Origin of the sequence: Coprococcus sp. LG101-27, from assembly GCF_027695515.1 — a bacterium.
Classification (GTDB): Bacteria; Bacillota; Clostridia; order Lachnospirales; family Lachnospiraceae; genus Allocoprococcus; species Allocoprococcus comes.
In genome coordinates this window covers 1-57671 of the sequence record NZ_JAQEUJ010000009.1, presented here as the reverse complement: position 1 = coordinate 57671, position 57671 = coordinate 1, and the positions used below count along the sequence as shown (strand labels likewise).

Genomic DNA, 57671 nt, shown 5'->3' with positions numbered 1-57671 from the left:
AATGGTTTATATCAGTACAGACTATGTGTTTGGTGGACAGGGGAGCAGACCGTGGGAATCGGATTGTGAGGAGTTTTCGCCGCTGAACCGATACGGTGAAACGAAATTACAGGGTGAACAGGCAGTGAAAGCAGAACTGAAAGAGTATTTTATTGTGCGGATTGCTTGGGTATTCGGGAAAAACGGGAATAATTTCGTGAAGACCATGCTGGAGCAGGGGAAAAGACGGAAAGAACTTCGAGTGGTATGTGATCAGATTGGAACGCCGACTTACACAGCAGATCTTGCAAAATTTCTTGCAAATCTGTCGATGACAAAGCGATATGGGATCTATCATGTGACTAATGAAGGAGAATATGTCAGCTGGTATGATTTTGCAAAAGAAATCTTCGCACAGGCTGTGAAGCTTGGTGAAAAAGAATATGCAGATGTAAAAGTGATTCCGGTTACGACAGCAGAATACGGAATTTCAAAAGCAGCAAGACCGTTTAACAGCAGACTTGACAGAAAAAGGATCTGTGAAGAAGGATTTCAGCCACTGCCGGTCTGGAAGAATGCGCTGGAGAGATATTTGCAGGAAGTTCTTGCAGAGAGAAAAGGATAAAAGGAAAATGGGACAGATAAAGGTAGAAAAAAATGCAGGTGGAATCGAAGGACTCTGCGTGATCGAACCGTCGGTGCATGGTGATCAGCGTGGATATTTTATGGAAACTTATAATCAGAAGGATATGGAGGAAGCCGGACTTACGATGAAGTTCGTACAGGATAATCAGTCCGGTTCTGGAAAAGCAGTGCTGAGAGGACTTCATTTTCAGAAGAGATATCCGCAGGGAAAGCTAGTCCGGGTGATCCGGGGAACCGTATTTGATGTGGCGGTGGATATCCGGAAAGGAAGTGCCACCTATGGAAAATGGTATGGAATTGAACTGTCGGAAGAGAATAAAAAGCAGTTTTACATTCCGGAAGGATTTGCGCATGGATTTCTGGTGCTGAGCGACCAGGCAGAATTCTGCTACAAATGTACGGATTTTTATCATCCGGATGATGAGGGCGGGATTGCCTGGAACGATCCGACGATCAACGTTGCATGGCCAGAGCTTGATGTGCCATACAGAATGAGTGAAAAAGATAAAAAGTGGGGAAGGCTGGGAGAATAAGATGGAAAGAATTCAGGGATTAAAAGAATATGTACAGACAGAACATTATCTGGAAGGAATCGGGATCGGGAAAGAAGAGCAGAAGGAAATTCAGATTGCCTATCAGCCACTGGCACAGGGCGAATATAATATCAACTACTGGTTCGTACACCCACTGACCGGAAAGAAACTGGTGCTTCGTGTCAATACAGGAAGCCAGATGCATCTAGAAAATCAGATTGAATACGAATATCATGCATTGGAGCTCCTGGCGGATTCAGGACGGACGCCAGTGCCGGTTTTTGTAGATGGAAGTAAGAAGGAACTGCCGTATGGTGTGATGGTTATGGAGTTTCTGGAAGGGAGTGCACTGGATTATCGGAAGAATCTGATGGAAGCGGCAGAATGTCTTGCGGATATCCACAGTGTTCCGGTAAAAGAAACGGATGGACTGATATCGCCATCGAATCCACTGCAGGCGATTCTGGATGAATGTAATCAGATGGTGCAGACATACTACGAGTCTGATCTGGGAGAAGAAAAGAAAAAAGTACAGATCCGGCGTCTTCTGGAGCTGGGACAGGAGAAGATCAATGAGATCCGGGATTATAGTGGATACAGATGCTGTATTAACACAGAGCTGAATTCGGGAAATTTCCTGATGAATGGCGCAGGAAAAGACAATTATCTGGTTGACTGGGAAAAGCCGCTTTATGGTGATCCGGTTCAGGATCTGGGGCATTTCCTTGCACCAACGACAACTTTCTGGAAAACAGATGTGATTCTGACAGAAGAAGAGATGGCTGATTTTACAAGAAAATATATCCAGGCGGTAAATGGCAGATTTGATGTGAGTGGAATCGAAGAACGTCTGAACATTTTTATTCCGATCACGTGTCTCAGGGGAATTACATGGTGTGCAATGGCGTGGGTAGAATATCAGGAGCCGAGAAGACTGATCCGCAACGAAGAAACATTTAAAAAGATGGAAGACTATTTAAACAGGGATTTTCTGGATATGATCGAAGAAAGATATTATAAATAAAGATTTCAGGGATACGGAGTAATAAAATTCTGCGTATTTCCACATACTACCCATATCGAATAAAATATGGAAAACAAGTGGAACACAGGAGGAATAGAATCAATATGAAAGCTACAGGAATTGTCCGCCGGATCGATGATCTTGGCAGAATTGTCGTTCCGAAGGAAATCAGGCGCACGCTACGTATCCGTGAGGGTGATGCACTTGAAATTTTCACCGACCGGGAAGGAGAAATCATTCTCAAAAAATACTCACCGCTTGGGGAAATGGGAAATTTTGCAGACCAATATGCGGAAAGTCTGGCGCAGACGCTTGGATATCTGGTGTGTATCACAGATACAGATCAGGTGATTGCAGCAGCAGGACCGGGGAAGAAAGAATTTCAGGAACAGCTGATCACAAGACAGCTTGCGGAAGTGATCGCAAGAAGGGAGCAGTTTCTGGCATCCTCTATGGATCGGAAGTTCACGGTCATCGTGTCGGGACAGAATGCAGAACTGAAATGGCAGGTGGTAAGTCCGATCATCTGCGCCGGAGATGCGATTGGTTCTGTCGTGATCCTGGCAAAGGATGGCAGGAAAAAACCCGGTGAGTTGGAACAGAAGATGATACTCTGCGCAGCAGGATTTCTGGGACGACAGATGGAACAGTAAAGGAATATTTCATAAGAATCTCTCATAGTATAAAAGGACAGGAGGGGTTCTTATGGAAAAAAAGCTGTTTGGAAATATCTGTTTTACAAGACTTGTGAAAGCACTGATGCTTTCTTACTTTCTTACGATGCTGATGCTGCTCGGGCTGTCCTTTGGGCTGTATAAGTTTGACTTAAGCGAGAAAACAGTCCGGATCGGGATCCTTGCGGTTTACATAATTTCCACATTTGCCGGTGGATTTGCCATGGGAAAAATGGGGAAGACAAGGAAATTCCTGAGGGGATTTATGCTTGGAATGCTCTATTTTCTGCTACTGCTTGCAATTTCAGCAGGGATCTACCGGAGCGTGCAGGGTGGAATACAGATGATGATCGCCTGGATCCTCTGTGGGGCAGGCGGAATGCTCGGTGGTATGGTGTCCTGAAGGGGCGGAGATGTAATTTTTGCGTTGACGGTATCAAGGGATATGGGCGATACTTTTATTTTTTAATCCGGAGGAAGCAGTTGCTTCGGAAGGAGCAGTAATAACTCCGGGCACTTGCATGAATGTAAGGATTGTAAAGAAAAACTGGATTTTGCCCATTTGTTTCACACATTTGTTTCAGATTGGATTTTTGCGTTGACGGTAAGCTGGAAAATGTGCTATACTATATCGTATAATGAGCAAAGAAGGAGGATATTACAATGAAACACATTAAAACATTGAATACACAGACTCTGAACAATACAGTAAAGAAGGGCGGATGCGGAGAATGCCAGACATCCTGTCAGTCAGCATGCAAGACTTCTTGTACAGTAGGAAATCAGACTTGCGAACACAGCAAATAAGAGATATTTGTAAGTGTAGTGAATAAGTATGACAAGCAGGCAGCGGCTTTAAAGCCGCTGTCATTTGACGTATGAGGAAAAATTTGAAAAATAAGGATAGAAAGGGGTACCGGTTGTGATTCATCAGTACCAGAACAATGGATATAATATTGTACTTGATGTCAACAGCGGATGCGTTCATGTAGTGGACGAGCCGGGGTACGAGGTTATTGCATGTCTGAACCGTATGAACGAGAATCAGACAGTGCAGACACTGAAAGAAGAAAGTACATGGAACCAGCTGAAAGATGAGCTGGAGGGGAAATATTCCGAAGAAGAACTCAGAGATATATTGGATGACGTGACAGAGCTGACTGAGAATGGACAGCTTTTTGTTGTTGATACATATGAACCTTTTATCGGGGAGGTTATCAAGCGTAAGACAGTTGTGAAAGCACTTTGTTTGCATATCGCACACGACTGCAATCTTGCCTGCAAATACTGTTTTGCAGAAGAAGGAGAGTATCACGGAAGAAGAGCGCTTATGACTTATGAAGTTGGTAAGAAAGCCCTGGATTTCCTGATCGCCAATTCCGGAACAAGAAGGAATCTGGAAGTTGATTTCTTTGGCGGGGAGCCGCTGATGAACTGGCAGGTTGTCAAAGACCTGGTCGCATACGGAAGAGAACAGGAGAAGCTTCATGACAAGCATTTCCGTTTTACTGTAACTACGAATGGTGTACTTCTGAATGATGACATCCAGGAGTTTATCAATAAAGAAATGGACAATGTAGTCATCAGTCTTGACGGACGTAAGGAAGTTAATGACAGAATGCGTCCTTTCAGAAACGGAAAAGGAAGCTATGATTTGATCGTTCCGAAGTTCCAGAAGCTTGCAGATTCACGTAATCAGGAACGCTACTATATCCGCGGAACATTTACCAGAAACAATCTGGATTTTTCAGAGGATGTGAAGCACTTTGCAGAGCTTGGCTTCAAGCAGATGTCGATCGAACCGGTTGTCGGGGATGAATCTGATCCGTATGCAATCCGCGAAGAAGATCTTCCACAGATCTTTGATGAGTATGACAAGCTTGCAAGATATATCATCGAGAAAGATAAAAAGGGAGAAGGATTCAATTTCTTCCACTTTATGATCGACCTGGAAGGAGGACCGTGTCTGTACAAACGTCTGTCCGGATGTGGTTCGGGAACCGAATACCTTGCTGTTACGCCATGGGGAGATTTCTATCCGTGTCACCAGTTTGTAGGTGATGAAGATTTCCTGATGGGAAATGTAAACGAAGGGATTACAAGACCGGAGATCGCAGATGAGTTCCGTTGCTGCAACGTATATACAAAAGAAAAATGTAAGAAATGTTTTGCAAGATTCTACTGCAGTGGTGGATGTATGGCAAACGCATACAAGTATGCAGACGGATTAAATGATTCTTATGATCTGGGATGTGAGATGGAACGTAAGCGCGTGGAATGCGCGATTATGATAAAGGCTGCAATGGCAGACGAAAACTAAGAAAGGGACTTGGACATGAAGAAGAGTAAAGGAATAGTAAGCCTTGTTCTGATTGCTGCACTTTTAGGACTTCTTGGATTTACCTGCTGGCAGGGATTTGGTTCCTCCCACACAGGTTCCGCAAGAAATATCAATCTTGGTCTTGACCTTGCCGGTGGTGTCAGCATTACCTATCAGACAAAAGACAAGAATCCTTCAGCAGAAGATATGAAGGATACGATCTACAAGCTGCAGAAGCGTGTAGAGCAGTACAGTACAGAAGCAAGTGTATATCAGGAAGGGGATGACCGGATCAACATCGAGATCCCGGGTGTATCCGATGCTAATAAAGTTCTGGAAGAACTTGGCAAACCAGGATCACTGGTATTTCAGGATGCAGATGGCAATACCGTTCTTGAAGGAACAGATGTTAAAAATGCAGAGGCTCAGACACAGGAGAACTCTACGACTAAGAACAAAGAATATGTCGTAGCTCTGCAGCTTACCAAAGAAGGAACAACCAAATTTGCAGAAGCAACAGCAGCAAATGTAGGAAAACAGATTTCCATTATTTATGATGGACAGACAATCAGTTCACCAAGAGTTAATCAGGCGATCGAAGGCGGAGAAGCCGTTATCACAGGGATGTCAAGCTATGAAGAAGCAGACAATCTTGCAGCTACCATCCGAATCGGTGGACTTTCTCTGGAACTGGAAGAACTTCGCTCTAATGTAGTAGCTGCACAGCTCGGAGAAGAAGCAATCAGCACAAGCTTAATGGCTGGTGCCATCGGACTTGCCATCATCTTCGTATTTATGTGCTTCGTATATCTGATTCCGGGACTTGCAGCAGGTCTAGCACTTCTGATCTACACAGGACTGATCCTGGTGCTTTTAAATGCATTTAATATCACGCTTACCCTTCCGGGAATTGCAGGTATCATCCTTGGAATCGGTATGGCAGTCGATGCCAACGTTATCATTTTCGCCCGTGTGCGTGAAGAAGTGACAACAGGTATCAGTGTTAAGACTTCCCTGAAGAATGGTTTCCACAAAGCACTGTCTGCGATCGTTGACGGTAACGTAACAACTCTGATCGCTGCAGCTATTCTCTGGTTCAAGGGTTCAGGTTCTGTAAAAGGATTTGCACAGACACTGGCACTTGGTATTGTTGTGTCAATGTTTACGGCACTTGTTATTACCAGAATCATCATTTTCTCTCTGTATGCGATTGGTCTTCGTGATGTGAAATTTTATGCGAAAAAATTCAAAAAAGAAAGAAAAATTATCGACTTCCTCGGAAAGAAAGCCATTTTCTTTGCAATATCAATTGCTGTGATCGCAGCAGGTTTTGTGACAATGGGAGTCCAGTCGGGAAAAGGTGAAGGTGCGCTGAACTACAGCCTGGAATTCAAGGGCGGTACGGCTACAACCGTAACATTTGATAAAGATTACTCGATCAAAGAGATTGATTCAAAGATCGTTCCGGTTGTAGAAGATGTGACCGGAGATCACAATGTACAGGCACAGAAAGTAAAAGACAGCAATCAGATCATCATCAAGACACAGACGCTGAATCTTGACGAAAGAGAAGCACTTAACAATGCGCTTGCTGATAAATTTGGTGTAGACACATCGACAATTACAGCAGAAAATATCAGTTCTACGGTAAGCTCCGAGATGAGACAGGATGCGATCATTGCAGTTATCATTTCAGCGATCTGTATGCTGATCTATATCTGGTTCCGGTTCAAAGATGTACGTTTCGCATCAAGTGCGGTTCTTGCTCTTTTACACGATTTGTTATTTGTGCTTACATTCTATGCACTTGCAAGAACATCTGTCGGTAATACATTTATCGCATGTATGCTGACAATCCTTGGATATTCTATCAATGCGACGATCGTTATTTTCGACCGTATCCGTGAAGAGCTTCGGGTCATGAAGAGAAACGATGATCTGAAAGCGCTTGTAAACAGAAGTATCACTTATACACTGACAAGAAGTATTTACACAACATTTACTACATTTGTCATGGTAGCGGTTCTTTATATCATGGGTGTAAGCTCTATTAAAGAATTTGCAGCACCTCTTATGGTTGGTATTGCAGGTGGCGGATATTCATCTGTATGTATCACCGGTGCATTATGGTATGTAATGAAAACAAAAATCGGCGGCAAAAAAGCAGCGAAAAAGAAATAACTGACAGAAAATGAGGTGTCGGAGGAGAATCCTCCGGCATCTTTGTATTATCTGACTACCAAAGAAAGGAAAAGAGAAAATGGAGAACTGGGTACTTCTGAGAAAAGGAGCGGATTTTCAGCATATCAGTGAGAAATTCCATATCAGTCCGCGAGTGGCTTCCCTGATAAGAAACCGGGATGTGATCGGGGATGATGCGATCGAGAAATATTTAAACGGTACGATCGCCGATCTGTACGATGGAATGCTGATGAAGGATATGGACAAGGCAGTAGCGGTTCTTGGAGAAAAGATAAAAGAAAATGCAAAAATCAGGATCATTGGAGACTATGATATTGATGGAATCCAGTCGACCTATATTCTTCTGGAGGGATTCCGGATGCTCGGAGCTGATGTGGACAGTGACATTCCGGATCGTATGAAGGACGGGTATGGTCTAAACCGGAACCTGATCGACCGGGCGCTGGAGGCCAACGTGGATACGATCATTACCTGTGATAACGGGATTGCGGCGGCAGAGGAGATCGCCTATGCAAAAAGTATGGGAATGACGGTTGTGGTGACGGATCATCATGAGGTCCCGTATACGGAAATTGGCGGGGAACGAAGATATATTTTGCCGGAGGCAGATGCGGTTGTGGATCCGAAGCAGGAGGACTGTACTTATCCGTTCAAAGGGCTGTGCGGGGCTGCGGTTGCTTACAAGCTGGTGGAGGCTCTGATGGAAGCCATGGGAAAAGATGCGGAAGATGCAGATTATCTGATGGAAAATGTGGCAATCGCAACGATCGGTGATGTTATGAATCTGGTGGACGAAAACCGTATTTTTGTTAAACAGGGACTGGATATGCTGAAACGGACGGAGAATCTGGGACTGAAGGCGCTGATGGAATGTACTGGTGTGAATGTAGATAAGCTGTCTCCGTATCACATTGGATTTGTGATCGGCCCGTGTATGAATGCCAGTGGAAGACTGGATACAGCAAAGCGTGCCCTGGAGCTTCTGGAGGCAAAGAAAGTGGCGGAGGCGGATCTGCTGGCAGGTGATCTGAAAGCACTCAATGACAGCCGGAAGGATATGACGGCGCAGGCGGTAGAAGAGGCGTTTATCCAGGTGGAGAACAGTGAACTTAAGGATGCAGACGTGCTGGTGGTCTACCTGCCGGAATGTCATGAAAGCCTTGCCGGGATTGTGGCAGGAAGGATCCGGGAAAAATATTACCGTCCGGTCTTTGTGCTGACGAAGGGCGCGGAAGGTTTAAAGGGCTCAGGAAGATCGATCGAGACCTGGCACATGTATGAAGGACTGAACCGGGTAAAGCATCTGTTGTCAAAATTTGGCGGGCATAAGATGGCGGCAGGTCTCTCCATGCCGGAGGAGAATCTGGAACAGTTCCGTAAGGAGATTAACGAAAAATCCGGGATCACACCAGAGGATCTGAATGAAAAGATTGCCATAGATATGCAGCTCCCGTTTGAATGTGTCAATGAAAAATTTATCGGAGAGCTTGCGGTTCTGGAACCATTTGGCAAAGGAAATGCACGTCCGGTCTTTGCAGAAAGACAGGTACAGGTGGAAAGTGCGAGAATCCTTGGCAAGAATAAAAATGTGCTGAAGTTGCAGGTGAAGGATCTTCACGGTACAAGGATGGATGCCATGTATTTTGGAGATGTGAATACCTTTGTGGAATATGTGCGTGAAAAATTTGGAGATATTGCCTGTGAGTGTCTACTGCACGGACATGGGCATGGAATTGTTATGGCATTTACCTATTATCCTGATATCAATGAGTATCAGGGAGTCCGTACGCCACAGATTGTGATCCAAAATTATAAATAATTTGAAAAACAGCAATTTTATGCTATACTAATAAATATTGCATATATTTGTAGGTAAGGTGGAGAAGAAAGATGAAAAAACTTGAAGAATATGTTGTCAGCATTCCGGATTATCCGGAAAAAGGAATTATTTTCAGAGATGTAACCAGCATTCTTGAAGATCCGGAAGGGCTTCAGCTTTCCATTCGGGAACTGCAGGATAAGCTTGAAGGCATGGATTTCAACATCGTGATCGGACCGGAGTCCAGAGGATTTATTTTTGGAATGCCGATTGCATATAATCTGCAAAAAGCATTTGTGCCGATCCGTAAAAAAGGAAAGCTTCCTTGCGAGACAGCATCGATCAAGTATGATCTGGAATATGGAAGTGCAGAGATCGAGATCCACAAGCGTTCGATCAAACCGGGAGACAAGGTTGTGATTGTAGATGACCTGATGGCAACAGGCGGTACGGCAGAAGCAATGATCAAACTGATCGAAGGACTTGGCGGTGAGGTTGTAGAAGTTCTCTGCCTGATCGAACTGATGGGATTAAAAGGACGGGAAAAACTGAAAGGATACAAAGTAGATTCCGTAATCCAGTATCCGGGAAACTAATGAGAAAGAAGGGAAGGCTATGGCAGACGATATCGGAATCCAGCAGGAGATGCTGATCGAACCAACACATAAAAAACTGGAGATCGTAGATGGTCATGCGGTAAAGGATGTGGAAGATTATCAGAATCCGGAACTGCTCTATAAAAGTCTGATCGAGCGAGTCAGAAAGTACCATCCTTCGGCGGACGTCTCTATGATCGAAAAAGCATATCATATTGCAAGAGATGCGCATAAAGGGCAGACACGGAAATCCGGAGAAGAGTATATTATCCATCCTCTGTGGGTAGGAATCATTCTGGCACAACTGGAGATGGACAAAGAGACGATCGTTGCCGGCATCCTTCATGATGTGGTAGAAGACACGGTGATGACGGACGAAGAAATCCGTCAGGAATTCGGAGATGAGGTGGCTCTTCTGGTAGACGGTGTCACAAAGCTGGGACAGCTTTCCTATTCAGCGGATAAGTTGGAGGTCCAGGCTGAGAATCTTCGTAAGATGTTCCTTGCGATGGCAAAAGATATCCGTGTTATCATCATCAAGCTTGCCGACCGTCTGCACAATATGCGTACCCTGCAGTATATGCGACCGGAGAAGCAGTTGGAAAAAGCAAAAGAAACCATGGATATCTATGCTCCGATCGCACAACGGCTTGGTATTTCCAAGATCAAGACAGAGCTTGATGATCTGGCACTCAAATATTCCCAGCCGGAGGTTTTTAACGATCTAGTAAAGCAGATCAATGCAAGAAAAACGGAAAGGGAAGAATTTGTCCAGCAGATTGTGGATGAGGTTTCCACGCATATGAAGAATGCGAACATTGATGCAGAAGTGAACGGACGTGTGAAGCATTTCTTCAGCATTTATAAGAAGATGGTGAACCAGGATAAGACGGTGGATCAGATCTATGATCTGTTTGCAGTCCGTATTATCGTAGATTCTGTAAAAGACTGTTATGCGGCGCTTGGAGTTATCCATGAGATGTATACACCGGTACCGGGACGTTTTAAAGATTATATCGCAATGCCGAAGGCAAATATGTACCAGTCTCTGCATACGACTCTGATGAGTTCGATCGGTCAGCCGTTTGAGATCCAGATCCGTACAAAAGAGATGCATAAAACTGCTGAATACGGTATTGCGGCACACTGGAAATATAAAGAGTCTGAAGATGGAAAGAAGAGCGTTGAAGCGAAGGAAGAAGAGAAACTGAGCTGGCTTCGTCAGATCCTGGAATGGCAGCGAGACATGTCAGACAACCGGGAATTTCTGAATCTTCTGAAAGGAGACCTGGATCTATTTGCAGAGGATGTATACTGCTTTACACCGAACGGAGATGTCAAGAACCTGCCGAACGGTTCTACGCCGGTTGACTTTGCCTATGCGATCCATACTGCGGTCGGCAACAAGATGGTAGGTGCCAGAGTCAATGGCAAGCTGGTCAATATCGATTATAAGATCCAGAACGGGGACCGAATCGAGATCCTGACTTCGCAGAACTCCAAAGGACCGAGCCGTGACTGGCTGAGTATCGTCAAGAGTACCCAGGCGAAAAACAAGATCAACCAGTGGTTTAAGAAAGAATTCAAAGAAGAAAATATTGTACGTGGTAAGGAAATGCTCGCCGCATACTGTAAGGCAAAAGGATTTGTACTCTCGGATCTGATGAAACCGAAATATATGCAGATCGTGCAGGAAAAGTACGGCTTTAAGGACTGGGATTCGATCCTTGCAGCACTTGGACATGGCGGATTGAAGGAAGGTCAGATCGTCAACCGTCTTGCGGAAGAATACAGTAAGGATCACCGAAAAGAACTGACTGACGAAAGTGTTCTGGAAAAGGTTGCGGAAGCAGCAAAGAACAAGGTGCATATCACCCGATCCAAGAGTGGTATCGTGGTCAAGGGAATCGACGATATGGCAGTGCGCTTTTCCAGATGCTGCAATCCGGTGCCGGGAGATGAGATCGTTGGTTTTATCACCCGTGGACGTGGAATGTCGATCCATCGGACGGACTGTGTCAATATCATTCATCTGTCAGAAACGGAAAGAGCGCGTCTGATCCCGGCAGAATGGGAAAAACCGGAGGAAGGTACAGACACCGGAAGCTATCTGGCTGAGATCAAGATGTATGCAAATGATAGGCAGGGACTTTTGATGGATATGTCCAAGGTGTTCACGGAGATGAATATTGATGTGAAGTCTATGAATGTAAGAACCAGCAAACAGGGAACGGCAACAATCGAAGCCGGATTTATTGTCCGGGGAAGAGAGGAGCTTGGAAAAGTGATCGGAAAGCTCCGGCAGATCGTCGGTGTGCTGGATATAGAACGAGCAGTGGGGTAAAAAGAAATGAAAATCGAAAAATTTGTAACAGGAATTATCAGTACCAATTGTTACATTGTTACTAATGAAGAAACAAAAGAGACCGTGATCGTTGATCCGGCAAATCTGTCAAAAGCGATGATCGGTTATATCGAAGAGGAAGAGCTTGTAATTAAGGCAATTCTTCTGACTCATGCGCATTTTGATCATATCATGGGAATCGATAAAGTGATCGACCGGTATGGAGAAATGTCGGTTTATGTAGAAGAATCCGATCTGGAGCTTCTTCACACACCGTCTATGAATGAGTCAACGGTATATACAAATGGCTACAGCTACCCGGGTGGAGACGTGATCCATGATGGAGATGTGCTTCATCTGATCGGAGAAGATTTCCGGGTGATCCATACACCGGGACATACCCAGGGCGGCGTATGCTACTATGTAGAAAAAGAGGGAGTACTTTTCAGTGGAGATACATTGTTCTGTTGTTCAGTCGGAAGAAGTGATTTTGCAACCAGCAGTACTTCTGCACTGATTCGTTCGATCAAGGAAAAGCTGTTCCTGCTTCCGGATGAAACAAAGGTATTCCCGGGACATATGGGCGCAACAACGATTGGCAACGAAAAAGTGAACAACCCGTATGTATAGAGGAGCAGAGAAATGATTCGGATCAGCTGTAAGAATGAACGTTTCACCTACGACATGTATCATATCGTAAAGTCATTTCTTCCTGATGCCGAGATCAGCCAGAAGGTAGATCCAGAACAGGAACTTCTGATCGAGATGACCGCAGAAGAGGAACCAGATCTGGAAGAGCAGGCATGTGATAAAAAGGTCCGGTGGACCTTTTTTCATTGCAGGGAGGCTGAATTCGCAGACATCAGCGAAAAAAGAGAACAAAAGCGTTATATCAATAAAAAATTATATCAGACCCTGGTCAAAAAGACCGGAGAAGAACATGCATGGGGGAATATGACAGGTGTCCGCCCCACAAAGATGATCATGGAAAGACTGGAAGAAGGTTCTTCTGAGGAAGAAATCATCCGGTATATGCATGATACCTATGTGGTAAGCGAGAAAAAAGCAATGCTTGGTATCGAGATTGCAAAGCGGGAAAAGGCCCAGCTTGACAAGCTGGATTATGAAAATGGATACAGTCTTTATATCGGAATTCCGTTCTGCCCGACAACCTGCAGTTACTGCTCCTTTACTTCTTATCCGGTTGCAAAATGGCAGGACCGGATGGATGAATATGTAGATGCACTTTTAAAAGAGCTTGCATTCATTGCAGAGGTTTCAAAAGAAAAGCATCTTAATGCGATTTATATGGGAGGCGGTACGCCGACAACCCTGAGTGCACAGCAGATGGATCGGGTTTTGAGTTTCCTGGAAGAACATTTTTCCTTTGAACATCTGAAAGAATATACGATCGAAGCCGGAAGACCGGACAGTATTACTGAGGACAAGCTGCGAGTGATTCGAAAGCATGGAGTTGGCAGAATTTCCATCAATCCACAGACCATGCAGCAGAAGACACTGGATGTGATCGGAAGACGTCATACAGTGGAAGATGTAGTCCGCATTTTCCATCTGGCAAGAGAACTGGGATTCGACAATATCAATATGGATCTGATCGCAGGTCTTCCGGGAGAACATCCGGAGGAAATGGAAGATACTCTCCGTCAGATCAAAGAGCTTGCACCGGACAGTTTGACGGTCCATGCACTTGCAATGAAACATGGTTCGAGACTGACACGCGAACGGGCTGCAAGCACAGAAAAACAAAATTACAAACAGATGGCAAGAGAGCTGGAAGAGATGATCGATATGGCACGTAAGGCGGCCGGTGAGATGGGACTTTATCCGTATTATCTCTACAGACAGAAAAATATTGCAGGAAATTTTGAAAATGTAGGTTACGCAAAGGTTGACAAAGCGGGAATTTACAATATACTGATTATGGAGGAAAAGCAGTCCATCGTTGCTGCCGGTGCTGGCGCATCGACTAAGGTGGTGCTTCCGTATGAGATTCCGGCGCCCGGAAGTAAAAACGGGCGGATGACGAATCTGATAAGAATAGAAAATGTCAGAGATGTGGGAGAATATATTTCCCGTATCGATGAGATGATAGAGCGAAAAGGAGAATGGTTATGGCATTAAAGAAAAAACCGGTTACCGGCATGAAAGACATGCTCCCGAAAGAAATGGAAATCAGAGACTATGTGATCCAGATGATCAAGGATACCTATAAGACATTTGGATTTACTTCTATAGAGACACCGTGCGTGGAACACATTGAGAACCTGTGCAGCAAACAGGGTGGCGACAATGAAAAACTGATCTTCAAGATTCTGAAGAGAGGGGAAAAACTGAAAATTGCTGAGGCAAAAGAAGAGATCGATCTGGTAGACGGAGGACTTCGTTATGACCTGACAGTTCCACTTGCAAGATACTATGCAAATCATGCAAATGAACTGCCGTCACCGTTTAAGGCACTTCAGATTGGCAATGTATGGAGAGCAGACCGTCCACAGAGAGGACGTTTCCGTCAGTTCATGCAGTGCGATATCGATATTTTAGGTGAGCCGGGTAATCTTGCGGAGATCGAACTGATCCTTGCAACCACGACCATGCTTGGAAAGATGGACTTCCACAATTTTACGGTATGTATCAATGACCGTAATATCTTAAAGGCGATGGCTGCATTTAGTGGATTTAAGGAAGAAGATTTCGATGAAGTATTTATCATCCTTGATAAGATGGATAAGATCGGCAAAGAAGGCGTAGGCGAAGAACTGGTTGAGATGGGTTATACAAAAGAAAATGTAGATACTTATCTTGGACTCTTTGATGAGATCAGCCCGGATGTTGACGGAATCCGTTTCTGCAAGGAAAAGCTGGCAGGATTCCTTGACGAAAAGAAAGCCGACAGCATGGAAACGATCATCTCCAGCGTAGAAAGTGCAAAAGAGGCAGATTTCAAAGTAAAATTTGATCCGACGCTGGTACGTGGACAATCTTACTATACAGGAACCATTTTTGAAGTAACGATGGATGAATTTGGCGGCTCTGTTGCAGGTGGCGGACGTTACGATAAGATGATCGGTAAATTCACAGGGCAGGACACACCGGCATGTGGATTCTCAATCGGATTTGAGCGTATTGTCATGCTGCTTCTGGAAAATGGATATGAGATTCCTTCTAAACGCCAGAAAAAAGCATATCTTCTTGAAAAGAATATGCACAAGGAAGGCATCCTCAAAGTACTTGAGATGGCAAAAACTGACCGCGCAGCCGGGAAACAGGTTCTGGTGGTCAATATGAAGAAGAACAAGAAATTCCAGAAGGATCAGTTGATCGCAGAAGGATATGAAGATATCACAGACTGCTACAAAGATTCCGTTATGGATTTATAAGGAAAGAGAAACGCAGGAGGATAAATTAGAATGGCAGAGTCAATGACAGGACTGAAAAGAACACATCGGTGTGCAGAGCTTTCAGAGGCAAACATCGGTGAAAAAGTAACCATCATGGGATGGGTACAGAAGAACAGAAATAAAGGTGGACTGGTTTTTGTAGATGTACGTGACCGTTCCGGACTGATCCAGGTTGTTTTTGAAGAGGGAAGTACAGATAAAGCGCTTCTTGAGAAGGCAGCAAAGCTTAGAAGTGAGTTTGTTGTAGCAATCGTGGGAACTGTTGAAAAACGTTCCGGTGCAGTTAATGAAAATCTTGCAACAGGTGCGATTGAGATCAAACCGGAAGAACTCAGAATTTTATCTGAATCTGAGACACCTCCGTTCCCGATCGAAGAGAATTCCAAGACAAAAGAGGAAGTACGTCTGAAATACCGTTTCCTCGATCTTAGAAGACCGGACATCCAGAGAAACCTGATGATGAGAAGCCGTGTGGCTACCCTCGCACGTCAGTTCATGGCAAAAGAAGGATTCCTTGAGATCGAGACACCGTTCCTGATCAAGAGTACACCGGAAGGTGCAAGAGATTACCTGGTACCGAGCCGTATTCATCCGGGAAGCTTCTATGCACTTCCGCAGTCACCGCAGATCTTCAAACAGCTGCTGATGTGCTCCGGATATGACCGATATTTCCAGATCGTAAAATGTTTCCGTGATGAAGACCTTCGTGCAGACCGTCAGCCGGAATTTACACAGATGGATATGGAACTTTCCTTTGTAGATGTTGATGATGTCATTGATATCAATGAGAGACTGCTTGCATATCTGTTCAAAGAAGTACTGGATATCGATGTACAGCTCCCAATCCAGAGAATGACCTGGCAGGAAGCAATGGACAGATTCGGTTCTGATAAACCGGATATCCGTTTCGGCATGGAGCTGGTTAATGTGACAGAGACTGTCAAAGACAGCGAATTTGTTGTATTTAAGAATGCGATTGAAGCAGGCGGAACTGTCCGTGGTATCAACGCAAAAGGCCAGGGTGGCATGGCCAGAAAGAAGATCGACAAGCTGGTTGATTTTGCAAAAGGTTATGGAGCAAAGGGACTTGCTTATATTGCAATCCATGAAGACGGAACTGTCAAATCTTCTTTCTCAAAATTCATGACGGAAGAAGAGACAACAGCGCTGATTAAAGCGATGGATGGAGAGAATGGAGACCTTCTTCTCTTTGCGGCAGATAAGAATAAAGTTGTATGGGATGTTCTTGGTGCACTTAGACTGGAACTGGCACATCAGATGGAACTCCTTGATAAGACTGAATACAAATTCCTGTGGATCACAGAATTCCCGCTTCTTGAGTGGAGTGATGAACAGAACCGTTTCACAGCAATGCATCATCCGTTTACCATGCCGATGGAAGAAGACCTTCAGTACATCGACAGTGATCCGGGAAGAGTCCGTGCAAAAGCATATGACATCGTTCTGAATGGTAACGAGATCGGAGGCGGAAGTGTCCGTATCTTCAACCAGGAGATCCAGAGTAAAATGTTTGAAGTACTTGGATTCACACCGGAACAGGCACAGGAGCAGTTCGGATTCCTTCTGAATGCATTTAAATACGGTGTGCCGCCACACGCAGGACTTGCTTACGGTCTTGACCGTCTGGTTATGCTGATGGCAAAACAGGACAGCATCCGTGACGTGATCGCGTTCCCGAAGGTAAAAGATGCATCCGACCTGATGACAGAAGCACCGGAGAGAGTCGATCCGAAGCAGCTGGAAGAGCTTGGACTGGAGCTGGAAGAGCATACAGCGGACGCTGAATAAATTTTATAATTCAATTTTTAAAAATGAACATTTTTTCACATAAAACAGAATTGGCTGTCAAAGTGAAGAAATGTTCATTTCTTTTTTTATAGCGAAATTCTATAATAATGATAGTTGAAATAAAAGGAGGATGGGATATATGGCACATAAAATTTTAGAAGAAGCGCAGGAAATGAATGATCTACTTATAAAATGGAGAAGAGATCTTCATCAAATTCCTGAGACGGATCTGGAGCTTCCAAAGACTGTGGAATATATCAGTAAACGTCTGGATGAGATGAATGTAGAATACAAGGTATTTCCTGAGGTTTCAGTGATTATCGCTCAGATTGGAAAAGGGGATAAATGTTTTCTTCTGAGAAGTGATATGGATGCGCTTCCGGTAGAAGAGGAAACGGGACTTGAATTTGCATCAAAGAATGGCTGTATGCATGGATGCGGACATGATCTGCACGCTACGATCCTTCTTGGAGCGGCAAAAATTTTAAAGGCACATGAAGAAGAACTGCCGGGCGTGGTCAAATTATTGTTCCAGCCAGGTGAGGAGACCTTCCGCGGAGCGAAAGCAGCAGTGGAAGCAGGAGTCCTGGAGAATCCGCATGTAGATGCTGCCTTTGCAGCGCATGTATTTGCGGCAATTCCATGTGGAACGATTGGATATGGTGTGGAAGCCATGGCATCTGTATATGGCTTTAAAATCACCCTTACAGGACGTGGCGGACATGGTTCTGCACCGGAGGGCTGTATTGACCCGATCAACGCTGGTGTAGAAGTTTATCATGCTCTTCAGGCACTGATCGCCAGGGAATGTCCACCATCAGCAGAGGCAGCACTTACGATTGGACAGTTTACAGCTGGTAATGCAGCAAATGTAATTCCGGAGCGCTGCGTGCTTCAGGGAACACTAAGGACATTTAATGAAGAAGTGAGGACGATGCTGATCCGGAGGATTAATGAAATTGTTCCGGCTGTTGCAGCAGCTTATCGTACTACATGTGAAATCGAAGAACTCAGCAATGTTCCGAGTGTAACTTGCAATGAAGAACTGAATGCAGAGTATATTAAAAGTGTTGAGTCTCTTGAGAATCCGGGAACAACGATTAACGGTGGATTTCATGTCATGGGATCCGAAGACTTTGCCGTGATTTCAGCAAAAATACCGGCAAGTTATTTTGTAGTCGGAGCCGGAGTGGAAGATCAGAGTAAATGGAAAGGACAGCATAATCCAAAGATTCTGTTTAATGAAAAAGCATTACCGCTTGGCGTAGCCATGTATGCGAAGATTGCAATGGACTGGCTGGCAAAATAGAAGAGTAGATCTATAAGGTTAGAATAAATAAAAAGAAGGGATCAGGCTTTTAAAAAAAGTGAAAGCGGATCCCTTTTCGTGTATCTGGCACAACTCTGACAAATGGGGGCTTTTGATTTAATTAAAAGTTTAATCAGAAATTTACATGAATGAAAAAAGAGACTTATGAAAATCATAAGTCTCACAAAGAGCGACAGACGGGACTCGAACCCGCGACCTCCACCTTGGCAAGGTGGCGTACTACCAACTGTACTACTATCGCATCTATTAAATTGTGTTCATCAGAACAATATCTACTATACCGTACAAAGAAGGAATTGTCAACGAAAAAATGAAGAAATTCTGTTCTACTTTTTGCGTAGATTCAATAAGTTTTCTGTTAATCAGACAAAAAATGATTTTAACAGAATAATAGGCGAAGAAAAGTAGAAAAGTCCGACATATAAAATTGAAAATATACTTGACCAATTGATAGATATATTGTATAGTATTTATTGTTCTGATGAACAACAAATAATGAATGCGATAGTAGTACAGTTGGTAGTACGCCACCTTGCCAAGGTGGAGGTCGCGGGTTCGAGTCCCGTCTGTCGCTCTTGAATTAAGAACTACATGTTGCGTGTGGTTCTTTTTTTGTGCATACAATGAGCCAAATACAGATTTTCACATCCATGCAGATTTGTGCTTGCACAAGGATCTGCATGGATGTGAAAATCTGTATTTGGCGAATGTACATCATCGAGCTGCTAAGCGAGATGGTGTATGTTCGCCAGGGTTTCGTGGTCACACGAAACCCTGGCTCATTACTAACGTAAAATACCCATTGGCACCCATGCAGATTTGTGCTTGCACAAGGATCTGCATGGGTGTAAAAATCTGTATTTGGCGAATGTACATCATCGAGCTGCTAAGCGAGATGGTGTACGTTCGCCGGGGGTTCGTGTTTACACGAAACCCTGGCTCATTACTAACGTAAAAAAGACTGGCATCGAGCCAGTCTTTCATCATAACTATTCTTTTTTTTATTTCAGGAAGAACCAGTATCCTGCAAATGCAGCAGCTGCGATGATCAGGAAGATAAGGATTACAACAAGCACAACAGGAAAATGTCGCTCATCATCGTCATCTTCTTCGTCTAACATATTCTGATAGTTCTCACGCATCTCCTGTTCACGTTTTTCACGGACATGCTTTGGTGGGATATTAGAATAGGTCTGTTCTTTTTCTCCCTCTGGAGTGGAAAGATCAGGTGCAGTAATTTTAAGTTCATCCGCTTCATCAGAAATGATACGTGTGCTGGAATTGTCAATTGCATGTACCGGTTTGGCTTCTTCCGGACGTTTCTTTTTCGGACGTGGACGAACTTTTTCCCGGCTTTCTTCCTGACCTTCTGCATATTTGAGAAGTGGACGGTCTGAAGTAGCAGGGCGTTTCTTTGGATGCGGTCTGGATGGCTGTTCTTCGGAAGAACCTTCTGTCTTCGGACGAGGTTTTCTTACCGGTCTTTCGCTTTCGGCAGCCGGGTTAGGACGTTTTTTCTTCGGATGAGCCGGTACTTCTGGATTAGCAGAAGAAGCGGTCCGCTTTTCGGCGTTTTCCGGAGATACCGGACGTTTTTTCTTTTTCTTTGGCTGGGCAGGACGTTCGGCAGAAGTTTTTTCTCCTTCGGCAGCCGGGCGCTTTTTGTGTGGCTTTTCTGCAGCCTTACCGGCTTCAACTGTTTTTTCAGCCAATGCTTCTTTTGCAAGCTTTTTTTTCTTTTCACGCTGTTTATCTAAATTCCACTGCTTTTTACAATCGCGGCAGATTGCGAATTCATTGTAGATTGCTTCACCGGCTTCATTTTCGCCTATTTTTTTGTTCTTGATCTCAAGATCCTTTTTACAAATCGGGCACTGCATGATTTATCTCTCCTCTTTGGTTTTTTAATATGTATCTACTCCCTTATTAAATGATGTAAATGTTAAAAATTATGTTTAACATTCACATCCTTAAATACATAGAATCATACATTTATAATGTTATCACGTCCCCAAAAGATGTCAAGAAAGTTCTTTGAATATTTACAAAAAAGTGCTAGAATAAAATGGATTTACTATAGATTAGGAGGACGCGAAGATATGGCAGATACAAAGACAATCAAAGTAGGATTACTTGGACTTGGAACAGTCGGAACAGGTGTTTATAAATTGATTGGACGTCGCAGTGAAGAGATGCAGCAGAAGACCGGCGCCACTCTTGAAATAAAGAAAATTCTGGTGCACAACATGAAAAAAGTAAGACAGGGTGTAGATCAGAATCTGCTGACAGATCAGTGGAAAGAGATTATAGAAGATGATGAAATCCAGATCGTGATCGAGGTGATGGGTGGAATTGAGCCTGCGAAAACGATGATCACAGAAGCGCTGAAAGCAGGAAAAAATGTAGTAAGTGCAAATAAGGATCTGATTGCAGAATATGGAAAGGAACTATACGAGGCAGCAAAAGAAGGAGGCGCGGATTTCCTGTTTGAAGCAGCGGTAGCAGGAGGAATCCCGATCATCCGTCCGCTTAAGCAGTGCCTGGAAGGCAACCAGATCGATGAGATCATGGGAATTGTCAACGGTACGACTAACTATATCCTGACAAAGATGTTTGAAGATGGAATGGATTTCACAGAAGCACTCGCAAAGGCGACAGAGCTTGGCTATGCAGAAGCGGATCCGACGGCAGATGTGGAAGGCCTGGACGCAGGACGTAAGGTGGCAATCATGGCTACGTCAGCATTCCATTCACAGGTGAAATTTTCGGATGTCTATACGGAGGGAATCACAAAGATCACAGCAGCAGATGTAAATTACGCAAAAGAGATGGGAAATGTGATCAAACTGATCGGTATTGCGAGAAATACATCTAATGGAATTGAAGCAGGTGTTTATCCGATGATGATCGATAAGAAACATCCGCTCGCTACCGTAAGAGATTCCTTTAATGCTGTTTTTGTACACGGAGATGCAGTTGGGGATACCATGTTCTATGGAAGAGGAGCAGGAGAACTGCCGACCGCAAGTGCAGTTGTCGGAGATGTGATGGATGTTACAAGAAATATTGTATGGAACTGTACCGGAAGAATCGGATGGAGCGCATACAAAGAGCTTCCGATCAAGGAATTTGCGGACGTCAAGAATCGTTTCTTTATCCGTATGCAGGTGAGTAATGAACCGGGAGTACTGGCAGCAATCGCGAAAGTATTCGGAGATCATAAGGTAAGTATCGAACGTGTGATCCAGGAACAGGCAAAAGCGGCAAAGGCAGAACTTGTCATCGGAACATCCGCAGTCAAGGAATACCATCTTCAGGATGCACTGGAGGAATTAAAAGAAATGCCGATCGTAAGTGAGATCAGCAGCATTATCAGAGAATATTAAAAGGCACAGCATTGGAAAAAGGAGTAATCAGGCATGAGTTATGCAGACAAAATTTTTATAGAGATGTGCAGGGACATCATTGATAATGGAACCAGCACAGAAGGAGAAAAGGTACGTCCGAGATGGGAAGACGGGACTCCGGCGTATACTGTAAAAAAATTTGGTGTGGTGAACCGGTATGATCTGCGAAAAGAATTCCCGGCACTGACACTCAGAAGAACCGGGATCAAAAGCTGTACGGACGAGCTTTTGTGGATCTGGCAGAAAAAATCCAATAATATCCACGATCTGAACAGTCACATCTGGGACAGCTGGGCAGATGAAGATGGATCGATCGGGAAGGCATACGGCTATCAGATGGGCGTAAAGCATGTCTACAAAGAGGGAATGATGGATCAGGTAGATCGTGTACTCTATGATCTGAAGAATAATCCTTACAGCCGCCGGATCATGACGAATATCTATGTACATCAAGATCTTCATGAGATGAATCTGTATCCGTGTGCATACAGCATGACGTTCAATGTGACAAAAGAAAAAGGCAGCGACAAGCTGACACTGAACGGAATCCTGAACCAGCGTTCCCAGGATGTGTTGGCGGCAAATAACTGGAATGTATGCCAGTATGCTGTGCTACTTCATATGCTCGCGCAGGTATGCGATATGCAGGTGGGCGAATTTGTACATGTGATCGCAGATGCACATATTTACGACAGGCATATTTCGCTGATCGAGGAACTGATTTCAAGAGAGACGCACCCGGCACCGAAATTCTGGCTGAATCCGGAAGTGAAAGATTTCTATCAGTTTACACCGGATGACGTAAGATTAGACGATTATGTGACAGGACCGCAGATCAAAAATATTCCGATCGCGGTTTAGAAAAGGAGACAGATACGATGAACATTATTGTAAATGCAGATAAAAACTGGGCAATAGGAAAGAATAACAGTCTGCTTGTACGAATCCCGGCAGATATGAAATACTTCCGCCAGATGACAGAAGGCAATATTGTCGTGATGGGAAGAAAGACACTGGAAAGCTTTCCGCAGGGGCGTCCGCTTGCCAACCGGGTTAATATTGTAATTTCCCATAATCCGGATTATCAGGTGAAGGATGCGATCGTGGTACACAGCGTGGAAGAGGCAATGCAGGAATCTAAAAAGCATGAAGGAGAAGTATTTGTGATCGGCGGAGAAAGTATTTACCGTGCCATGCTTCCGTACTGTAATACAGCGTATGTTACGCGGACAGATCATGTATATGAGGCAGATACCTGGTTCCCGGATCTGGACAAAAATCCGGATTGGCAAAAAACAGCTGAGACGGATGAACAGACATATTTCGATCTTGAGTATGTATTTGCAAAATATGAAAGAATAAAATAGATCAATAAAATTTGCGAAATGTATCATTGACAAATCAATATACCACTCTTTATAATAAATGTAATCGATGAGACAATAGAAGAAATGCTATGACAAGGAGGAGTATATGATCTTCGGAAGCAAAGAGAGAAGGCGGACGGTGTAAGCCTTCATGAAGGGATTGTAGAAGTAGCCTTTGAGCAGCGGACCGAACGGGAATTTCTCAAGTAGACTTCGACGTAGACCCTACGTTACAGGGGAATAGTATCGAACATTTCTATGGTTCTGTACTTGCGTGAGAGCAGAGAAGCAGCTTCTCTGAAGACAGGTGGTAACACGGATTTTATATTCGCCCTGAACGGTCAGCCGTTTAGGGCGTTTGTTATTCTATATGACTATGATAAAAATTTGGCGATCATCTGTATAGAAAATTCATGGAGGTAGATTTATGAAAAAAATATCAGGGAACAAATTACTTGTAAAAGCATTAAAAGAGGAGGGGGTAGATATCCTTTTTGGATATCCGGGAGCCTGTACAATTGATATCAGTGATGAAATTTACAAACAGGATTACACAAAAGTTGTACTTCCGCGTCATGAACAGGCACTTGTCCATGCTGCAGATGCTTACGCCAGATCAACAGGAAAAGTCGGGGTATGTCTGGTAACAAGCGGACCGGGTGCAACCAATCTGGTGACAGGAATTGCAACGGCAAATTATGACAGTGTACCGCTGGTATGTTTTACCGGACAGGTTGCGAGACATCTGATCGGAAATGATGCATTCCAGGAAGTTGATATTGTAGGTATTACAAGAAGTATCACAAAATACGGTGTGACAGTAAGAAAGAGAGAAGATCTTGGAAGAATCATCAAAGAGGCATTCTATATTGCGCGCAGCGGACGTCCGGGTCCGGTTCTTGTGGATCTCCCGAAAGATGTAATGGCAGAGCTTGGAAGCCCGAATTATCCGGAGACAGTCAATATCCGCGGATATAAGCCGAGTACCGGTGTTCACATCGGACAGCTTAAGAGAGCAGTCAAGATGCTTGGAAAAGCAAAGAAACCGTTGTTCCTTGCCGGTGGTGGGGTAAATATTGCAGGAGCGAATAAGGCGTTTACCGAACTTGTAGAACGTACCCAGATCCCGGTTGTGACAACGATCATGGGACGTGGTGCGATTCCGACAACGCATCCGCTTTTTATCGGTAATCTGGGGATGCACGGTGCATATGCATCCAATATGGCAGTGGAAGAATGTGATCTGCTGTTCTCGATCGGGACCAGATTTAACGATCGTATCACCGGAAAACTGCATGCATTTGCACCGAAGGCTACGATCGTACATATCGACATTGATACTTCCTCCATCTCACGTAACATTCAGGTAGATATTCCGATCGTTGCGGATGCAAAAGAAGCAATTGAAAAATTATTGGAATATGTAGAACCAATGGAGAAAAAAGAAAGCTGGATGGAACAGATCGAAGGCTGGAAAGAGGAGCATCCGCTTAGGATGAAACCAAAGGGAGACCAGATGCAGGCTCAGGATATTCTGGAGACGATCAATGAAGTGTTTAAAGAGGATGACAAGATTGTTGTGACAGATGTAGGACAGCATCAGATGTTCACATCCCAGTATCTGGAAGTGAATGAAAAGACCAGACTTTATATGTCCGGCGGACTTGGAACCATGGGATATGGATTCCCGGGAGCAGTCGGAGCGCAGATTGGCAATCCGGACAGTACGGTAATTGCAATTTCCGGTGATGGCGGTATGCAGATGAATATTCAGGAATTTGCAACAGCAGTGCTGGAAGAACTTCCTTTGATCCTCTGTGTATTTAACAATACCTATCTTGGAATGGTTCGCCAGTGGCAGAAACTTTTCTATGGAAAACGCTATTCTATGACGGATCTTCGTGCAGGCGCAGCGACAAGACGTGGAGAAGAGCATCCACCGAAATATACGCCGGACTTTGTAAAACTTGCAGAAAGCTATGGGGCAAAGGGAATCCGTGTAACCGAAAAATCCGAGATGAAAGCAGCATTTGAACAGGCAAAAGCAAACCGTGCACTGAAGGTGCCGACTCTGATCGAATTCATGTTGGATCCGGAAGTGCAGGTTTATCCGATGGTACGTCCGGGCGGAACCCTGGAAGATCTTTTGATGGATTAATGGAGAGGAGAGGTGAAGATGGATAATACAATGAAAAAAAGATGGATTTCCTTATATGTGGAAAATCAGGTTGGTGTACTTTCAAAGATTTCCGGACTCTTTTCCGGTAAATCCTATAATCTGGAGAGTCTGACGGTAGGTAGAACAGAAGATCCGACTATCTCCAGAATGACGATTGAGACGAACAGTGATGAAGAGACTTATGAGCAGATCAAAAAACAGCTGAACCGTATGGTTGAAGTCATCAGAGTCATTGATTTTACAGAAGTATCTGTTGTTATGCAGGAGCTGATGTTTATCAAGGTAAAAAACTGTACACCGGAAGATAAGACAGAGCTTTTCCAGATCGCGCAGACCTATCAGGCAAAGGTACGTGATTATGGAAAAGACAGTGTGCTTCTTGAATTTGTACACACGGCACATAAAAATACAGCGATCATCCAGTTTCTACGTTCTGAATTCAATTCAATTGAAGTTGTAAGAGGCGGAAGTGTGGGGATTGAAGCGATCACAATGCCAAAAAGATAAAAAAATCAAAAAAAACAGAGCGCACTCTTGAATTTGAAAAACAGAAGTAATATAATAGCGATATGTAATCCGTAGGATTTAAAATACGGGAAACAAAAATTATAATTTAGATATATGTTACTGTAAGAAGCAACAAGGGAATGGAGGAATTACAATGGAAAAGAAACAGATTGACTGGTCAAGCATAGGATTTGGTTATATCCCGACCGAAAAGAGATATGTTTCAAATTACAAAGATGGAAAGTGGGATGATGGATGCCTGACAGAAGATGCCAACATTGTATTGAATGAGTGTGCAGGTGTTCTGCAGTATTCCCAGTCAGTATTTGAAGGTATGAAGGCATACACAACAGAAGACGGACGCATCGTTGTATTCCGCCCGGATATGAACGCAAAGAGATTTGCTGATTCCGCAAGAAGACTTGAGATGCCTGTATTTCCGGAAGACCGTTTTGTAGATGCGATCGTACAGGTAGTAAAAGCTAATGCGGCTTATGTACCACCTTACGGATCAGGAGCGTCCCTTTATATCCGTCCATATATGTTCGGAAGCAATCCGGTTATCGGAGTTAAACCTGCTGACGAATATCAGTTCCGTGCATTTGTAACACCAGTAGGACCATATTTCAAGGGTGGCGCAAAGCCGATCACAATTAAAGTCTCAGACTTTGACCGTGCAGCACCGCATGGAACAGGACATATCAAAGCTGGTCTTAACTATGCAATGAGCTTACATGCAATTGTAACAGCACATGAAGAAGGCTATGCAGAGAATATGTATCTGGATGCAGCAACAAGAACAAAAGTAGAAGAGACAGGTGGAGCAAACTTCATCTTCGTCACAAAAGATGGTAAAGTAGTTACTCCGAAATCAAACAGTATCCTTCCATCTATTACAAGACGTTCTATTCTTTATGTGGCAGAACATTATCTTGGACTTGAGACAGAAGAAAGAGAAGTATATCTTGATGAAGTAAAAGACTTTGCAGAATGCGGACTTTGCGGAACAGCAGCAGTTATCTCACCGGTTGGAAAGATTGTAGATCATGGTAAAGAAATCTGCTTCCCAAGCGGAATGGATGAGATGGGACCTGTTATCAAGAAATTATATGAAACACTTACCGGAATCCAGATGGGACACATCGAAGCTCCGGAAGGATGGATCCAGGTGGTTGAATAATGGATAAATTTGTTACAAAGCGAAATGATCTGCTCGCTGAGCAGGTGATAAAGAGTCTGAAGTCCCGTCAGATGGAGGGACATTATGTACAGACCAAAGAAGAGGCACTTGCCCTTGCACTGGAGCTGATTCCGGAAGGAAGCAGCATCAGCTGGGGAGGGTCTATGAGCATTAAGGCAATTGGACTTCCAGAAGCACTTCATAAAGGAAATTATAAAGTGCTGGACAGAGATCTGTGCGCGACACCGGAGGAAAAAGCAGAGATGATGCATCAGGCATTTAACTGTGATTATTTTCTTGCAAGCTGTAATGCAATCTCGGAAGATGGGATACTGGTCAATATAGATGGAAATGCAAACCGTGTGGCAGCTATTTCTTACGGACCGGAAAATGTTCTGATGATTGTTGGTATGAATAAAATTGTAAGAAGTGCAGAGGATGCATATGCCCGTGCAAAGTATGTGGCAGCTCCGATTAACGGACAGCGTTTTGAAGGGCTTCCGTGTGCGAAGATAGGTGTCTGTTCCAACTGTAAATCTCCGAAAAGTATCTGCTGTCAGACACTGATTACAAGATTCAGCCATGTTCCAAACAGAATAAAAGTGATTTTGGTGAATGAAGAACTGGGATTCTAAAAAATACGAAGAGAATCAGGGAATTTCCCCTGGTTCTTTTTGTGTCTGAAAAAGAAAATGCGTTACTGGTCACAGGTACTGTGAACAGTAAAGAAAATTCCAAAAGGGAAAAGTTCTCATCAGAATATGACTTTCCTAGAGGAAAATCCTGTGTTATACTATAAAATAATCTGGATGTCAGGATGCGCAGCGGAGTGGTCCGTGGACATCGGTCAGTGCTGCTTATGGGCATTGATGGCGAATCGAAAGAGAGGAACAACAGAGTATGGAAGCGTATACAAGCTTTGCACGTGTATATGATACCTTCATGGATAATATTCCCTACGAAGAATGGTGTGAATATCTCACCGGTCTTATGAGAGAATATGGCGTCAGGGATGGACTGGTACTGGATCTGGGGTGCGGTACCGGGAACATGACAGAATTGCTTGCAAAGGCAGGATATGATATGATTGGTGCGGACAATGCGGAAGAGATGCTGGAGATCGCAATGGAGAAACGAGACAAATCCGGTTATGATATTCTGTATCTTCTGCAGGATATGAGAGAATTCGAACTGTATGGTACGGTAAGAGCTGTCATCAGTGTCTGCGATTCAGTCAATTATATTACAGAGCCGGAAGAACTTCAGGAAGTATTCCGCCTGGTCAACAATTATCTGGATCCGAAAGGTGTTTTTATTTTTGATTTTAATACACGTTACAAGTATGAAGAGATTCTTGGGGATCGCACAATTGCAGAGAACCGGGAGGAATGCAGTTTTATCTGGGACAACTATTATTACGAAGATGAGAAGATCAATGAATATGATCTGAGTCTTTTTATTGAGACAGATAAGGACAGTGGGCTTTATCGCAAATATGAGGAGACGCATTATCAGAGAGCGTATACGCTGGAGGAGATGAAGGAACTGATTCGGAAGTCGGGGCTGGAATTTGTGACAGCATACGATGCATTTTCAAAGAATGCGCCGATGGACACAAGCGAGCGCATTTATGTGATCGCAAGAGAACAGGGAAAATAGAACAGGAGAGAATTGTTATATGAAAGATTATATTGTAAGAGCAACTGCGGGAGACGGACAGATCCGTGCATTTGCCGCAACAACCGGAAATCTGGTGGAAGAGGCAAGAAAGAGACATGACACAAGTCCGGTAGCAACAGCGGCACTTGGAAGACTTCTGACAGCAGGAGCAATGATGGGAGGCATGATGAAGAATGAGACAGATGTGCTGACGCTTCAGATCAAAGGTGATGGACCACTTGGCGGAATTACGGTGACTGCAGATGCAAAAGGTGATGTGAAAGGATACGTCGATCATCCGGAAGCAATGATGCCGCCTAAGAATGGCAAACTGGATGTTGGAGGAGCTGTTGGAATCGGTCTTTTAAATGTTATTAAAGATATGGGACTGAAAGAACCATATGTTGGACAGACTATTCTGCAGACAAGTGAGATCGCAGAAGATCTGACGTATTATTTTGCAACCAGCGAACAGGTTCCGTCTTCTGTGGGCCTTGGAGTATTGATGAACAAGGACAACACTGTACACTGTGCAGGTGGGTTTATCGTGCAGGTAATGCCGTTTGTATCGGATGAGGTGCTGGATAAGCTGGAAGAGAATATCAAGAAGATCTCTTCCGTTACCAGTATGCTGGATAACGGACATACACCGGAGCAGATGCTGGAGCAGGTACTGGATGGTCTGAATGTGGAATTTACAGATACAATGGATACACAGTTTAAATGTAATTGTTCGCATGAGAGAATCGAGAAAGCCATCATCAGCATCGGAAAGAAAGATATCCAGGAAATGATCGATGACGGAAAAGAAGTAGAAGTAAAATGCCATTTCTGCAATACGGCGTATACATTTAGTGTAGAAGAACTGAAACGGATTTTAAAACAGGCAAAAAGATAAAGAGGTAAACACATGAAACAGGGATTTATCAAAGTTGCAGCGGTCACAGTTGATATTCGTGTGGCGGATGTCTGGCACAACTGTAAGGAAATCTGCAAACGTATGAAAGAAGCTGAGAAGGCTGGCGCAAAGATCATTGTTTTTCCGGAGCTTTGCCTGACCGGGTATACTTGCAGCGATCTTTTTACACAGGATATACTGTTAAAAGAGGTGCGCAGAGCACTTGCAAAAGTTGCAGAAGAGACCAGGCATACAGAAGCACTTGTATTTGTTGGGCTTCCACTTGCAATTGATGGAGAGCTTTATAATGTTGCGGCCGCATTAAATGACGGAAAGATCCTTGGCTTTACAACCAAGACATTTCTTCCGAATTATGGGGAATTTTATGAGATGCGTCAATTCCGTCAGGGACCGAAAAAAGCAAGAGTGATTTCTTATGAAGGGGAAGAAATCCTGTTTGGGCCGCAGATCCTGTATCAGGCGGCAGAGATGGATGATCTGGTCGTATCGGCAGAGATCTGTGAGGATGTCTGGTCACCAATCCCGCCGAGCATTGAGGCGGCAAGAGAAGGCGCGATCATCCTGGTCAACTGTTCAGCAAGTGATGAGACGATCGGAAAGGATAGTTACCGGGAGGAACTAATCAAGGGACAGTCTGCAAGACTGATTGCAGGTTATGTCTATGCAAATGCCGGGGACGGAGAGTCTACAACGGATGTGGTATTTGGCGGACACAATATTATTGCAGAGAATGGGACGATCCTGAAAGAAGCAAAGCGGTTTGCCAACGAGATGATCGTCAGTGAGATTGACATTTTCCGTCTTTTAAGTGAACGGAGAAAAAATACAACTTTCCAGACAACGGAAGAACGTCATCTTCCAAAAGTACTGTTCCACATAAGTGTGGAAGAGACAGCACTTACCAGAAGCTTTGCACAGACCCCTTTTGTTCCACAGAATATGGCAGAGAGGGAAAAGCGCTGTGAGGAGATTCTGATGATTCAGGCAATGGGACTGAAGAAGCGTCTGGTGCATACTCACTCGAGAACAGCAGTCGTTGGAATTTCCGGCGGTTTGGATTCAACGCTGGCACTGCTTGTGACGGCGAAAGCGTTTGACATGGCAGGAAAAGACTGCAAGGATATCATTGCAGTTACGATGCCTTGCTTTGGTACAACAGACAGAACCTATCAGAATGCCTGCCTGATGTCGAAGAAGCTGGGAGCCACTTTGAAAGAGGTGCCGATCGCGGATGCGGTCCATGTGCATTTCCGTGATATCGGACATGATGAAGAGGTACATGATGTGACCTATGAGAATTCACAGGCAAGAGAGCGTACCCAGGTGCTGATGGATATTGCTAACCAGGAATGGGGCATGGTCATCGGAACCGGAGATATGTCGGAGCTGGCTCTTGGGTGGGCGACTTATAATGGAGATCATATGTCTATGTACGGGGTCAATGCATCTGTTCCGAAGACACTGGTACGCCATCTGGTTCAGTATTATGCGGATACCTGTGAGGATCAGGAGCTGAAAGAGGTACTTCTGGATGTTCTTGACACACCGGTAAGTCCGGAGCTTCTTCCACCGAAGGATGGCGAGATCGCCCAGAAGACGGAAGACCTTGTAGGTCCGTATGAACTGCATGATTTTTATCTGTATTATGTTCTGAGATTTGGCTTTGAACCGTCAAAGATCTATCGGCTCGCAAAGCTTGCATTTGAAGGAACTTATGACAGCGTGACGATCATGAAATGGCTGAAGACCTTTTACCGAAGATTTTTTGCGCAGCAGTTTAAGCGCTCCTGCCTGCCGGACGGACCGAAGATCGGTACGGTGGCACTTTCTCCGAGAGGAGACTGGAGAATGCCGAGCGATGCGTGTGCGGCAGTCTGGATGCAGGATCTGGAAGCACTGGAGAAATAGAAAAGAATGTACAGGGGGGTACATTCTCGCATAAAGTGTCAGTGACACTTATCAGGCAATGATAAAGGGAAGTCTGCGAAAGTGCAGGCTTCCCTTTTTTAAATTATAATTTTTAAAGCTTGATATTTTTAAACAGATCTCCAAGGCTGGTTCCGATTGCTTCTGCTTTCGGAATTTCTACGTGTTCCAGCTCTTCCTCCTGTTCTTTTTCAGCATCTTCGGCAAGAGCCTTGATACTGAGGCTGATCTTACCGTCTTTGATACCGATGACTTTGACATCTACTTCGTCCCCAACGTGAAGTACCTGGTCTGCTGATTTGATTCTCTGGGTACTGATCTGGGAAATGTGAACCAGACCGGAAAGACCGTTCTCGAGACGTACAAAAGCACCGTAGGACTGAAGCGATTCAACGGTACCTTTTACAACACTTCCAACCTGTACAGATGCAAGTTTTTTTGCATCTTCTGCTTTTTTCTGTTCTCTTAAAATCTCACGTGCAGATAAGATCAGGCGTCCTTCTGCCTGGTTTGCTTCGATCACGCGGACATCAATTTCTTTTAGAAGATAAGTCTCCAGATCTTCGATATAAGAAAGAGAAAGGCGGGATGCCGGGATGAATCCTCGAAGTCCTTCGACCATGGCGATGACACCACCATTTACGATTCCTTCTACTTTTACGTGAAGATTGGTTCCCTCTTCCTGATAACGTGCGACCACATTCCATGGATTGGCATCATCGAAATGATCTTCGTAGTCTGCCATGCTTTCTGTCTGTTCCTGTAATTTTTCGTTTTCCATCTTAACACCTCTGTTAGTTTATTTTTCTGAACGTATGCTCAATATGTTTATTAGTATAACACATTTTTGTATAGATAAAAAGTATGGATTCCAGATGGTTAGACGGTTAAATTGTGCTTAATGAGAAAAAATCGTTATTATGTACGAAAATTGTGGTAAAAATTTGTGTATATTTTGAATAGTAAAATTTATGAAAAAAGTTGACAAAAGAAAAAATAAATTGTATATTACCAACATAAGGACATATTAAGGACAGTGTCCTAAACTAAAAGGCAAAGGAGAATTTAAAATGAAGGGAAACGTGAATTATCTGGAACTGGCAAACAGCCCTCTGATGTGGGTGAGTGCCGCAATAGCAGTAGGAATCGTAGTTTTTCAGTCCGTACTGTTTTTCAGGAAGTCGCTCAAAGCAGCAAAAGAGATTGGAATTGAACAGGAAAAGATCAATATGGCAATTAAGAGTAGTGCCATTTCCTCAATTGGACCATCTATTGTAATCCTGGTAACAATGATCTCTCTGATCGTATCAATGGGAGCACCTGTTTCATGGATGAGACTTTCTTTCATCGGATCCGTTAACTATGAAGCAATGGCAGCCGGATTTGGCGCACAGGCAATGGGCGCTACACTGGAGAACCTGACACCGGTTGCATTTGCCTGCGGTGTATGGACCATGATCTGTGGTTCACTTGGATGGCTGATCTTCACACTCCTTTTCACAGATAAGATGGATAAAGTAAACCATCTGATGTCAAAAGGAAATTCCAAAATGGTTCCGATCATTTCAGCAGGAGCGATGCTTGGTGCATTTGCAAACCTTGCATCAGGAAACTTCTTCAACGAAAAGAATCAGTTTGCATTTGGCGGAGCACCGGCAATCGCAACAATCGTAGGATGCATTCTTATGATGATCCTGACAAAGTTAGCGAAAGAAAAGAATATTGGATGGCTCAGAGAATGGGCCTTTGCAATTTCCATGTTCTCAGGCATGCTCATTGGTTACATCTGGAACACTGTATTTTAATAGGAATGAGAGGATAAAGATATGAATAAAGAATACTACAACAAAGTCTATATACCTGATATTGTTAAATGGGGAAAAATCACCATGTTATTAGGTATCATTACATGTTTTGGACCGGCACTTGTTATCTCAGTTGTATACGGATGTATGCCACCGGTATCCGCAATCATTGCAGGTACAATCGCACAGATCAGTGTAAGTGGAGCATTTTATATTGTAGAACCGATTTCCTATTTCCCGATTCTTGGAATCCCGGGAACTTATCTGACATTCCTTTCAGGAAATACATCCAACATGCGTGTTCCGTGTTCTTCTGTTGCACAGGAAGCAGCAGGCGTTGAAATGGGGAGTGACAAAGGTTCTGTTGTATCAACCATCGGTATTGCTGTATCGATCATTGTAAATATTGTGATTCTGACAATCGGAGCAATTGCAGGAAACGCAATTATCGGTATGATGCCAGAAGGATTCAAGCAGGCCCTCAACTTCCTTCTTCCGGCACTTTACGGAGCTGTATTCGGACAGTTCGCAATCACAAGACCGAAGCTTGGTGTAGTTGCAGTAGTTATTGCATTTGCAATGAACTGGCTGATGAAAAACGGATTCTTATCCTTCTTCCCTGGAACACCGTCATACGTTGTTATCCTGGTAGCCGTATTTGGATCTATTTTCGCAGGAAAGATTATCTACAAGAAAGAGCTTGAGGACTAAGTCCGGAAAGGAAAAACGATGTTATCGAGAGAAAGATTACAGGAAAGATTTATTGAGATGATCAAGATCTACAGCCCGTCAAAAGGGGAGAAAGAGATGGCGGACTGGATAGAAAACTGGCTGAGAGAACGGAACATTCCGTTCCAGTCAGATCATGCCGGGGAAGCTTATGGTGGAAACGGCAGAAATATCGTTGCATTTGTAAAAGGAAATACGAAGGAACGTCCATTTGGATTTGCAGCACATATGGATCAGATTGAGCCTTGCAGAAATGTAAATCCGGTGATCAATGGAAACATCATCAGTACCGACAAGACAACAACACTTGGCGGAGATGACAAAGCTGGAATTTCAGCAATCATGGAAGCGGTAGAAGATATCATTGAAAGCGGTGTACCGCACAGAGATATTTATCTTGTATTTACCTGCTCCGAAGAGATTAGTATGATGGGAACAAAGCACATGGATATGTCTATGCTGCCATGCAAGGAATTGGTTGTTGTAGATGCAACCGGTGGAGCAGAGACTCTCGCATACAAAGCACCGGCAATGGAAGCGATTGAGATTACTTTCAAAGGAAAGAAAGCGCATGCCGGAATTGAACCGGAAAAAGGAATCAATGCAATTGTTGTGGCATCAAAGGCAATCAGTAAGATGCACATCGGACGTATTGATTATGAGACAACCTCTAATATCGGACATATTGAAGGTGGATCTGCAACCAACATCGTAACAGATGAGGTTACATTTACCGCAGAGATCCGTTCACACAGTATGGAAAAGCTGGCTGCAGAGGTTGCACATATGGAACAGTGCTGCAAGGAAGCTGTAGAGGAAATGGGAGCCTGTTATGAGATGAAGCATGAGATGGCTTACCCGGTCCTGTCGCTGGAAGAAGACTGTGAATTGATCCAGGATACTGTAAATGCAATGGCAGAAGAAAGAATTACAGCAAATAAAATGATCATCGGTGGCGGAAGTGATGCAAATGTGCTTGCGGGACACGGATATAAGAGCGTCATTTTGGGATGTGGAATGATCAATGTACACACAGTAGAAGAAGCGCTTGATACAGATGAGACCTGGAAAGTGACAAAAGTACTGAGAAGACTGATGGGTGCAGAATAGGAGATGGACGACATAGATGGAAAAAGAAGAACTGAAGCAGAGATGTCTGGACGCGATTGACGAGAACAGAGATCTGATCATTCAGCTTGGTGATGATGTATATAAAACGCCTGAACTTGGCTACAAAGAATTTAAGACTACAGAAAGAATGATAAAGGCATTTCAGGAGATTGGAGAAGAGCCGGAGACGGAAATTGCATATACTGGCTGTAAGGTTTCAACTCCGAAAAAAGGGAATACAAGAATTGCCGTGATCGGAGAGCTGGACTGTATCCAGTGCAAAGAACATCCGGACAGTACGCCAGAAGGAAATGTTCATGCCTGCGGTCATCATGCACAGCTTGCAGATCTGTATGGATGTGCGATTGGTCTTTTAAGATCCGGAGTGATGAAGGAACTGGGTGGAGCGGTTGATTTTATTGCGATCCCTGCGGAAGAATGCGTAGATTATGATTATCGTGACAGTCTGATCCGTGAAAATAAGATCAGTTTTTACGGCGGCAAGCAGGAATATTTAAAACGTGGTGGCTTTGATGATGTGGATATGGCATTGCAGTGTCACATGATGGAAATTGGAAATGGCAGACATTGCACGATTGATACCGACTGCAACGGATTTGTGACAAAGACGGTAACATTTATCGGAGAAGCTGCGCATGCAGGTTTCGCACCACATGAAGGAATCAATGCGTTAAATATGGCAGAGTTGGCACTGAACAACATTCATGCACTCCGTGAGACTTTTCAGGAGAAAGAAAAGGTTCGTGTAAGTGCAATCATTACAGAAGGCGGAGATCTGGTAAATGTAGTTCCTGCTGTTGTGAAGATGCAGATCATGGTACGTGCTTTCACAATTGATGGAATGCTGGATGCCAGTAAAAAAGTGAACCGTGCGTTAAAAGCCGGAGCACTTGCAATCGGAGGAAAAGTCGAGATTGACGATAAGATCGGATATCTTCCGATGAATACCAACCGTGAGCTTTCAGCATTATATAAAGAAAATATGATCGAATATACAGGGGCGGAAAAAGATTCATTTGTAGAGCTTTATGAGACAGCAGGTTCTACAGATCTGGGGGATCTTTCTCAGATCATGCCGTGTATGCACATCTGGACAGAGGGAATAACCGGAGGACTTCACTCCAAGGATTACCGTCTTGCGGACCCGGAACTTGCTTATATCGTTCCGGCAAAGATGATGGCGCTTACGATCATTGATCTTCTTTATGATAACGCAAAAAAGGCAAAACAGATTCTTGACAATTTCAAACCGACGCTGACAAAAGAAAGTTATCTGGAATTAAAAAAAGAGCATTCTAAGCTTGTGGTTTTTGATGGCTCTGAGTTATAATAAAAAGGAATCCCGTTTAAGGGGTTCCTTTTTTAAAGCAATTATTCAGATATAGAGAGAGAAGCTGCCAACGGCAGGTTCTCTGGATAGAAGATCGCAATACGGGGGACAAATTTGTGAAAGTTGGAGTTATCGGATCAAAATCATCTTGTGAGGTTGTTAAGAAGAGTATAAAAGAAATCGACAGTTCAGTAGAAGTAGCTTCTTATGAAGAGGAACAGGTTAACCGAAGTGACCGGCTGATTGAGGAATGTGAACAGGAGTGTGATGCGGTACTGTTTACGGGCTGTGCGATCGAAAGTTTTGTGGGGAGAAACTATCATTTCACCAGGCCACATGTGTCGGTGGAAAAATCGGTAGTCAGCATTGCGGGAGCATTTCTGCAGATGCAGAAAAGTAATATTGAACTGGATGCATTTAGTATTGATATTGTAGAAAAACAGGTCATTGAGGATTTGCTGGATGCATTTGACATCCTGGCAAGAAACATTTATTCCTGTCCGTTTCAGGCAGGAGTGGAAGAAGAACAGTATGTGGAGTGGCACATGAAGCTTCTGGATGAAGGAAAGGTCAATGTGGCACTGACTTCTCTTCGGTGGGTGTATAAGATACTGCAGGAAAAGGGATACCATGCAATTTATCTGCCTCCGACCAGGGCAAAAGTGAGAGTGGCACTGGAGAAATTAAAAAATGAATGTGCGCTTCAGGAAGCAGAATATGCGCAGGCAGCAGTTGAGATTTTTCAGCTGACGGATTATAAGAGCAGAGAAGAGAATTATTATTCAAGTATGCTTGCAAAAGCAGATATTGAAAAAGAAATCATCAAATATACAGAAGGGATTCAAGGTGCAATTTTTGCATCAGGAAGAAGAGAATATATTGTATTTTCCAATTCCGGGGCTGTACAAGAAGAATTTAACCAGCGGAAGCTTCTGAATCTGCAAAAAAAAGTGCAGGAGGAGAAGAAAATCAGCCTGAATGTAGGGATCGGAACCGGAGGCACGATGAATGACGCGGAAATGAACGCAAGACGTGCACTGGATTTTTCCCTGAAAAATGCAAAGCAGGAGATTTTCTGGATTGATGCCGGTCAGACACAGCACGGACCGCTTGGAAAGGAGATCCAGCTGGAATATCAGCTCATTTCTTCCGATCCGAAGCTACAGGAAATTTCAGAAAAAACCGGGCTCAGCACAACGTCAATTCTGAAGATCATTGCCATTGCAGATGTAAGAAAAAGTTATATTTTCGATGCACATCAGTTGGCGGAGTGTCTGGGGATTACGGTCAGAAGTGCGCGCCGGATCATGAATAAGATCATGGAAGCCGGTTATGGAAAAGTGTATGCAAAGAAGACAGCGGCAGCGGGTGGCAGACCGAAGGCACTGGTAGAGATATTGTTTAAAATTTAGTGTAAGTGGTCTTTTATCCGAACAAGGGTTGACGAACAGTAAAAAAAATGGCATTCTGAAAAATAAAGGAACAAGAGATAGTAATGGAGTAATATAAAATGGATCAGAAAAAACCAAAGAAAGTATATGTGATCGGACATAAAAATCCAGATACAGATTCTATCTGTTCGGCAATTGCATATGCAAATCTGAAAAATAAAATCACAGGAGAAAAATACATAGCGAAAAGAGCGGGCGAGGTAAATGGTGAGACAGCATATGTTCTGGATAAATTCCAGGTAAGTGTGCCGTCTCTTCTGGACAATGTACACCTTCAGGTAAAAGATATGGATATCCGTCATATTGAGGGTGTATCTGGTCACATGTCCATTAAAGACGCATGGGCAAGAATGAAAGATGAGAATATTAAGACACTGCCGGTAACAAGAGGTGAGAAGCTGGAAGGGCTGATCACTATCGGAGATATTGCTACGTCATATATGGAAGTGTACGATAATAATATCCTTGCAACAGCGAGAACCCAGTACCGTAATATCGTCAAAACACTGGACGGAACACTGATCTCCGGGAATGAGCATGGCTATTTCCTGAATGGAAAAGTTGTCATTGCCGCATCCAGTCCGGATCTGATGGAGAATTTTATTGAGAAGGATGATCTTGTCATTCTTGGAAACCGTTATGAGTCACAGCTGTGCGCGATCGAGATGGATGCAAGCTGTCTGGTCATCTGCCAGGGAGCCAATATTTCCAAAACGATCAAGAAGATGGCAGAGGAGAGAGATATCGTGATTATTCAGACACCACATGATACCTTTACTGCTGCAAGGCTGATCAACCAGAGTATTCCGGTCAAGTATTTTATGAGCCGTGATAATCTGGAGATTTTTCATTTGAATGATTATGTGGAACATGTGAAAGAAGTTATGTCAAAGACGAAGTACAGAGATTTTCCAATTCTGGATAATAAAGGAAAGTTCTGTGGTTTCCTCTCCAGACGAAGACTTATGACATCCCGTAAAAAACAGGTGATTCTTGTGGATCATAATGAAAAATCACAGGCTGTGAATGGAATTGAAGAGGCAGAGGTGCAGGAGATCATTGATCATCACAGACTGGGCGGTCTGGAGACAATCGGACCGGTATATTTCCGGAATCAGCCGGTTGGATGTACCGCTACGATCATTTACCAGATGTATCAGGAAAGCGGTGTAGAGGTAGGGCCACAGATGGCGGGACTTCTGTGCTCTGCAATTATTTCGGATACGTTACTGTTCCGTTCACCAACCTGTACGATGGTTGATCAGGCGGCAGCAGAGGCACTGGCGCGGATTGCCGGGATTGATATGGAAGAACATGCAAAAGAGATGTTCAATGCGGGAAGCAATCTGCGTGGCAAATCCGTAGAAGAGATCTGTTTCCAGGACTTTAAGGTGTTCAATGTAAAAGATATCATGTTTGGAGTCGGACAGATCACATCCATGAATCAGGATGAACTGGATGAGGTGAAAGGACGTCTGATCCCATATCTGGAAGAGGCGAGAAAGACCCAGGGACTGCATATGTTGTATCTGATGATGACTAATATTCTGGAAGAGTCTACAGAACTCCTTTGCTGTGGTGAAAATGCAAAGGAACAGGTTCTTGAAGCGTTTGAACTGCCGGGAGATACGGAAAAAATTCTCCTGAAAGGTGTAGTATCAAGAAAGAAACAGATGATCCCTGTTCTGGTAACTTATCTGCAGCAAAAATAAAAACAGATGACTCTATAGGAGAGATGACTTATGGCAAAACAGATCTGGAAGCCGGGAAATATGCTGTATCCACTGCCAGCAGTTATGGTCAGTGTGGCAGATAAAGAAGGCAATCCGAATATCATTACCGTGGCGTGGGCGGGAACGGTCTGCACAAACCCGCCGATGGTTTCGATTTCCGTGAGACCAGAGCGGTATTCTTATCACATGATCGATGAGACCGGAGAATTTGTAATCAATCTGACGACGGAAAAACTTGCGTATGCAACGGATTATTGCGGTGTGCGTTCGGGAAAAGATGTGGACAAATTCAAAGAGCTGCATCTGACACCGGAAAAGGCAGAATATGTGAGCGCACCACTGATCGCGGAGAGTCCGGTCAACATCGAGTGCAAGGTGGTCAAAAAAGAAACGCCGGGGTCGCATCATATTTTCCTTGCCGAAGTAAAAGCGGTTCATGTAGATGATGCCTATATGGATCAGAAAGGGCGATTTGCATTGGAAAAGACCGATCCGATCGTATATGTGCACGGACAGTATTATAGTCTGGGTAAGTTGCTCGGAACATTTGGCTATAGCGTGAAAAAGCCGACAAAGAAGAATGGAAAGAAAAAGAAGAAATAAAAACAGAAAATCCTCTTGACAAGAAAATGACAGAGGGTATATGCTGTGTAAGTAGAAACTCAAGGGCGAGACTGCTAAGGTGCGGTCTCGTCTTTTTTTATAGGAAATTCCGAAGGAACTTCCTATGAAAAAAAGGCACTGCGTGCCGGAGAGGCGCACTCGCACGAAGATGAAGAATGTCGCAAGCGGTCTACGCTCTGCTTCGGTCGTTGCTTAACGAGCGCCACTGGCGCTCAGCAACGCACTCGGCGCGAGAATGTGCCGAGGCACATTCTTATTTAAAAGGAGTAGTAGATGATGAAAGATTTTACATTCAATGTACCACAGGATATTATTTTTGGAAAAGGCAGTTTAAAAAGACTTCCGGAGCTTCTTGAAAAAAGTGGTTCCAAGAAGATGCTTCTGATCTCCGGACCGGTTTTGAAGAAGATCGGAATGGTCGAGAAAGTCGAAGAGATCGTGAAGGCTTCCGGTATCGAAGTGGAAGTATTTACTGATGTAGAAGCAAATCCATCTGTTGCAACGGTAGATAAAGCAACAGAAGCATACAAAAAAGCAGGAGCAACCAGTATTGTAGCTTTCGGTGGCGGAAGTCCGATGGATGTGGCAAAGGCAGTTGGTGTTCTTGCAAAATACGGCGGAGAGATCGGAGATTATGAGGGTGCACACAAGGTACCGGGACCGATCGTTCCGATCATTGCGATCCCGACAACTGCAGGTACAGGAAGTGAAGTGACGGCATTTTCTGTTATTACCGATGAAGCAAGAAATTATAAGCTGACTGTGTTCAGCTATGAACTGATCCCAAGCTATGCACTTCTGGATCCGGAGCTTGTTATGACTTCTCCGGCATCGGTAGCCGCAGCATGTGGCGTAGATGCACTGATCCATGCATGGGAGGCTTACACTTCAAGAGATGCATCTCCATTTTCTGATGCAATGGCAGAAAAGGCAATGGAACTGATCGGTGCAAATCTGCGCAGATTCGTAGCAAACCGTCAGGACGAAGAGGCGGCGGCAGCCATGCTCTCCGGAAGCATGTTCGCAGGTATCGCATTTGCATGGGCAAGACTTGGAAATATCCATGCTATGAGCCATCCGGTAAGCGCCTATTTCCATGTGGCACACGGTGTGGCAAATGCGATTCTTCTTCCAACGATTGTGGAATATAATGCACTTGCAGATCATGGACGTTATGAGAAGATCTACAATTATATCAGCAAAGAAAAAGACCCGGTGATCGATTTTGTTCCGGAAATGCTGGTAGATGAAGCGAGAGATCTGCTTCGTGATCTTGGTATTCCGCAGCATCTTGCCGATGTTGGTGTAACGGAAGATAAGATTGAACTGATGGCTGCTGATGCCATGAAGAGCGGAAATATCATGGCAAATCCGAGACAGTCTACGATCAGGGATATCATTGAACTTTATAAAAAAGCAATGTAGATCATTCAGGGGATATGAGTCAGCAGAAGCTGGTTGATATCCCCTTTTTTGATCTGAGTATAGAAAACAGGAAGAGATTGGTGTTCTGTATAGATTTTTTTAATGCAAGAGTACCGGAGGAAAGAAAGCATAAATGTGAGTACATAGGTAAAGAATCTCCCGCATATAGTAAAAAGAGAATGGGAAAAGAGGGATATCCGTATGTGGTACCGACTGCTTTATGGAACAATCAGTTTTTTATGCTTTACATGGCTTCTGTTTACCTGGGGAGTGATCGATAACGGAAAGATCAAACTGATAAGAATGAATGATGAAACGGTAGAAGCATCCTATGAGGCAGGTGGAACAAACGAGCAGTATCAGGAAAAACCCAAGATCGCCCTCACCTTTGATGATGGCCCAAATCCTTCCAGTACGCCAGTGCTCCTTGACGGGCTTGCCGGGCGGAATGTGAAGGTTACTTTTTTTGTGATCGGGGAAAATGTAGTAAAATATCCGAAAGTTGTGAGCAGAGAGGCTGAAGAAGGGCATATTATTGGAAATCATACTTACAGTCATGTAGATCTCACAAAAATGTCTCAGGAAATGACAGAGTGCGAACTCGGAAAGACCAATACCGCGATTGAAGAAATTACCGGAAAAAAGACGGAATATATGCGACCGCCTTATGGAGCCTGGAAGAAGGAGATGGAAGAGAATACCGGCATGATTGCGGTGCTATGGAATGTGGATCCGCTTGACTGGAATACGGATAACGAGACAGAAATTGTCAATAAAGTAGTGACGGAAACGGAGGAAAATGATATTATTTTATTACATGACTGTTATCTGTCTTCAGTAAAGGCGGCACTTCGCATTATCGATATCATGCAGGCGAAGGGATATGAATTTGTGACAGTCGATGAATTGCTGCTGGATTAAAGGAGAGGTTTTGATGGATTTATTTGATTATATGCGGGAGACGACAAAGGAGAAAGAATCGCCCCTTGCCTCCAGACTGCGTCCGACGACTCTGGATGAAGTGGTTGGACAGCAGCACATTATCGGAAAGGACAAGCTTTTATACCGTGCGATCAAGGCGGATAAACTGAGTTCTGTTATTTTTTACGGACCTCCGGGAACCGGAAAGACTACGCTTGCAAAGGTGATCGCCAATACTACAAGTGCAGAATTTACACAGATCAATGCTACGGTTGCCGGGAAGAAAGATATGGAAGAAGTGGTGAATAAGGCGAAAGAACTGAAAGGGATGTACCAGAAAAGGACAATCCTTTTCATCGATGAGATTCACCGGTTTAATAAAGGACAGCAGGATTATCTGCTCCCGTTTGTGGAGGACGGCACGATCATTCTGATCGGTGCGACGACAGAAAATCCTTACTTTGAGGTGAACGGTGCGCTTCTTTCCAGATCCAGTGTATTTGAACTCCGTCCGCTTTCACAGGAAGAAGTAGAGACCCTGATTCTGAGAGCGGTGCAGGATGAAAAAAAAGGAATGGGAAGCTATCATGCGGTGATCGATGAGGATGCCCTGCATTTCCTGGCAGACCTTGCCGGTGGAGATGCCAGATCTGCGCTTAATGCGGTGGAACTGGGTATCCTCACCACACCAAGAAGTGAGGATGGAATGATCCATATCACGCTGGATGTTGCATCCGAATGTATACAGAAGCGGGTTGTGCGATATGATAAGACAGGAGATAATCATTATGATACCATATCCGCATTTATTAAAAGTATGCGCGGTTCTGATCCGGATGCAGCCGTATATTATCTGGCAAAGATGCTGTATGCCGGAGAAGACATTAAGTTTATTGCCCGTAGGATTATGATCTGTGCATCGGAAGATGTGGGAAATGCGGATCCGATGGCACTGAATGTTGCAGTCAGTGCAGCACAGGCAGTGGAGCGGATCGGAATGCCGGAGGCACAGATCATTTTATCACAGGCAGTTCTTTATGTGGCAACAGCGCCGAAGAGTAATTCAGCATGTAATGCTGTCTTTGCTGCGATGGACAATGTGAAAAAATATAAAACGACTGTTCCGGTGCATTTGCAGGATGCACATTATAAAGGTTCTGCAAAGCTGGGGCATGGAATTGGTTACAAATACGCACATGATTATCCGAATCATTATGTAAAACAGCAGTATCTTCCGGATGAGATCAAAGATGCCGTATTCTATGAAGCGAGCGATAACGGCTACGAACAAACGATCAAAGCGCATATGAAGCGGATTAAGGATGAAGCGTAACCTATTCGCACAGGAAATCACTGCATTCACGCAGAAGGGATTGATTTGACACAGACACTCTGCTACCATATCTGTAAGCAGAAAGGAGTGAAGAATATGGGAGCAGTTCAGGACAGCTATATAACTGTTGCATGGCTGGTTCTTCTGGTAGTACTTCTGGTGATCGAGATCATAACGGTGGGACTTACAACGATCTGGGGAGCAGGAGGTGCGCTGGCGGCACTGATCCTGAATATTCTGGATGTACCGTTTGTCGGACAGGTGGTTGCATTTTTTATTGTGACAATTTTACTGCTTGTATTTACAAGACCATTTGCAATGCGTTTTATCAACACCCGCCGTCTGAAGACGAACTATGAAGGAATCATCGGAAAGACGATCCGGATCAGCCAGAAAGTAGATAACATCGGGCAGACTGGTATGGCGGTGGTAAATGGTACAGAGTGGACGGTAAGATCCGAACAGGATGACGTGATCCTGGACCCCGGAACACTGGCGAAGGTGGTTAATATATCCGGAGTAAAGTTAATTGTAAAAAAATATGAGGAGGACTAAAAGATGACGGGACTTATTATTTTAGTAATTATTATTGTGATCGCATTACTGCTTCTGACTTCCTGCATTAAGATCGTGCCGCAGGCAAAGGCACTGGTTATCGAACGTCTTGGTGCATATCAGGCAACATGGAGTGTAGGACTTCATTTTAAACTGCCGATCATTGAACGTGTGGCAAGAAGAGTAGACTTAAAAGAGCAGGTAGTTGATTTTGCACCGCAGCCGGTTATCACAAAGGATAACGTAACCATGCGGATCGATACCGTTGTATTCTACCAGATTACAGATCCGAAGATGTTCTGCTACGGAGTAGCGAACCCGATCATGGCAATCGAGAATCTGACAGCGACCACCCTTCGTAACATTATCGGTGATCTGGAACTTGACCAGACACTGACATCAAGAGAGACGATCAATACGAAGATGCGCGCATCTCTGGATGTGGCAACGGATCCATGGGGAATCAAAGTTAATCGTGTGGAACTGAAAAATATCATTCCTCCGGCAGCAATCCAGGATGCAATGGAGAAACAGATGAAAGCAGAACGTGAAAGACGTGAAGCTATTCTCCGTGCAGAAGGTGAAAAGAAATCTACTGTCCTTGTTGCAGAAGGTGAAAAAGAATCTGTGATCCTGAAAGCGGAAGCTGAAAAACAGGCAGCGATCCTCCAGGCAGAAGCAGAAAAAGAAAAGAGGATCAAAGAGGCTGAAGGTGAAGCGGAAGCCATTCTTAAAGTACAGCAGGCAAATGCAGACGGTATCCGTTTCATCCGTGAAGCGGGTGCAGACCAGGCAGTGCTTACGATCAAGAGTCTGGAGGCATTTGAAAAGGCTGCAGACGGCAAGGCAACGAAAATCATCATTCCGTCAGAACTGCAGTCACTTGCGGGGCTTGTAAAGAGCGCTAAAGAAGTGATCAAGGAAGATTAGATAAAAAAAAGAGAGAGGAAAGGTGACAAATAGATGACGGATGTATTGATCCTGGAAGATGAACTGACTTCGCTGCAGGCATTGTCAGAGATTCTTACCACATATTCAGATGATATCCGTGTCCACAAGGCATCTTCCCTGAAAGAAGCAAAAGACCTGCTGGATCAGGAAATCCGGTATGGTCTTTTCCTTTTGGATGTAAATCTAAGTGGCGAGGACCGGGAGGATATCGGTGGGATTTTGTTCGCAAGAGAGATACGGGAGAGGTTTGAATATACTTTTACCCCAATCGTGATGGTGACTGCCATTGGCAATATGGAAATGCAGGCTTACCGGGAGCTGCACTGTTACCAGTACATTATGAAGCCATTTCGCAGGGAGCAGGTGGAAGAGGTTGTTCAGAAGGTGCTGGAAAAAGAGAGCAGGGAGAAACCACCGGTGATCGTTGTGAAAAAAGACGGGATCAATTATCAGCTGAAATGCGAGGATATCCGTTATCTGGAAGCGATACCGAGAGGAACAAGACTGCATCTTGTGACGGAAAACTGGGATGTCCCGTATGTGACTCTCAGACAGATGATGCTTAAGATGCCAAAAGGGATGTTTGCGCAGTGCCATCGGATGTATGCGGTCAATAAAAATGAAGTTGAATATTACGATACCGTCAACCGGATCATCCGGATCAAAAATTGTCCGGATACGGTAGAAATCGGTGTGACTTACAAATCGGTGATCGGAGGACTGTTAAATGGCTGATTGGGTACGCAAATTTCTATATCGTATTTTCTGCGTAATGGCACTTATGGTATCAGTCTATCTGATCGTGGATTTCCTGATCAGCGGTACCTTTGATTACAGGGTGTTTATCATGTTTGTTCTGATGGTAATCGTTGTGATCTGGGGAATTGTGGACTGGAGAAGTAATTATGTACTGATACGCCAGAAGGAAAATGAACTGCGGCTTTATCAGAACTATCTGATTCCGCTGGAAGAACTGGTCAAAGAAATCCGTGCCAAACAGCATGAATTTGACAATCATCTGAATGCAATCCTGAATATGCATCTGACCATCGACAATTATGAAGAACTGGTAGCAAAGCAGTCTGAATATATTACGGAAATTGCCAGAGAAGATGACAGCAGGAAGTATCTCCCCCTTCTGAAGATCAGCGATAAAATCCTGGCAGGATTTATCTACAGTAAAATTGTCCGTGCGCCGGAATATGTCCGGACCGATATCCGCGTGTGGAACAAAGAAATCGTTTCCGGCATTTCCGAACACCACCTGATCGAGATTGTTGGAACCCTGATCGACAATGCATACGAAGCCTGTACCGAAGAAAAAAATCAGGTACTGATCGAAATTGATTCCCAGAATGATAAGCTTATCTTCACGATAAAGAATCAGGTCGAAAATATAGGACTTGGCGAGATCAGTCATTTCTTTGAAAAAGGATTTTCTACGAAAGAAGATGGGAAAAAGCATGGACTGGGACTTTATAATGCAAAGATGCTTGTGAACCGTTACCACGGAGAAATTACGGTGGGAATAGAAGAAAGGAAATACATCAGTTTTGTGGTGGTTATTTAGGCAGATCGGAATATGGGACGGTCTGCTTTTTTGTAGGTTGTGGTCGGACGCGGACAGAAAACAAATAGAGCAGATTCCTTTGTGCTGACCATTCCGATGAGCCACTTAAGGCGAAAATTGTGTCAGCAAGGGCTTCCACAATTTTTGTGTCTCATCTCCATAGCACAAACATGGAATCCTTATCCATTTGTTTTCTGTCCGCGCCCGGGATTCAGCTCTTTTGGAGCAGGCATGAGGCTTGCAAGCTTTCAAGAACGTAGCTGAGATCTGCCCAAAGAACAACGTAGAGTTTTCATGTCGTGAGATTCAAGTGTATCATTGTCCAATCACAGCCTTAATTTGCGAACCGTATCATTCACATCCATCACAATAACTGAGACATCAGCCACGCATAGACGACTTGATTTTTTTTCTGCCAGTTGAGTGCAATTGCCGACGCTTCTTTTTCAGTCGGTACAGAAAGGGTCAGATCGATCAGGGGTTCGTGATTTTCAAAGACCTGACAGCGCACGGAATATTCCTCTCCTGCATTTTTCATATAATCCGCTTTTACGGAAACTTCATTTTTCAGATCATACTGTTTTGTCTGTAAAAAGTGGTCAATATCGTCCTGGATTGGCTTTGAGATTTTATCCTGGAAAAGATGAATCGTCCCTTTCCCATCTTCCGTCAGATGGAAAAGAGTGCGGTTGTGAGTGGATTCTTTCAGAATGAGACCACCGTCCGCAAGTTCAGAAAGAGCCTGCTGGAGTTTGAAATAATCGGTATATCCTTTGTCCAGGACAAATTCAGAAATCTGGGAGTTGGTCAGAGGAAAATCAACTTTGTCCAGCATGTATAGAATGATGAGTTTATAAAGTGTAAATGCTTCTGCCATAGGGCTGCCTCCTTAAAATGTAGTATATTCTTTTCCCTGCCAGAGATTCTGCTCTTTTAAATAGCGCTGCATCTGATTGAGTACTAACCGTTTATTGCCGGTCCAGAGCGGTGCAATAAGAAGAGATTTTGGTCCGTCACCGGTCAGACGGTGAATGATAATATCCGGACGGAGCGAAGCGATACATTTTCCGAGCAGATGAAAATAAGAGTTCATATCTGGAATATAAAAAGGTTCTTGCCTGTAAAAATCTGCCAGATCGGTATGCTTCAGAACGTGGAGAAGCTGCAGCTTGATTCCGTCAATCGGAAGAGCGTTCAGATAATGGATGGTTGCGAGCATATCTGCTTCAGATTCTCCCGGAAGAAATAAAATTACGTGGGTGATGATCTGTACCCCAATCGCGTGAAGGGAATGGACCGCCTGCTCAAAGACGGAAAGTGGATAACCACGGCGCATCCAGTTGGCAGTGCGTTCGTGGATCGTTTGAAGTCCAAGCTCTACCCAGACCGGTTTAATGGCATTTAGTTCGGCAAGCAGTGTAAGGATTTCAGGTGAAAGGCAATCCGGACGCGTTGCGATAGATAAAATGCGTACTTCTGGATCAGAAATCGCTTCGGTAAAGATCCGGCGCAGATGACAGGCTGGTGCATAGGTATTGGTATATGCCTGAAAATAGGCGATATAGCTGTGTCCGTTGTATTTGGGGCGGACAAGGCCTTTTCCATAGGCAAGCTGATCGGCAACAGAAAGAGAAGAAGAAGCGGCAAAATCGCCGGATCCGCCTTCGCTACAGAAGATACAACCGCGTGTGCCGCAGGTTCCGTCCCGGTTCGGACAGGAACAGCCTCCGTTTAAAGAAATCTTGTACAGTTTTTCACCGAAATTCTGTTTCAGATAGTAGTCCAGTGCATAGTAGCGCCGTTCTCCCCAGCGCTGAGGAGTTCCTTTTTTGTAAGTAAGCCCGCAGGATATTTCCTGCGGGCGATTGCTATCATGAGTCCTTGTATTCATAAGATTAAATCAGAGCTTTGACAGCTTCGCTTACGATCTGTGATACGCGTGGGTCAAAAGCTTCCGGAAGAATATTGTTCTCGTTCAGCTCTTCATCTGGAACAAGTCCGGCGATTGCTTTTGCTGTGGCAAGCTTCATCTCTTCGGTGATCTGTGACGCACGTCCCTCTAATGCACCTTTAAAGATCCCAGGGAAAGCGACAACGTTGTTGACCTGGTTCGGGAAGTCAGAACGTCCGGTTCCGACAACTTTTGCGCCAGCAGCTTTTGCAAGATCCGGCATGATCTCCGGTACCGGGTTTGCCATTGCGAAAAGGATTGCATCCTTATTCATAGAAGCAACCATTTCCTGGGAAACAATGTTCGGGGCAGATACACCGACGAAGATATCTGCGCCCTTGAGTGCATCAGCAAGTGTACCGGTCTCATGGTCAAGGTTGGTCACTTTGGTCATCTCTTTCTGCATCCAGTTCAGATTCGGTGAATCAGCAGAGATGATTCCGTTGATATCACACATAGTGATCTTCGGGAAGCCGTAGGTGAGAAGAAGCTTTGTGATTGCAACTCCGGCGCTTCCGGCTCCATTTACAACGATCTTACAGTTTTCTTTTTTCTTGCCGGTTACTTTAAGGGCGTTGATGATACCTGCCAGAACGACGATGGCGGTTCCATGTTGGTCATCGTGGAATACAGGAATATCAAGAAGTTCTTTTAAACGGCTCTCAATCTCAAAACAGCGTGGGGCAGAGATATCTTCCAGGTTGATTCCACCGAAAGCAGGTGCAATATTGACAACGGTCTTAATAATTTCTTCTGTATCCTGGGTATCCAGGCAGATTGGAACAGCGTTGACTCCGCCGAATTCTTTAAAAAGAACTGCTTTTCCTTCCATAACAGGCATGGCGGCTTTGGCTCCGATGTTACCAAGTCCGAGAACGGCACTACCGTCGGATACTACAGCGATTGTGTTGGCTTTCATCGTGTATTTGTAGGCTGCATCCGGGTCCTTTGCAATGACCTTGCATGGCTCGGCAACGCCTGGTGTATATGCGATTGCGAGGTCTTCACGAGAGTTTACGTGTGACTTTGCAGTAGTTTCAATTTTTCCATTCCATTTTTCATGCATTTCAAGTGCTTGCTCAATTGCTGACATTTTCATACGTCCTCCTTTGATTACAGTTTTGCTGCTCTTTTATGATAACATTCTTCTGATATGAAAGCAAATCAAAAAACTTCTTTCCATTTTGTGCAAAATGTTGTATACTTGGGTTTATCAAAAGCAGATTAGTCAGTTCAGACAAGATTTCCCAATGTTAAAAGTTTAATATTTTTTTGGATAAGAAAAGTAATTGGAATAAAGGAGGAATATAGAACATATGACGAGAGAAAAATATGAGTCCCTGCCTCTTTCTACATTAAAAGAGGTGGCAAAAACGCGCGGACTTCGCGGAATTTCAACGATGAAAAAAGCAGATCTGATCGATCTTATGCTGGAAGAAGATGACAAAGTTTCAATAAAAGAGGCGAAGGAGGAAGTAAAATCCGAAAAAGCCGGAACCGCAGATATTGAACAGCTCGACAGTGGACGTACGGTGAATGGAATTCTGGAAGTCATGGATGGATACGGATTTATCCGTTCCCAGAACTATCTGCCGGGCGAGGAAGATGTATATGTATCACCATCGCAGATCCGCAGATTCAGCCTGAAGACAGGGGATATCCTGACAGGAAATACAAGAGTAAAGACACAGTCTGAAAAATTCAGTGCGCTTCTGTATCTGACCAAGATCAATGGAATGTCTCCGGCAGAAGCAGGACGCAGAATGAACTTTGAAAATATGACACCGATTTTCCCAAATGAACGTCTCAGACTGGAAGCGGGAAAGAGCAGCACTGCAATGCGTGTTATGGATCTGATCTCTCCAATTGGTAAGGGACAGCGAGGCATGATCGTATCACCGCCGAAAGCAGGTAAGACAACCCTGTTGAAGCAGGTGGCGCTTTCTATGAGGAAGAATAATCCGGAGATCCATCTTCTGATCCTTCTGATCGATGAACGTCCGGAAGAAGTAACCGACATCAAAGAAGCCATTGAAGGGGATAATGTGGAAGTTATTTATTCGACCTTTGATGAGCTTCCGGAGCATCATAAACGTGTGTCAGAGATGGTGATCGAGCGTGCAAAACGTCTGGTTGAGCACAAAAAGGACGTTGTGATCCTTTTGGACAGCATTACCCGTCTGGCAAGAGCATACAACCTGGTTGTTCCACCGAGCGGACGAACCCTGTCCGGTGGTCTTGATCCGGCAGCACTTCATATGCCGAAACGTTTCTTTGGGGCAGCGAGAAATATGCGTGAGGGCGGAAGCCTTACTATCCTCGCAACCGCACTTGTAGATACCGGAAGCAAGATGGATGATGTCATCTACGAAGAATTTAAGGGAACCGGTAATATGGAACTGGTGCTTGACCGGAAGCTTTCTGAAAAGAGAATCTTTCCTGCAATCGATATCCCGAAATCCGGAACAAGAAGAGAGGATCTGCTTCTTACGAAAGAGGAGCAGGAAGCAGTGGATATTATGCGCCGTGCATTAAACGGAATGAAGTCAGATGAAGCGGTAGACAGCATTCTGAATATGTTTGACCGCACGAAAAATAACGTAGAATTTGTCCAGATGGTCAAAAAAACAAAGTTTATTTAGAAAATTACTTGCATTTAGAAAAAAACTATGTTATGCTAACATAGCTGTTTAAAGATATTAGCCGCGTGAAAGCGCGTAAAACGAATAAAACAAGAAGAGGTGAAAATCATGAAAGAAGGAATCCATCCAGATTACTATCAGGCAACTGTAACTTGCAACTGTGGGAATACATTCGTAACAGGTTCTACAAGCAAAGAAATCCACGTAGAAATCTGCTCTAAATGTCATCCGTTCTACACAGGACAGCAGAAAGCAACTCAGGCCAGAGGTCGTGTTGACAAGTTTAACAAGAAATACGGAATTCAGTAATAAGAGAATTCAACAGGCTGGGATTGTGAAATCTCAGCCTATTTTGTGTATACGATGAATTAAAAAGGACATAACAGAATATGAAATCTTCGAATATTGGTGGTCAGGCTGTCATCGAAGGCGTGATGATGAAGAATAAAGACCGTTATGCGGTTGCGGTGAGAAAGCCTGACGGAGAGATAGAAGTTACAACAGATACATATAAAAGTGTAGTTGGAAAATATACGGCACTTACGAAGCTACCTTTTGTCAGAGGAATCTTTAATTTTGTTGATTCTCTGGTGCTGGGGATGAAGACTTTGACCTGGTCAGCAAGCTTCTATGAGGAAGAGGAAGAAAAAGAGATGACCGAAGTCGAAGAAAAGAAGCAGGAGCGTACGGAAAAGCTTTTGATGACGCTGACGATGGTTGTATCTTTTGCACTTGCGATCGGTATTTTTATGGTACTTCCGTATTTTTTGTCAGATCTGCTGAAGAAATGGATTTCTTCCTATACAGTTCGGATTATCATTGAGGGAATCATCCGCATTGCGATTTTTGTTGCCTATGTGGGCGGAATTTCGGTAATGAACGATATTAAGCGTCTGTATCGTTATCATGGCGCGGAGCATAAGTGTATCAACTGTATTGAACATGGACTTCCACTGACTGTTGAAAATGTTAGAAAGAGCTCTAAAGAACACAAAAGATGCGGAACCAGCTTCATGCTGTTTGTCATGATCGTGGGAATCGTTCTCTTATTTTTTGTAAGGGTAGAATCTCCGCTGATGAGAGTGATTGTGAGAATTGCACTTCTTCCGTTGATTGCTGGTATTTCTTATGAGTTGATCAAATGGGCAGGAAGCAGTGAGAATCCGATCGTGTGTATCTTAAGTAAGCCGGGACTTTGGCTGCAGGGGCTTACGACAAAGGAACCGGACGATGAGATGATCGAGGTCGGGATTGCGTCTGTAGAAGCGGTGTTTGACTGGAAAGCGTATTTGAGAGAGAATTTCGGATATAAGGAAGAGGAGTAAAAGCTGTGACCTATCAGGAAGCATATCAGAAAGCCACAGGTGAATTGAAAGCGGCGGGGATCCCGGAGCCGGAAAGTGATTCCTGGATCCTGCTGGAGCATGTGACCGGCATGACAAGGACCAGATATTATGTGGATGGTTTTGAAAGAATGCCGAAAAATGAAGAAGACCGGTTCTTTGAGCTGGTAAGCTGCAGAAAAACCCGGATTCCGGTGCAGCATCTGACCGGGGTTCAGGAATTTATGGGATATGAATTTGCAGTCAATGAACATGTACTTGTGCCAAGACAGGATACTGAGATTCTTGTAGAGGAAGCAGAAAAAAGACTGCTTCTTATGAAAAAGGAAAATCCGGTAAAAGTGTTGGATATGTGTACCGGTTCAGGCTGTATCCCAATCAGCCTGAAACTGAGAAATCCGCAGATTGCCATAGAAGGTGCAGATATTTCAGAAGAAGCTCTGAAAGTGGCTGAAAAAAATGCCAAAAAGCTGGGAGTGAGCGGTAAGTGGATCCAGACTGATATGTTTGAAAATATTACAGGAACATTTGACATGATCACATCGAATCCACCTTATATCCCGACAAAAGTGATCGAAGAGCTGGAAGCAGAGGTACGTCTTCATGACCCGTATGAGGCATTGGACGGAAAAGAGGACGGTCTTTATTTTTACCGGATCCTGGCAGAAAAGGTTCCGGAATATCTGACAGACGGCGGCTGGCTTGTGATGGAGATTGGATATGACCAGAGTACAGATGTGGAAAAATTGCTGAAAGAGACTGGATTTGAACAGGTTTCAACGCAAAAGGATCTGGCAGGTCTTGACCGTGTGGTATGTGGCGTGTACAATAGGCATAGCAAATAACAGGAGGAAAAGAAATGTTTGATAAATTAGAAGATCTGCTCATTCGTTATGAGGAGATTATGGGTGAGCTTCAGGAACCGGACGTGGTGAATGACCAGTCACGTTTCCGCAAGCTGATGAAAGAACAGAATGATCTGACCCCGATTGTTGAGGCATATAAAGAATATAAAAATTGTAAACAGAACATTGAAGACAGTCTTTCTCTTCTGGAGGAAGAATCCGATGAAGAGATGAAAGAGCTGGCAAAAGAAGAACTCAGTGAGTCTAAGAAGAGAGTCGAAGAGCTGGAACAGGAGCTCAAGATCCTTCTTCTTCCAAAAGACCCGAACGATGACAAGAACGTTATCGTGGAGATCCGTGCAGGTGCAGGTGGAGATGAAGCTGCCCTTTTTGCGGCTGAGATCTACCGTATGTATGTACATTATGCAGACAGCAGACGCTGGAAGACAGAGATGATCTCCCTCAATGAAAACGGAATTGGCGGATTCAAGGAAGTTGTATTTATGATCACAGGACAGGGAGCATATTCCCGTATGAAGTATGAAAGTGGTGTACATCGTGTACAGCGTGTGCCGGAGACAGAAAGCGGCGGACGTATCCATACTTCAACCATTACCGTAGCAGTGATGCCGGAAGCAGAAGAAGTTGACGTTGTGATCGATGAAAAAGATATCCGTATCGATGTTATGCGTGCATCTGGTAACGGTGGCCAGTGTGTCAATACCACAGACTCTGCTGTACGACTGACTCATTATCCGACAGGAATCGTGATCTACAGCCAGACTGAAAAATCACAGCTGCAGAACAAGGAAAAGGCATTCCGTCTTCTGCGTTCCAAGTTATATGAACTGGAACTGGAGAAGAAGCAGTCTGCAGAGGCTGAGGCAAGAAGAAGCCAGATCGGTACCGGAGACCGTTCTGAGAAGATCCGTACTTACAACTTCCCACAGGGACGTGTGACCGATCACAGAATCAAGCTTACGCTTCATAAGCTGGACAGCATTATGAACGGAGATCTGGATGAAATCATTGACAGCCTGATCGCAGCAGACCAGGCAGCGAAGCTGGCATCGATGAATGAGGCAGTATAATAGAAGCAGGCAAAAGTGTATAAAGACAGGAAAGCCTGTGAGTATGTTCTTCGAATTATTATGGATGATGAAGAACTCACAGTTATTGACAACGAAGTGCAGATGGATTTCAAGAACATGCCCGATCGCCCATATTGATCGGACAATAAAAGAAAATGGAAGAGCTTTGCGATGAAGCAAGAATGGACGAGAAGAAAGATGTAGAATATTCTCTCGCTGACAGGAAAATGAGTGTTGAGGATATTTCTGAAATTATAAAAGTAAATATTGAAACCGTCAGAGGATGGCTTGCAGGACGCACTCCTGCTAAAAAATAGTAATAGGATCCCCTCATACAGGTCAAGAAAACAGAAATGTCCCGTATGGGGGATTTTTATATACCGAAAAACAAAACAGAGGCGTTGAATGAACATACAACAATTAACTTACATTGTAGAAATCGCAAATCGCAAAAGCATTTCCCGCGCAGCAGAGTACCTTTTCGTCTCGCAGCCCGCTCTGTCTCAGCAGATCCGGAATCTGGAAAAGGAACTGGGATACCGCGTATTTCGCAGGACAAGCAAAGGACTGGAGCTTACCGAAAAAGGGAATCTTTTTTACGAAAAAGCGCAAGAAATGCTGGAAGACTGGAATCGTTTTAAAGAAGAAGTGATTTCGGGAACAGAACTAAAAAAATTAAAGATCGGACTTGGAGCCAGAGTCTATTCCAACAGACTATTTCCAAAGATTGCCGGATATTTTGAAAGGCATCCGGAGCTCGAGGTGACATTTTATACGGAAGCCGGACTGGATGCATATGCGGCGATCAAGGATGGATCTCTTGATATGGCACTGGACCGGATGCCGGAAAATGAAATCGGCATGGAGAAATGTATCTGTTTTGCAAAAGAACTGATCCGTGAGAAACAGTGTGTACTGACAGCACCGGATCATCCGCTGAGTAAAAAAGGAAAGGCTTCGATTCTGGACTGCAGGGAATATACCATGCTCACAGGGCTGGAGCATTCTGTGGAAGACCGTCTGCTCAGAAAAACATATGGAGAGCAGAATATTACATGGAAGAGAGTCATCCGATCGGATAGTATTGATACAGTGATGAAGATGGTGAAAAGCGGAAGCGGGATCGCCATTGGACCACAGTCATTTGCGGAATACTATGGTGTCATGGCAGTGCCGCTGGTTCCTGCCAGGCAGGACAGCCTGTATTTTGCCTGCCTGAAATCAAAGAAAAAAGAACCGGAAATAAGGGATTTTCAAAGATACCTGACTACTCTGGTTTCCAGTGCTTGTCCAGATTAAATCCACGTCCCTGGACTTCCTGTACCTGAGAAACGATGATAAAGCTTTCCGGATCGATCAGGTGGACATTTTTCTCAAGCTGGACAAGCTCACGGTTAGATATGACAGTGAGCACCATATTCAGCTGCTGGTTCAGATAGCCACCCTGAACCGGAATGATGGTTGCACCACGGTCGATCTGTCTGAGTACAAAATTGCGGATTTCATCCGAATGTTTGCTGATGATTTGGACGGCAATCCTTGAAGTACCGCTGACGATCAGCTTATTCATGACAAGTGTATAAATGATCACATACAAAATCGCATAGAGTACTTTGTCAACCGGTTGATAAAGCGCCTGTCCCAGGATGACAAAGAAGTCGATAATATACAGACCGACTGAAACCGGGAAACGGAAATATTTATTCAGGATCAGCGGAGGAACATCAACGCCACCGGTAGAAGCGCCGGTACGAATGATCATCCCAAGAGAGATTCCGATTCCGATTCCTGCAAAGAGTGTGCAGAGGATCAGGTTGTCCGTCAGAACATAATCTCCAAGGATCTGATTGAAAAATTCCAGTGCGATCGGATACATAAAAGAACTTAAAATTGCAGAAAAAGTATATTTTTTCCCGAGAAAAATATAGGCAAGCACCAGCATGATAATGTTAAAAGCGAGTACCAGCGAGGAAAGCGGGATACCGGTTATGCGTTGCAGGATCAGTCCGATTCCGGTTGTGCCTCCGGCAACAAGGTCGGCGGGTAGAAGAAAAACTCTTGCAGAGAAAGCGTTGAGAATATTTCCCAGACAGATGATGAGAACAGAAGCGATCTGTTCTTTTCTTTTTTCAGTAAGATTCATTGGACAGTACCTCCATAAGTCGATATCTTTAATTTAGGAGAAATGGGAGTAAATGGGAAATACATAATATGAATATCGATATAAGAAAAACTTATATTGTGACTGACACTGTGTCCTTGAAAAAAAATCAGAATATGCTAAAATTGACATAAATGAGAGAACATGAGGAGGTCATTAACAGTTAAAGATAAATTACAAAATCATATAAGTAGATATTGGGTTTTATAAGATATTAGACTAGAATATTATTGAAAGGAGTT

Annotated in this window: 54 protein-coding genes, 2 tRNA genes and 1 other annotated feature (1 of these 57 running past the window's edge); of the genes, 49 read left to right on the top strand and 7 right to left on the bottom strand. The window is 44.0% G+C overall.

Features of this window, described 5'->3' with window-relative positions:
- From rfbD to PG766_RS08255, 16 genes are all read left to right on the top strand, one after another.
- Positions 1-604, top strand: the 3' portion of a protein-coding gene (rfbD, locus tag PG766_RS08330) for a dTDP-4-dehydrorhamnose reductase (protein ID WP_118199006.1). The gene continues 320 nt to the left of window position 1, outside the view; 604 of the gene's 924 nt are visible here — the last part of the coding sequence; its start codon lies beyond the left edge, outside the window; it ends in the stop codon at positions 602-604.
- Positions 605-611: 7 nt separating this feature from the next.
- Positions 612-1157, top strand: a complete 546-nt coding sequence (gene rfbC / locus PG766_RS08325) for a dTDP-4-dehydrorhamnose 3,5-epimerase (protein WP_055156761.1) — start codon at positions 612-614, stop codon at positions 1155-1157.
- Position 1158: 1 nt separating this feature from the next.
- The gene (locus PG766_RS08320; protein ID WP_118199007.1) at positions 1159-2181 is read left to right on the top strand and encodes an aminoglycoside phosphotransferase family protein; all 1023 of its coding nucleotides are present in this window, start codon (positions 1159-1161) and stop codon (positions 2179-2181) included.
- A gap of 104 nt (positions 2182-2285) precedes the next feature.
- On the top strand, positions 2286-2834 hold the full coding sequence (gene spoVT / locus PG766_RS08315; RefSeq protein ID WP_022220492.1) for a stage V sporulation protein T: 549 nt from the start codon (positions 2286-2288) through the stop codon (positions 2832-2834).
- A gap of 52 nt (positions 2835-2886) precedes the next feature.
- Entirely contained in the window at positions 2887-3258 is a 372-nt protein-coding gene (locus PG766_RS08310) for a TIGR04086 family membrane protein (protein WP_117834290.1), read from the top strand.
- Between the two features lie 260 nt (positions 3259-3518).
- A complete protein-coding gene (gene scfA / locus PG766_RS08305; protein WP_008369659.1) occupies positions 3519-3662 on the top strand; it encodes a six-cysteine ranthipeptide SCIFF in 144 nt (47 codons plus the stop codon).
- 115 nt (positions 3663-3777) lie between these two features.
- A complete protein-coding gene (gene scfB, locus PG766_RS08300; RefSeq protein WP_117558972.1) occupies positions 3778-5175 on the top strand; it encodes a thioether cross-link-forming SCIFF peptide maturase in 1398 nt (465 codons plus the stop codon).
- Positions 5176-5190: 15 nt separating this feature from the next.
- Complete coding sequence (secD, locus tag PG766_RS08295; protein WP_117823006.1) at positions 5191-7356, top strand: protein translocase subunit SecD; 2166 nt, start codon at positions 5191-5193, stop codon at positions 7354-7356.
- A gap of 79 nt (positions 7357-7435) precedes the next feature.
- On the top strand, positions 7436-9196 hold the full coding sequence (recJ, locus tag PG766_RS08290) for a single-stranded-DNA-specific exonuclease RecJ (RefSeq protein WP_118199008.1): 1761 nt from the start codon (positions 7436-7438) through the stop codon (positions 9194-9196).
- Between the two features lie 71 nt (positions 9197-9267).
- Complete coding sequence (locus PG766_RS08285; RefSeq protein ID WP_022221132.1) at positions 9268-9792, top strand: adenine phosphoribosyltransferase; 525 nt, start codon at positions 9268-9270, stop codon at positions 9790-9792.
- A gap of 19 nt (positions 9793-9811) precedes the next feature.
- Entirely contained in the window at positions 9812-12136 is a 2325-nt protein-coding gene (locus PG766_RS08280; RefSeq protein ID WP_181988839.1) for a RelA/SpoT family protein, read from the top strand.
- 6 nt (positions 12137-12142) lie between these two features.
- Positions 12143-12766, top strand: coding sequence for an MBL fold metallo-hydrolase (locus tag PG766_RS08275; RefSeq protein WP_117558964.1), 624 nt, complete (start codon positions 12143-12145; stop codon positions 12764-12766).
- Positions 12767-12778: 12 nt separating this feature from the next.
- Positions 12779-14278, top strand: coding sequence for a coproporphyrinogen dehydrogenase HemZ (hemZ, locus tag PG766_RS08270; RefSeq protein ID WP_118199009.1), 1500 nt, complete (start codon positions 12779-12781; stop codon positions 14276-14278).
- Positions 14263-15534, top strand: coding sequence for a histidine--tRNA ligase (gene hisS, locus PG766_RS08265; protein WP_118199010.1), 1272 nt, complete (start codon positions 14263-14265; stop codon positions 15532-15534). Before hemZ ends, hisS begins: the two co-directional genes overlap by 16 nt.
- Before the next feature lie 30 nt (positions 15535-15564).
- Entirely contained in the window at positions 15565-17364 is a 1800-nt protein-coding gene (gene aspS / locus PG766_RS08260; RefSeq protein ID WP_118199011.1) for an aspartate--tRNA ligase, read from the top strand.
- Between the two features lie 139 nt (positions 17365-17503).
- Positions 17504-18673 carry a M20 metallopeptidase family protein gene (locus PG766_RS08255; protein ID WP_118199012.1) on the top strand — a complete coding sequence of 390 codons (1170 nt, stop codon included), beginning with the start codon at positions 17504-17506 and terminating at the stop codon, positions 18671-18673.
- A 189-nt stretch (positions 18674-18862) separates the two neighbouring features.
- On the opposite strand, the gene PG766_RS08250 is transcribed toward PG766_RS08255, so the two are convergent.
- Positions 18863-18935: transfer RNA gene (locus PG766_RS08250), tRNA-Gly, on the bottom strand.
- A gap of 260 nt (positions 18936-19195) precedes the next feature.
- Between PG766_RS08250 and PG766_RS08245 the strand changes: the two genes are divergently transcribed.
- Positions 19196-19268 (top strand) — tRNA-Gly (locus PG766_RS08245).
- A 427-nt stretch (positions 19269-19695) separates the two neighbouring features.
- Here the strand turns inward: PG766_RS08245 and PG766_RS08240 are convergent.
- Complete coding sequence (locus tag PG766_RS08240) at positions 19696-20574, bottom strand: hypothetical protein (protein WP_118199014.1); 879 nt, start codon at positions 20572-20574, stop codon at positions 19696-19698.
- A 219-nt stretch (positions 20575-20793) separates the two neighbouring features.
- On the opposite strand from PG766_RS08240, the gene PG766_RS08235 reads away from it, so the two are divergent.
- The 10 genes from PG766_RS08235 to PG766_RS08190 all read left to right on the top strand — a co-directional run bounded on the left by PG766_RS08235 (position 20794) and on the right by PG766_RS08190 (position 31820).
- Positions 20794-22080, top strand: a complete 1287-nt coding sequence (locus PG766_RS08235) for a homoserine dehydrogenase (protein ID WP_270590730.1) — start codon at positions 20794-20796, stop codon at positions 22078-22080.
- A gap of 33 nt (positions 22081-22113) precedes the next feature.
- Positions 22114-22962 (top strand): thymidylate synthase, encoded by an 849-nt coding sequence (gene thyA / locus PG766_RS08230; protein ID WP_118199016.1) that lies wholly within the window; start codon positions 22114-22116, stop codon positions 22960-22962.
- A gap of 17 nt (positions 22963-22979) precedes the next feature.
- Positions 22980-23468: a dihydrofolate reductase gene (locus tag PG766_RS08225; protein ID WP_117824630.1), complete on the top strand. Its 489-nt coding sequence runs from the start codon at positions 22980-22982 to the stop codon at positions 23466-23468.
- An 80-nt stretch (positions 23469-23548) separates the two neighbouring features.
- Positions 23549-23807, top strand: a binding site (T-box leader).
- 88 nt (positions 23808-23895) lie between these two features.
- Positions 23896-25626: a biosynthetic-type acetolactate synthase large subunit gene (gene ilvB, locus PG766_RS08220; protein WP_008369614.1), complete on the top strand. Its 1731-nt coding sequence runs from the start codon at positions 23896-23898 to the stop codon at positions 25624-25626.
- Positions 25627-25644: 18 nt separating this feature from the next.
- Positions 25645-26154 (top strand): acetolactate synthase small subunit, encoded by a 510-nt coding sequence (gene ilvN, locus PG766_RS08215; RefSeq protein WP_022221140.1) that lies wholly within the window; start codon positions 25645-25647, stop codon positions 26152-26154.
- A 154-nt stretch (positions 26155-26308) separates the two neighbouring features.
- Positions 26309-27334, top strand: coding sequence for a branched-chain amino acid aminotransferase (locus PG766_RS08210; protein ID WP_008369610.1), 1026 nt, complete (start codon positions 26309-26311; stop codon positions 27332-27334).
- Positions 27334-27969 (top strand): lactate utilization protein, encoded by a 636-nt coding sequence (locus PG766_RS08205; protein ID WP_118199017.1) that lies wholly within the window; start codon positions 27334-27336, stop codon positions 27967-27969. The genes PG766_RS08210 and PG766_RS08205 overlap by 1 nt, the downstream gene beginning before the upstream one ends.
- Positions 27970-28210: 241 nt before the next feature.
- Positions 28211-28993: a class I SAM-dependent DNA methyltransferase gene (locus PG766_RS08200; RefSeq protein WP_270205714.1), complete on the top strand. Its 783-nt coding sequence runs from the start codon at positions 28211-28213 to the stop codon at positions 28991-28993.
- Positions 28994-29012: 19 nt separating this feature from the next.
- The gene (gene hslO / locus PG766_RS08195) at positions 29013-29891 is read left to right on the top strand and encodes an Hsp33 family molecular chaperone HslO (protein WP_118199018.1); all 879 of its coding nucleotides are present in this window, start codon (positions 29013-29015) and stop codon (positions 29889-29891) included.
- 12 nt (positions 29892-29903) lie between these two features.
- The gene (locus tag PG766_RS08190; RefSeq protein ID WP_118199019.1) at positions 29904-31820 is read left to right on the top strand and encodes an NAD(+) synthase; all 1917 of its coding nucleotides are present in this window, start codon (positions 29904-29906) and stop codon (positions 31818-31820) included.
- Positions 31821-31932: 112 nt separating this feature from the next.
- Here the strand turns inward: PG766_RS08190 and PG766_RS08185 are convergent, their stop codons facing one another.
- A complete protein-coding gene (locus PG766_RS08185; protein WP_118199020.1) occupies positions 31933-32619 on the bottom strand; it encodes a S1 RNA-binding domain-containing protein in 687 nt (228 codons plus the stop codon).
- A 289-nt stretch (positions 32620-32908) separates the two neighbouring features.
- On the opposite strand from PG766_RS08185, the gene PG766_RS08180 reads away from it, so the two are divergent.
- The 14 genes from PG766_RS08180 to PG766_RS08115 all read left to right on the top strand — a co-directional run bounded on the left by PG766_RS08180 (position 32909) and on the right by PG766_RS08115 (position 47396).
- Positions 32909-33643: a DUF5058 family protein gene (locus PG766_RS08180; RefSeq protein ID WP_008369597.1), complete on the top strand. Its 735-nt coding sequence runs from the start codon at positions 32909-32911 to the stop codon at positions 33641-33643.
- 21 nt (positions 33644-33664) lie between these two features.
- Positions 33665-34354, top strand: a complete 690-nt coding sequence (locus PG766_RS08175) for a hypothetical protein (protein ID WP_008369595.1) — start codon at positions 33665-33667, stop codon at positions 34352-34354.
- An 18-nt stretch (positions 34355-34372) separates the two neighbouring features.
- Positions 34373-35482 (top strand): M20/M25/M40 family metallo-hydrolase, encoded by a 1110-nt coding sequence (locus PG766_RS08170; RefSeq protein WP_118199021.1) that lies wholly within the window; start codon positions 34373-34375, stop codon positions 35480-35482.
- A gap of 16 nt (positions 35483-35498) precedes the next feature.
- Complete coding sequence (locus PG766_RS08165) at positions 35499-36833, top strand: amidohydrolase (protein ID WP_118199022.1); 1335 nt, start codon at positions 35499-35501, stop codon at positions 36831-36833.
- Positions 36834-36949: 116 nt separating this feature from the next.
- Entirely contained in the window at positions 36950-38245 is a 1296-nt protein-coding gene (locus PG766_RS08160) for a GTP cyclohydrolase IIa (RefSeq protein ID WP_118199023.1), read from the top strand.
- A gap of 98 nt (positions 38246-38343) precedes the next feature.
- Positions 38344-39996, top strand: a complete 1653-nt coding sequence (locus tag PG766_RS08155; RefSeq protein WP_118199024.1) for a putative manganese-dependent inorganic diphosphatase — start codon at positions 38344-38346, stop codon at positions 39994-39996.
- A gap of 30 nt (positions 39997-40026) precedes the next feature.
- Positions 40027-40620, top strand: coding sequence for a flavin reductase family protein (locus tag PG766_RS08150; protein WP_022221152.1), 594 nt, complete (start codon positions 40027-40029; stop codon positions 40618-40620).
- A gap of 297 nt (positions 40621-40917) precedes the next feature.
- Positions 40918-42066: an iron-containing alcohol dehydrogenase gene (locus PG766_RS08145; RefSeq protein WP_055156811.1), complete on the top strand. Its 1149-nt coding sequence runs from the start codon at positions 40918-40920 to the stop codon at positions 42064-42066.
- Between the two features lie 303 nt (positions 42067-42369).
- Positions 42370-42987: a polysaccharide deacetylase family protein gene (locus PG766_RS08140; RefSeq protein ID WP_179960473.1), complete on the top strand. Its 618-nt coding sequence runs from the start codon at positions 42370-42372 to the stop codon at positions 42985-42987.
- Between the two features lie 13 nt (positions 42988-43000).
- Complete coding sequence (locus PG766_RS08135; RefSeq protein WP_117824623.1) at positions 43001-44320, top strand: replication-associated recombination protein A; 1320 nt, start codon at positions 43001-43003, stop codon at positions 44318-44320.
- A gap of 96 nt (positions 44321-44416) precedes the next feature.
- Positions 44417-44875, top strand: coding sequence for an NfeD family protein (locus tag PG766_RS08130; RefSeq protein WP_118199037.1), 459 nt, complete (start codon positions 44417-44419; stop codon positions 44873-44875).
- A 3-nt stretch (positions 44876-44878) separates the two neighbouring features.
- Positions 44879-45805, top strand: coding sequence for an SPFH domain-containing protein (locus PG766_RS08125; protein WP_055156817.1), 927 nt, complete (start codon positions 44879-44881; stop codon positions 45803-45805).
- A gap of 33 nt (positions 45806-45838) precedes the next feature.
- Positions 45839-46561 (top strand): LytR/AlgR family response regulator transcription factor, encoded by a 723-nt coding sequence (locus tag PG766_RS08120; protein ID WP_118199025.1) that lies wholly within the window; start codon positions 45839-45841, stop codon positions 46559-46561.
- On the top strand, positions 46554-47396 hold the full coding sequence (locus PG766_RS08115) for a sensor histidine kinase (RefSeq protein WP_118199026.1): 843 nt from the start codon (positions 46554-46556) through the stop codon (positions 47394-47396). Before PG766_RS08120 ends, PG766_RS08115 begins: the two co-directional genes overlap by 8 nt.
- A gap of 364 nt (positions 47397-47760) precedes the next feature.
- Here the strand turns inward: PG766_RS08115 and PG766_RS08110 are convergent, their stop codons facing one another.
- Genes PG766_RS08110 through PG766_RS08100 form a run of 3 tightly spaced genes read right to left on the bottom strand, consistent with a single transcriptional unit; the run spans position 47761 to position 50440 of the window.
- Positions 47761-48273 (bottom strand): DUF4364 family protein, encoded by a 513-nt coding sequence (locus PG766_RS08110; RefSeq protein ID WP_118199027.1) that lies wholly within the window; start codon positions 48271-48273, stop codon positions 47761-47763.
- A 12-nt stretch (positions 48274-48285) separates the two neighbouring features.
- Positions 48286-49287, bottom strand: a complete 1002-nt coding sequence (locus PG766_RS08105; protein ID WP_243014430.1) for a TIGR01212 family radical SAM protein — start codon at positions 49285-49287, stop codon at positions 48286-48288.
- A 4-nt stretch (positions 49288-49291) separates the two neighbouring features.
- Positions 49292-50440: an NAD(P)-dependent malic enzyme gene (locus tag PG766_RS08100; protein ID WP_118199028.1), complete on the bottom strand. Its 1149-nt coding sequence runs from the start codon at positions 50438-50440 to the stop codon at positions 49292-49294.
- A 223-nt stretch (positions 50441-50663) separates the two neighbouring features.
- On the opposite strand from PG766_RS08100, the gene rho reads away from it, so the two are divergent.
- The 8 genes from rho (at position 50664) to PG766_RS08060 (ending at position 56567) form a co-directional block, all read left to right on the top strand.
- Positions 50664-51989, top strand: coding sequence for a transcription termination factor Rho (rho, locus tag PG766_RS08095; RefSeq protein ID WP_008369555.1), 1326 nt, complete (start codon positions 50664-50666; stop codon positions 51987-51989).
- A gap of 108 nt (positions 51990-52097) precedes the next feature.
- Positions 52098-52298, top strand: a complete 201-nt coding sequence (gene rpmE, locus PG766_RS08090; protein ID WP_008369554.1) for a 50S ribosomal protein L31 — start codon at positions 52098-52100, stop codon at positions 52296-52298.
- An 80-nt stretch (positions 52299-52378) separates the two neighbouring features.
- Entirely contained in the window at positions 52379-53314 is a 936-nt protein-coding gene (locus tag PG766_RS08085; protein WP_118199029.1) for a DUF1385 domain-containing protein, read from the top strand.
- A gap of 5 nt (positions 53315-53319) precedes the next feature.
- On the top strand, positions 53320-54177 hold the full coding sequence (gene prmC, locus PG766_RS08080) for a peptide chain release factor N(5)-glutamine methyltransferase (protein ID WP_118199030.1): 858 nt from the start codon (positions 53320-53322) through the stop codon (positions 54175-54177).
- Positions 54178-54191: 14 nt separating this feature from the next.
- Positions 54192-55268 (top strand): peptide chain release factor 1, encoded by a 1077-nt coding sequence (gene prfA / locus PG766_RS08075; RefSeq protein ID WP_117824617.1) that lies wholly within the window; start codon positions 54192-54194, stop codon positions 55266-55268.
- A 15-nt stretch (positions 55269-55283) separates the two neighbouring features.
- Positions 55284-55406 (top strand): hypothetical protein, encoded by a 123-nt coding sequence (locus tag PG766_RS08070; protein WP_270590729.1) that lies wholly within the window; start codon positions 55284-55286, stop codon positions 55404-55406.
- A gap of 44 nt (positions 55407-55450) precedes the next feature.
- Entirely contained in the window at positions 55451-55585 is a 135-nt protein-coding gene (locus tag PG766_RS08065) for a hypothetical protein (protein WP_270590728.1), read from the top strand.
- An 88-nt stretch (positions 55586-55673) separates the two neighbouring features.
- The gene (locus PG766_RS08060) at positions 55674-56567 is read left to right on the top strand and encodes a LysR family transcriptional regulator (protein WP_118199031.1); all 894 of its coding nucleotides are present in this window, start codon (positions 55674-55676) and stop codon (positions 56565-56567) included.
- On the opposite strand, the gene PG766_RS08055 is transcribed toward PG766_RS08060, so the two are convergent.
- A complete protein-coding gene (locus PG766_RS08055; RefSeq protein WP_117824615.1) occupies positions 56536-57411 on the bottom strand; it encodes a YitT family protein in 876 nt (291 codons plus the stop codon). The genes PG766_RS08060 and PG766_RS08055 overlap by 32 nt on opposite strands.
- Positions 57412-57671 lie beyond the last annotated feature (260 nt).

Bases quoted from the DNA above. Each gene is read 5' to 3' on its own strand.
- rfbC (WP_055156761.1), top strand. From the start codon at position 612: ATGGGACAGATAAAGGTAGAAAAAAATGCAGGTGGAATCGAAGGACTC.
- PG766_RS08320 (WP_118199007.1), top strand. From the start codon at position 1,159: ATGGAAAGAATTCAGGGATTAAAAGAATATGTACAGACAGAACATTAT.
- spoVT (WP_022220492.1), top strand. From the start codon at position 2,286: ATGAAAGCTACAGGAATTGTCCGCCGGATCGATGATCTTGGCAGAATT.
- PG766_RS08310 (WP_117834290.1), top strand. From the start codon at position 2,887: ATGGAAAAAAAGCTGTTTGGAAATATCTGTTTTACAAGACTTGTGAAA.
- scfA (WP_008369659.1), top strand. From the start codon at position 3,519: ATGAAACACATTAAAACATTGAATACACAGACTCTGAACAATACAGTA.
- secD (WP_117823006.1), top strand. From the start codon at position 5,191: ATGAAGAAGAGTAAAGGAATAGTAAGCCTTGTTCTGATTGCTGCACTT.
- recJ (WP_118199008.1), top strand. From the start codon at position 7,436: ATGGAGAACTGGGTACTTCTGAGAAAAGGAGCGGATTTTCAGCATATC.
- PG766_RS08285 (WP_022221132.1), top strand. From the start codon at position 9,268: ATGAAAAAACTTGAAGAATATGTTGTCAGCATTCCGGATTATCCGGAA.
- PG766_RS08280 (WP_181988839.1), top strand. From the start codon at position 9,812: ATGGCAGACGATATCGGAATCCAGCAGGAGATGCTGATCGAACCAACA.
- PG766_RS08275 (WP_117558964.1), top strand. From the start codon at position 12,143: ATGAAAATCGAAAAATTTGTAACAGGAATTATCAGTACCAATTGTTAC.
- hemZ (WP_118199009.1), top strand. From the start codon at position 12,779: ATGATTCGGATCAGCTGTAAGAATGAACGTTTCACCTACGACATGTAT.
- hisS (WP_118199010.1), top strand. From the start codon at position 14,263: ATGGTTATGGCATTAAAGAAAAAACCGGTTACCGGCATGAAAGACATG.
- aspS (WP_118199011.1), top strand. From the start codon at position 15,565: ATGGCAGAGTCAATGACAGGACTGAAAAGAACACATCGGTGTGCAGAG.
- PG766_RS08255 (WP_118199012.1), top strand. From the start codon at position 17,504: ATGGCACATAAAATTTTAGAAGAAGCGCAGGAAATGAATGATCTACTT.
- PG766_RS08240 (WP_118199014.1), bottom strand. From the start codon at position 20,574: ATGCAGTGCCCGATTTGTAAAAAGGATCTTGAGATCAAGAACAAAAAA.
- PG766_RS08235 (WP_270590730.1), top strand. From the start codon at position 20,794: ATGGCAGATACAAAGACAATCAAAGTAGGATTACTTGGACTTGGAACA.
- thyA (WP_118199016.1), top strand. From the start codon at position 22,114: ATGAGTTATGCAGACAAAATTTTTATAGAGATGTGCAGGGACATCATT.
- PG766_RS08225 (WP_117824630.1), top strand. From the start codon at position 22,980: ATGAACATTATTGTAAATGCAGATAAAAACTGGGCAATAGGAAAGAAT.
- ilvB (WP_008369614.1), top strand. From the start codon at position 23,896: ATGAAAAAAATATCAGGGAACAAATTACTTGTAAAAGCATTAAAAGAG.
- ilvN (WP_022221140.1), top strand. From the start codon at position 25,645: ATGGATAATACAATGAAAAAAAGATGGATTTCCTTATATGTGGAAAAT.
- PG766_RS08210 (WP_008369610.1), top strand. From the start codon at position 26,309: ATGGAAAAGAAACAGATTGACTGGTCAAGCATAGGATTTGGTTATATC.
- PG766_RS08205 (WP_118199017.1), top strand. From the start codon at position 27,334: ATGGATAAATTTGTTACAAAGCGAAATGATCTGCTCGCTGAGCAGGTG.
- hslO (WP_118199018.1), top strand. From the start codon at position 29,013: ATGAAAGATTATATTGTAAGAGCAACTGCGGGAGACGGACAGATCCGT.
- PG766_RS08190 (WP_118199019.1), top strand. From the start codon at position 29,904: ATGAAACAGGGATTTATCAAAGTTGCAGCGGTCACAGTTGATATTCGT.
- PG766_RS08185 (WP_118199020.1), bottom strand. From the start codon at position 32,619: ATGGAAAACGAAAAATTACAGGAACAGACAGAAAGCATGGCAGACTAC.
- PG766_RS08180 (WP_008369597.1), top strand. From the start codon at position 32,909: ATGAAGGGAAACGTGAATTATCTGGAACTGGCAAACAGCCCTCTGATG.
- PG766_RS08175 (WP_008369595.1), top strand. From the start codon at position 33,665: ATGAATAAAGAATACTACAACAAAGTCTATATACCTGATATTGTTAAA.
- PG766_RS08170 (WP_118199021.1), top strand. From the start codon at position 34,373: ATGTTATCGAGAGAAAGATTACAGGAAAGATTTATTGAGATGATCAAG.
- PG766_RS08165 (WP_118199022.1), top strand. From the start codon at position 35,499: ATGGAAAAAGAAGAACTGAAGCAGAGATGTCTGGACGCGATTGACGAG.
- PG766_RS08155 (WP_118199024.1), top strand. From the start codon at position 38,344: ATGGATCAGAAAAAACCAAAGAAAGTATATGTGATCGGACATAAAAAT.
- PG766_RS08150 (WP_022221152.1), top strand. From the start codon at position 40,027: ATGGCAAAACAGATCTGGAAGCCGGGAAATATGCTGTATCCACTGCCA.
- PG766_RS08145 (WP_055156811.1), top strand. From the start codon at position 40,918: ATGAAAGATTTTACATTCAATGTACCACAGGATATTATTTTTGGAAAA.
- PG766_RS08140 (WP_179960473.1), top strand. From the start codon at position 42,370: ATGAATGATGAAACGGTAGAAGCATCCTATGAGGCAGGTGGAACAAAC.
- PG766_RS08135 (WP_117824623.1), top strand. From the start codon at position 43,001: ATGGATTTATTTGATTATATGCGGGAGACGACAAAGGAGAAAGAATCG.
- PG766_RS08130 (WP_118199037.1), top strand. From the start codon at position 44,417: ATGGGAGCAGTTCAGGACAGCTATATAACTGTTGCATGGCTGGTTCTT.
- PG766_RS08125 (WP_055156817.1), top strand. From the start codon at position 44,879: ATGACGGGACTTATTATTTTAGTAATTATTATTGTGATCGCATTACTG.
- PG766_RS08120 (WP_118199025.1), top strand. From the start codon at position 45,839: ATGACGGATGTATTGATCCTGGAAGATGAACTGACTTCGCTGCAGGCA.
- PG766_RS08115 (WP_118199026.1), top strand. From the start codon at position 46,554: ATGGCTGATTGGGTACGCAAATTTCTATATCGTATTTTCTGCGTAATG.
- PG766_RS08110 (WP_118199027.1), bottom strand. From the start codon at position 48,273: ATGGCAGAAGCATTTACACTTTATAAACTCATCATTCTATACATGCTG.
- PG766_RS08105 (WP_243014430.1), bottom strand. From the start codon at position 49,287: ATGAATACAAGGACTCATGATAGCAATCGCCCGCAGGAAATATCCTGC.
- PG766_RS08100 (WP_118199028.1), bottom strand. From the start codon at position 50,440: ATGTCAGCAATTGAGCAAGCACTTGAAATGCATGAAAAATGGAATGGA.
- rho (WP_008369555.1), top strand. From the start codon at position 50,664: ATGACGAGAGAAAAATATGAGTCCCTGCCTCTTTCTACATTAAAAGAG.
- rpmE (WP_008369554.1), top strand. From the start codon at position 52,098: ATGAAAGAAGGAATCCATCCAGATTACTATCAGGCAACTGTAACTTGC.
- PG766_RS08085 (WP_118199029.1), top strand. From the start codon at position 52,379: ATGAAATCTTCGAATATTGGTGGTCAGGCTGTCATCGAAGGCGTGATG.
- prfA (WP_117824617.1), top strand. From the start codon at position 54,192: ATGTTTGATAAATTAGAAGATCTGCTCATTCGTTATGAGGAGATTATG.
- PG766_RS08065 (WP_270590728.1), top strand. From the start codon at position 55,451: ATGGACGAGAAGAAAGATGTAGAATATTCTCTCGCTGACAGGAAAATG.
- PG766_RS08060 (WP_118199031.1), top strand. From the start codon at position 55,674: ATGAACATACAACAATTAACTTACATTGTAGAAATCGCAAATCGCAAA.
- PG766_RS08055 (WP_117824615.1), bottom strand. From the start codon at position 57,411: ATGAATCTTACTGAAAAAAGAAAAGAACAGATCGCTTCTGTTCTCATC.